Raw genomic sequence first — 56,164 nt, 5'->3', positions numbered from 1 at the left:
GCTTTCGAAATACTTCCTTGTTTCACAATTTCTTTAAAGTAATATAATTGCCTGAAATCCATTGTATCTCTCCGTTATATGTTTTTTCATATGATTAGTTTATCACATATATATTTTTCATATGTTGTATTTGACGTTATATTTAATTGTATATTAATAACGTCAACTAGGAGTGAGAGATAGTATGAATCATTGGAACAGAACCTTGAGGCGCATCCTCATGTATGTGCTCGGGTTATTTTTTATGTCAATTGGCATTAGCATGTCGATTCAAGCAGGATTTGGTGTATCGCCTGTATCATCATTAGCATATGCAAGTACATTAACAATCGGTTTATCGGTTGGTGTGACAATGGTGCTTGCAAATATTTTATACATTATTATTCAAGTCACATTAAGTAAACGAATGGAGTTCAATGAATTTGTAAGTCAATTTATTATTTCGTTTTTATTTGGATTCTTCATGGATGCAACGCTCTACCTTGTACAACTTTTTCCGCTACCGGAAACAATCTTTGCTCGAAGTGTATATTTGATTGTTAGTTTATTTGTTATAGCAGTCGGTTTAATGGGCTATACAACAGCGAAACTGCCATTAATGCCATATGATGCGTTAACGTATGCTATTAGTGAAAAATTCAATTTGAAATTTGGAAAAGCAAAAATTTTGAGTGATGTAATAAACATTGGTGTAGCTGGTATCATCTGTATCGTTTTCATTCAATCGTTAGGTTCAATTGGGATCGGTACACTCATTTCCGCCTATTGTATCGGAAAAATTTTAGGGTGGATGATACCGTATTATCAACCGGCTCTTCATCGATGGGTATTTAAAACAGAGAAGGCTGCTTAGACTAATCTGTAAATGAAAAAACGCAATTCTTTCTAGAAAATGATAGGAAAGAATTGCGTTATATATGATCGTTGTGACAAAAAGAGTGATTTGTTGAAAAACATGTACTTTTAATTTTTAATTTACTATGAATTACAAACTTCTTTTTTATTTGTGGAAGCAGCATCTAATAAAAGGAAAATGGCTGCTATAAAATGTAGAACCAGTTCTATATAAGGAAAGAAGGCAAATAGGGTAACGATAATACCGATATAATGAGGGTGCGTATTCATGCCTTCTTTTTTAGCCAATAAAATAGTAGTGATATGTAAAGCAATCAATAGGAATAAAGGTATCCCATAAAGGTTAAAACGACTTAGAAATAAAAAACAAAAAGGAATCAATAAAAGATGAGAGATCCCTGTGGTCCACTTTAGTGCTTGTATGTAAGTTTTCAAAGTAAATCCTCCTAAAATCATTCATATCTATATATTACCAAAATTAATAGGTGATTGGATATTAAATGTTTATGGTTTTTTAGTAGAATGTAATTATTTTATGTAAACTACTTGTTTCCTTATCTTTAAAATAGAAAAACCACCCAAACGAGGGTGGTTCGTATTATAAATAACTACTTAAAGAAGAAAGGGGAACCTTTACCTCATTACCTTCCTTCATATTTCGCAGCATAACGGTTTCTGTATTAAGTTCTTCTTCTCCAATAATAAGCACATAAGGGATATTTTCTTTATTGGCATAATTAAGGGCACGTTTTAATTTGCGTCCTGCTAGTTCGAGTTCGACTTTTAAGGAAGTTGTAGAACGTAATTGCTGGGCAATTTGTAAGCATTGTAATTCTGTCCCGAGTGGGATGATAAATACATCCGTTGTAGATGATATCGTTTCTTTCTGTGATAGTGCTGTATAAATAACGTCTAAACCGAATGAAATACCGACTGTTGGATAGCTTATATTATCACCACGGAATGCCCCAATAATATTATCGTATCGACCGCCGCTACCAATGCTGGATGTAATTGAGGCGTCTTTTAGAAAGATTTCATATACGGTGCCTGTGTACATTGTAAGTCCTCGTGCTAAAAATGGATTGAATATAGCACTTTCATTTATTCCAAGGGCAATCAAATATTGCTGTAATTGTTGTAGTTCGTTTACTCCTTCGGCAACGAGTGGAGTATTGAAAGCTTCTTTAAAGTCAGGAATTGTAAGCTTTAGAGAAGATAAAACGGTATTACATATCGTATCAGCCATTTCTTCAGAAATTCCGCGCTCTAATACATCTTTTCGTACACCATCAATCCCAATCTTTTCGATTTTGTCTAATGATAAAATGACGTCACTCGCTAGTTCAGTAGGGATGTTAATAGACTCGAGAATACCATTTAACAATTTTCGGTTATTATATTGGATCGTTACTTCTAAGTTTAACGTTCGGAACAGTTCAAACGCCATACTCATAAGTTCCGCTTCTGCCATAACTGATTCTACACCGACTATATCCACGTCACATTGAATGAACTCCCGAAATCTTCCTTGTTTAATGGGCCCATCTCGAAATACTTTCCCAATTTCATACCGTTTAAAAGGGAGGCGGATGTTCGGGTTCATTGCTACGACTTTTGCGAATGGAATTGTTAAATCGTAGCGTAAGGCAAGTTCGCGTTTTCCTTGATCCCTAAGCGTATATATTTCTTTTAAAATTTCATCGCCACCGCCGTACTTGTAAGACATAAGCTCATACATATTTAACGTTGGTGTTTCTAACGGTTTGCATCCGTATCGTTCAAATGTATCTTCACAAGCTCTTTTAATTTTATTTCGCAGCACTTGTTCCTCTGGTAAATAGTCTTTCGTTCCTTTTACATTTTTCATTTCCATTATAATCACTCCTTTTTAAATTAAAAAAAGCTATGCAGGTATAAAAATACCCACATAGCTTTATGAATGCTTCGTGGGTCAACAGGAAAAGCCCTGTACCCACGAAGAAAAATTTTTCTTCGGATACACGGCGTTACGTATGATGATGAAGTTGGAAAGAAGTATTAATATTTCGCATGACAAATCTCTCCTTAACATAAGTTTTTCCAAATTATATCAGACGATTTTTGAATTATCAATATTTTTAGTTTTGAAATATACGTGAAGTTATGTAGGAGAAATGGAAAAGAGTGTATAATAAAACTTAATAATATGAAATAACCTTTTAAGGAGATTACTATGAAAAAAGATAAAACAAATGCGATGCGAATATTAGATAAAGAAAAGATCGAATATTCGATGATGTCATATGATCCGGAAGATGGAAAAATTGATGGTGTATCAGTAGCTGAGAAAATTGGACGAGAAGTGAGAGAAGTATATAAAACGTTAATTGCTCAAGGGAATAGTAAAAATTATCATGTGTTTATCATTCCAGTAGATGAGGAACTGAACTTGAAAGCTGCCGCAAAAGCGGTAAGTGAAAAGAAAATTGAAATGATTCCTGTAAAAGATATTACGAAAGTGTCAGGATATATTCGCGGTGGTTGTTCACCAGTCGGAATGAAGAAGTTATTTTCAACATGCATTGATGAGAGTGCTCACTTGCTTGAAACGATTATTGTAAGCGGCGGGAAGATTGGTACACAAATCGAGCTGAAAGTGGATGACTTGGCGAAAGTGACGAGAGCGCAGTTTGGTGAAATAACGAAGTAAATATACATAGGAAAAGAAGTTCTTGTTTTATTAAATTTAGATAAAGATTTATAGGATAATTAGTCCATTATGAGGACGGATTATCCTTTTTTCTTGCTACTGATAATGAGACGTTATGTTAACCGAGTGTGTATACAATATTCAACCGAAAACAAACAACATATCAACTCTATAAAATGGTAAAATAGGGAAAAGGTCATTCTGAATAATACTGTTAGAAACCACTATTTATCACATAGGGGGTTTCAAAAAGTAAAGGGGGGGGATAAATGAAATATATTAATGGATTGTACATATCACTTATATTGATGATGTTCATTAATTTACTTAATTTCACAATTTTTGATAATAAATACTCAGGGATAACAATGTATCTTTCTTCCGTTATATTCATAATTGGGAGCGCATTTTTTGGAAGTGCAAAACGGCTTAAAATGAGTGAGAAAAAATAAATCACTTAGGAGGTGACAATCATTAATGAAACAACAAGAACAAGTTATCTTTCGTGAGGTTCAGCGATCCCCAATTTGGGTATGGATACTCATATTAGGGATCTCCATGCTGATGTGGTATGGATTTATTCAACAAATAATTCTTGATATCCCGTTTGGAGATAAACCAGCTCCTAATGGTGTCTTAATTGTTATGTGGTTGTTGTTCGGGATTGCCTTTCCTGTATTAATGCTTGGAGTATTGAAACTGATCATTGAGGTCCGTGAAAAAGGTCTTTATGTCCGCTTTGTTCCTTTTCATTTTCAATATAAGCAGTACCTTTTCAAAGATATACATCATTATGAATGCATTACTTACAGTCCAATAAAACGATTTGGAGGATGGGGAATTCGTTTTAACCTTAAGAACGAAAAAGCCTATAACATGAATGGAAATAAAGGAATAGAGTTAAAGTTGCAATATAACACAGTAGTAATCGGCACTCAAAAATCAGGCGAATTAAAAAAAGCACTGGACTCAGTACAAAAAGTATAATGAAAATTAAACTTTAACAAACGGGCACAATTCAACAATTTCTACTAGGTATACCTACTTTAAAAAGAACTTAAATTTACTTCCTATATTGAAAATTATGTAAAAAATCTGTGGTGAGATGAAATGTTTGATTTTAAAGCACTTCAAAATCTTAGCTAGATGACCACGTACCGGTACCCCACAATAAAAAGGCAGGAACATATCAAATATGTTCCTGCCTTTCATTGTAGAGAGATGTTTCCTAACAGTTGATTTTGTTAACGAAAGTCGACTTTAAATCCATATTTTGTATAGAATAAAGTACATATAATAAAAGTATGAGGTGATACAGTGAGAGAGATTCAGATTCATAAAATTATTGCGGATAAGAGAAAAGAAAAGGGAATTACACAGGAAGAGTTAGCGGCGTATATCGGTATTACGAAGGCATCTGTTTCCAAATGGGAGACAGGGCAGAGTTATCCAGATATTACATTTTTACCACTGTTAGCATCGTACTTTAACATAAGTATTGATAAACTCATTAGTTATACACCACAAATGGAGCAGGAAGATATTAAAAATTTATATCATCGACTAGCGGAAGCTTTTAGTGAAGAACCGTTTGATGAAGTAATGATAAAGTGCAAAGAAATAATCAAAAAATATTATTCTTGTTTTCCGTTATTACTTCAAATGGGACTACTTTTTATAAACCACCATATGTTAACAGAGGATACGGATAAAAGAATTGAAATTTTAGAAGAGGCAATGTCTCTTTTTAGCAGGGTGCAGGGAGAAAGTGACGATGTTTCTCTTGTGAAAGAGGCGGTATCGTTTCAAGCAACTTGCTATCTTATACTCAATAGACCAAATGAGGTGCTTCAATTACTTGGCGAAACGATACGTCCTAACGTTCCAGCGGAAGATCTAATCGCACAGGCGTATCAAATGCTTGGAAATACTGAAAAGGCGAATGAAATTATGCAGATTAGTATGTATCAACATTTAATACAACTCGTTGCAACAATACCGAATTATGTAGTAGTAAATGCTTCAAACGCTGAAAAGGTAGAGTTAATTTTAAATAGAGCTTTCATGTTAATAGATATATATGAAATAGAAACATTACATCCCAATATGACTTTAAAAGTATACTATGCTGCTGCACAAGTATATTGTATGCAAGGGAATTTTGAAAGAACATTAGAAATGTTGCAGAAATACGCAACAGTTTGTGCAGCTAGTTTCACAGTAAATAGCCTTCATTTACACGGAGATTCCTATTTTGATGCGATTGATGGATGGTTTGCAGAATTTCCACTCGGTGCTAAAACGGTTAGAAGTGAAGATATTATAAAGCGAAGCATGTTACAAAGTATTGCAGAGAATCCAGTTTTCGCTCCGATGAAAGATATAAGAGAGTACAAAAATATAATAGCGAGTTTGAAATTTAAATTGGATATAAAAGATTAGAGGGAGGACGAAATTATGGCCTTTGACGAATATGAAGTAGCGATAAATAGTGAATTTACTTTGCAAGGTACAATTACTAAACCGAAAGCTGACGGGAAGTATGCTGCTGTTGTTATTATCGCTGGATCTGGAGAAATTGATCGTGATGGAATGATTGTACCGCTAAAGATTGAATCGAATATATATAAGGATTTAGCGCATGTAATGGCGAGGCTTGGAGTAGTGACGATCCGTTTTGATAAGCGAGGAGTAGGAAAGAGTGATGGAGAATTTCAGAAGACTGGAATGTGGGATTTAGTTAGTGACATAGAGGCTACGGTTACCTATTTAAAAGAACAACCATTTGTTGATTCGGAAAATATCATTTTAGCTGGCCATAGTGAAGGGTGTATGTTAGCGACAGTAGTAAACGCAAGAACACCAGTTAATGGACTCATACTTCTTACAGGAGCTGCGGAATCATTAGAAGAAGCTACGAAAAGACAAAGAGAAATTGCTTATAAAGAATTAAAAGAACAAAAGGGAATAAAGGGAAAATTAATGCGTCTTCTTAATGTGGAGAAACGTGGAGAGAAGCAGATGGAAAAAATAAAAGAGAAAATGATGAACACAGAAAAAGATACGATTAAAGTTGGTTTTAAACCGATGAACGCAAAATGGTTTAGAGAGCATTTTCAGCATGATATTTATAAAGATTTACAACAAGTAACATGTCCAGTGCTAGCTATTGCTGGTGACAAAGACATTCAGGCTGATCCTGAAAAAGCGAAGAGAATTGGTGATTATGTGCAAGGTGACTCTGAAGTATATGTAATAAAAAATATGGATCATAGTTTGAAACATTTTGAAGGGGAATTTAAAGTATTGGAGCTTCAAAAGAACTATAAAGAAGGAGCGGGAAAGCCACTTCACCCGATGCTGGAAGAAATGATTGTGAATTGGATAAGTGCGAATTTTATCTCGCATAAGAACCCTTCATCAACATTAAGTGAATATGAGGGAGATGGAATTGAGAGTAACTGCCTGTAAAAGACGGATTGGTTTAGAATAATAATAGGTATAAGTTCAAGCACATCTCCCAGATTGTACATTCTATAGTAAGATAATAAGCTTTTATTATTAGATTGCTATAGAAAATCCTCTTATTCAATCTAATATGCTACTAAATTTAGTAGAGAGGCGTTTGTATAAGGTTTGAAGTATAGATTCATATTCCGCTTCAGAACTTTTATCTAAATCAATATAGGTGTAGGCTTACAATAAAGTTAGAACAATTATACAACACCCTATAAATAATCCAGGCTATTTATTATTAGCAGGAGGCCCACTATACACATAATCCATGACAGAGCAGATCCCGAATGATTAGCGATTTTCATTCGGAGTCTCTCGAGAGGTTTTTGCATCCATCGGCCAAACAGGAGATAGAAGAGAAGCAGCACGAGAGAGGGCAATACCATAATAAAGTTGTATCCAGCTAAAATAGAAAACCATTCTACCCATGATAGATTAGAAGTAGTCAGTATACCAATTGCTGCAAAATAAGGAAATGCAGTTCCCGCTTCAATTAATGTAGTAGTGAATCCGAGCGCAATCATTGAAGAAATGCTATTTGATTTTGGTGAAGGGAGCTTTGAATTTTTCTTTGGTGGAATATAAAAGCTTTCGATGAATAATAGGGCTCCAATAATAAATAACGTCCAGCTTACGATTCGGTTTTGAAATACGCCAGAAATGATCTCAAACAAAAAATTTAATCCTAACATGAGAGAAACTCCAACAGCAAAATAACATCCAGCTACCGTCAATAAATAAACGAATAATCGTTTCGTACGACTCTCATTATCTGTTAAAAGTAGATATATTGTTACTCCTATTGTAGTAGGGCTTAGCGTGTCCAATATAGCCAATCCGCCTATTAGGAGAAGTTGTTCTGTATCCATTGCTCATTCCCCCTTTATTTCGGATCAAAATTATTTTTTTCAGTCATAAATATGGCATATGCCTCGTCCAAAAACTGAAGCACATCTTGGTCGATTGGATATAAACTGAGTTTCTCTGATTGTTTTGGAGACATCCGTATCTCCCAAAGTTTATCTAAAAATTCATCCTCACCTTCAAATTCTTCTAAGCGTTTTTCATCCATTCTTCTAATGATATTTTGAACTTTCGTTGCTTTTGGGCCATCATTCATATAACGCTTTAATTGGCCGATGAGAGCAATCCATTCAAGTGAATCAGAACAGTCACTTGCCATTTTAGGAACCTTTTCCAATAGTTTTATTTCTTTTTCTTTAAATACAGATTCGCGATAATACTGTTGTATATCTTTATCTTTGCTGGATAATTGCATAATCTTCTGAATCGCAATCCAGCTTTCTTCTCCTTCTATCGCAATGCCATTTATTAATTCCCGTAAGGATAATTCTATTTTCTTTAAATGTTCCTGCTCTTTTATTACATAAGATAATTGACTCTGTAAACTATCCGACCAATCCCATTCATTGAAGTCGAGCATATTTTTAATTTCTTGTAACGGAAATCCAACTTTTTTTAAAAATTGAACTTGCTGTAGTTTTTTTATTGCTTCATTTGTATATAAACGATGGCCACCTTCTGTTTTTGATGCTGGTTTTAATAATCCGATTTTATCGTAATAACGCAGTGTCCTTACTGTAACGCCTGTCAGTTCTCCAACTTTATTAATGTGTATCAACTGATAAACCTACCTTTCTGAACGTTAAGATTTTATCGTTAACGATTATTTTCTTCATACCACATCTATTCTTCTTTACTAAAAAGATTTTTAAGTAAGTAACCTGATCCTAATCCAATTAATACACCAGGAAATGCATGATCCAATGTCAGTCCAATCCCTGCACCTATAATGACACATCCATAAATAATAATATCGCCTTGTTTCATCTGAAAACCTCCTATTTTTCTAATTTCTTTTATGAAATTGCTAAATAGTAGCTACTTAACAGTATATAAAATGACCCAACGTCAACTTCAAGTGTTTTTGATTTTTATTAATACATTTATATAAACCTTTAAAGCGCCCTCTAACGGAAGATTTAATTTCAAAATATTTTGCGGGCTTATCGTTCCAAAATATTTATACTAAAATATATAATACGGGGTGTGGTTAATGGGTAGAAAGATTAGTTTTAATAAAGAGCAAGCTTTAAATAAAGTTATGCATTTATTTTGGGAGAAAGGTCATGATGCTACAAATATCAGATCTTATTGAAACGAAGGGCATAAGCCGAGCTACTCTCTACGATAGTTTTTGAGGTAAGGATGCACTATTTAAACTAGTTTTGGAACATTATAAAAACTTTGGTGCCTTAGCATACAGAATTCACGTATTGTTCTTGCTATCCTGAGGTGAAATGGGAGGGAATGTCTTTTGGGAAGCATACCTGTAAAGTTATTTTTTAAATTAATCCTATTTTTTTTCTTATGCGGTATTGTTGTTTATTCTATATTTCAGATTATGTTTGTCTGGAGTGTTTCGACAGGATTAGGGAGGGATGATATAGTCGGATTTTCTAATAATAAGTATGTAATTGGTCGTCCACCTGTTAGCTATAATTTATATAAAAAAGATAGTGGGGAAACTATATTAGATAATATTATTGGTTATAAAAAAGGAAAAACGAAAAGCTATGTTCGGAATGAAATTGAATTTGTAGTGATAAATGAGATAAAGGGTAGCTATGAATTGTATAAAATAGAAAAGGCTTCAGAAAAGGATATAGAACGGCTGAAAGAAATGCAGAAATTAGAATGAAAGAGACTATCTGAAGGATAAAAATGCAGTTGGGTTAGACTTCGCAATGGCTGAATTGTACGTGAGTAGCGAAGATGAGAAAGCCAATTATCCTTGCTTTTATCGTCAGATGTTAGACAGATTAGCAAAAGCGCAACGAGTATTAGCAAGGCGCGTAAAAGATTCAGCTCGCCGGAAGAAATAATTGTGAAGTGGATAGAGGCGCATTGTATCTCGCAATACGAGGGGAAAAAGACTTCCAGCTCGATATAAGGCGGAAGTAAGAAAGCTTGATTGTTTGTAAAAGCTCGGTTGTTGTAGGTGGATTTATTTTAGTATTTAGAATATAAGTTTTTAGTGGTATTTTTCGCTTAGAAATGTATAAAAAATGAATTTATCATTTAAAAAACGAACATTAAAAATTAATTTAATTAAAATGTTCATATTTAGATTGCGTGCACACTAAAAGTTTGATATATTACCAATATAATAATTTTACACATCATCACTCGTATATACTCGGTAATATGGTCCGAGCGTTTCTACCTAGTTCCCAATGAAAGAACTGGACTACGGGTTAAAGTACTCGGCCGTACTATGTAATGTACGCTACCGATTTATAATTTTGCATGTGCTTAATTAACTTTGACTACCGTAGTTCTAGAAAGTAGAGATTCTTCTACAATTTCTAGAACTTTTTTGTTTGGACCAAAAGCATCGAGTATAGAAAACAACAAGAGAAAGAGGAGATTATTTATGAAGAAGAATACGTTGAAAAAGTGTGCGGCGCTAGTAACTACTACTGTATTGTCATTCTCAATACTTGCAGGGTGTAATGCGAGTCCAAAACAAGTAGTCGAGGCAAAAAGTAATCAACAACCTATTTTAATTCAAGGGCCAATGCCGATAGAGGCTGAGAAGTTTGCAAAAAGGTTAAAAAATGTGAAAGAAGAAAAGTCTGGAACTTTCGTATTTTATAAAGGCACTGTCGACAATTATCCTGTAATCGTTGCGAAAACAGGTAAAGGAATGGAGAATACAGCAGCCGCTACAGCAGTGGCTATTGAAAAATATAAGCCTATAGCGATTATTAACCAAGGAACATCGGGTGGACATGATCCGGATTTAAACGTATTTGATATTGTTTTAGGAAAACAAGTAGCAAACATAGGTTCATTAAAAACATCAAATATGGATGAGAATCAAGGGATTGAACCGACAAAATGGATTTCAATGGACTTAATGGCTTCTGAAGGAAGTGCAGGAGAAGATCCAAATGCTGAGAAAATCCGATACTACGAGGGAGATAAGGATTTACTTGCAGCAGCTAATGCGGTAAAAGATAAATATACAAAAGGTAAAGTGGTGGAAGGGACTATAGGTTCAGCAGATCTTTGGAATAATGAAGTGGATAGAATTAAGTGGTTCCATACAAAATACGGTACATCTGTAGAAGAAATGGAAGGTGCTGCAGCAGCGCAAATCGCAAAAGCGTATGACGTACCATTTTTAGGAATTCGAGTGTTATCTAACAATAAAACAAACGGCGGAAAGTACAATCCAAACACAGCAGCGGCAAATCAAGAATATGTTTATGAAGTAGTTAAAAAATATATAGATTCAATGCAAAATAAATAGTAGTAGTTCTGTCCCAGTATAAAAATGTAATCATTACTGCACAATGTGTTGTGAACTCAGAATTAACAAAGTTTCTTTCATTAAAATAGATTGGTGCCTTACATGGTATCCAATCTATTTTTGTGCTTATTCTTCAGAGGAAGAAGGGTTTTACACAAAAAATAAAGACAGTTATAGAAAAAGGAAAAGTCGATTTATCAAATATGCATAATTGCATAAAAAAATTGAAATTTATAAGTTAACATTAAACTACTTTTTAATTGTAAAGAATATTTTAATAATCTTTACTAGAGAAGGATATTCCTTGAAAAGTAGATAAACCAAAAGTGTGGAAATAATACAGACTCAATAGAGTTTTGTATTAAATAAAAAGAAAAGGATGGGTATGGCTTTCTAAAAGTTATTTGGGGTTAGAAAGCATTTTTTAGTTAATAGCTTCAAAATATATTTTAAAGGGGAAATGGGTATATGAAGTTTCGAAATACAAAGCTTGCTATGATTACACTATCTTCATTTTTTATTTTAGGTACTGCATCTTTATCATTCACAGATATCATACACGGTGAAGTAGCTTCTGCATCACCACGAGAGATTACTGTAAAAAGCTATGACGATACATATTATAATAATGCAATAGGAAAAACGGGTTTAGAATTAAAGAAGGAACTTCATAATATTATTGATGATCATACAAAGCTATCATACAGTGCGGTTTGGGAAGCACTAAGAGATACTGATGAAGATCCAAATAATAAAAACAATGTGATACTCTTATATACTGGGCGTTCGCAAGGGAAACTTACGAATGGTTCAGGAGTTGATAATTGGAACCGAGAGCATGTTTGGGCAAAGTCTCACGGTGATTTTGGAACGACTGCAGGAGCTGGAACAGATTTGCATCATTTAAGAGCGACGGATGTATCTGTAAATAGCTCACGTGGAAATCTGGATTTTGATAATGGTGGTGTGAATCATTCGGAAGCGACAGAATGTAAATACGATAGTGATTCTTGGGAACCTCGTGATAGTGTAAAAGGAGATATCGCTAGAATGCTATTTTACATGGCTGTTCGTTATGAAGGAGACAACGGCGAAATAGACTTAGAATTAAATGAAAAGGTGAATAACAATAAAGATCCATACATGGGCAAACTATCCGTTTTATTAAAATGGAATGAACAAGACCCGGTAGATGATTTAGAGCGAAAGCGTAACGAAGTGATTTTTACGAAATATCAACATAATCGTAATCCTTTTATTGATCATCCGGAATGGGTAAATAAAATTTGGAACTAAAATACATAAAGGTATTTTACTTTGAGAGAAGGGATTGATCAATATGATCAATCCTTGTTTATATCTATACTAGAATAAGTAATTTTTATAGGATTGGAGAATAGAAATTTTATCAAGTTAAATATAACATGAGTTTTTTAATACGGTCCCCACTCAATATTTACACCAACAATAAGAAAAATAAGTCCAATGATAAACCAAATGAATGCAAGTGGAGCCATAAATCGAAGCCATTTTCCATAAGAAATGCCGCTCGCTGCGAGAACGCCCATTAAAACACCGGAAGTTGGATTAAGGCAGTTCACTACACCTTCTCCAAGCATAACAGCTTGTACTGTAACTTGGCGTGTAATGTGCATGAAATCAGCTAATGGAGCTAATATTGGAATGAAAATAACAGATTCTCCTGTCCCGGATGAAATGAGGAAATGTAATGCGGCACTACTTACATACATACCGATAACACCAAATACAGGGCTTTGTCCTTCGAGAGATTGTGCGAGCTGATTCACAATTGTATCAAGTAATTTGCCTTGTTCTAGAATGACTGAAATACAACGAGCCATTCCGACGATCAAAGCACCGTAAATGAGATTTTGGCAGCCTGCTAGAAAAGTAGAAGCAATATCATTCGCTTTCATGCCACCTATGATTCCCGCTGTAATTGCGATGAAAATAAAAGTAGCGGTCATTTCTGCGTCTGTCCAATGTAGACGGAAAGCGCCTATTAAAAATGCAATTAATGATAAAGCTGAAACGAGTAAAATTAATTTGTGACGTATTGTCCAAGGAACTTCAGTTTTCTCTATTTCTTTCTCACTTGTAAGAGCATTACTTGGAAACCAGTTATCTCCGAGTATGCTTCCTTTATTCGATTTTTTTAAACGTTTTACATACCAATTAATATACAAAATGGTGGCAATTAAAAATGAGATATAGATTGCTGTACGTAAACCAATCCCTGAAAACATCGGTAGTTCTGCGATCTTTTGTGAAATGCCTAAAGGTGAGGGAGATAAAATAGTAGCATTAAAACCAGCATAAGTGCCTAAATAAATAATTGCTACGCCGACGATAGCGTCCCATTTCAATGTGCGTGCAACGATAATGCCGATGGGAATAAAGCCGATAACTGAGTTTACGATAATGCCAGTCGTTCCGAGAATAGAAAAGAGTGCGGCGACAATGCAAATGAAAAGTAATTGCTGATTACGAAACTTGTTAATCACATGATAGATTAAACCGTCAAGAGCACCTGTTTTTTCAAGAATGGCAATAGCTCCACCTGTAAATAAAATTAAGAAGATGATAGGAGCAGCAAGCGTCATTCCTTTTTCAATAGCGGTAAAAAAAGAAACAAATCCTACTGGCGATTGTGGAACAGAATGATAACTTCCTGGTATTGTCGTTGTAACAGTACCATTTGTAACTCTTTTAAACTCTCCAGCAGGAACGAAATATGTAGCTATTGCACAAAGTAAGGCAATAAAAAATAGTAGTACGTACGCGTCAGGCATTTTAAATTTTCGTTTGCTCGGCTGCTTTTTTACCTCGGTCTGTAGTTGCATAAAATCCCTCCTTTTTCACTTGGTTAATTTTTAATATTCTGAAATTTATCTGTGAAATAGATTATAATAAAGGTGGCTTCTTAAGGCAATAGTTTTTCTGTCCTTTTCTTACATATACAAATTCTTGCAACATTAGACAGGGAAACGAAAATAATCAAAGAATATGTTATATAGAAAGAATAAGGAAAAGAGGGAAAAAGATGTGGAAAACTACCGATCTATGTGATGAGTTTGAAAAGGAATTACAAATATGTCGCCAGTCTTTTCGGTCGTTTGGGAAGAAAGAACAGTTTTACGGGAAAATTGCAACGGTAAAGGTGAAGGATGATAATGTACTAGTGAAGGAAGGATTGCAAACACTACCAGAAGGAACGGTATTAGTTGTTGATGGCGGAGCGTCTACGAATTGTGCGTTACTGGGCGATAATTTGGCAGCTATTGCGGAGGAAAGAAAGCTGGCAGGGATTATTGTAAATGGATATGTTCGTGATTCTAGTGAACTAAAGAATATTAATATTGGTATTTTAGCGTTAGGGACGATGCCAAATAGAAGTGTAAAAGAGGGAAAAGGAGAGCGGAATATTTCGTTGCAATTTGGACAAGTAGAATGGAAACCGAATGAATATGTGTATGCGGATGAAGATGGCGTTATTATTAGTGAAAAGAGTTTGCATCGTTAAAGGTTAGTAAGTTACTATTCTTAGAAAATAAATCCGATAAATCATGGACAAAATTCTTTGTCAATAGTAAAATAATACAGAAATTTAAAATTAACAGAATGTATAGGTTTATCGTTTTACGATAACTGAAATGGAAGTCAGTTGTGCCTAGAAAAGTGAATGTTATCACAATGATACGTTCATAAACAAAATTATTTTTCCTATACAAATATAGCCGCGAATGATGCGGGTCGGAGGTGTTGCACAGTTTGTTCGACACTTACAAAAAAAGAGTGTCAATTGCACGCCCTTGAAGGGCCTTTTTTTGTGTAAATAGTAGTAAGGGAGGAAATTTTGGGATGGCAATGTTGAAAAAATGGCTGCTTACGTCGTTAATGGCAGTTACACTTGTATTTGTTTCTTTTGCGAATACAGTACATATTACGTTTGCTGAAGGAAATACAGCAAAACTTGCAATTGTTGGTGAATCACAAAAGGGCATTATGTTATGTCCGAAAGAAGAGCAGATTACAGATGGGGAAACAGCTTTAAGTTTGCTGCAAAAAGTCATGGGGGACAAAGTAACAGCAGAGACGATGTCTTTTGGAACGTATGTTAAAGGCATTGACGGCTTAATGGCTGGGGACACAAGTGGCTGGTTGTATGATGTAAATGATAAATCTGCAGAAGTTGGAGCAGATAGTTATAAATTAAATGCTGGAGATGTTGTTGTCTTTCGTTTTGTTGCAGACTGGAGCAATATGAGCCAGGAAACATTACAGCAAACATTAGATAAATTTGGTACTTGTAAAACTGTAGAAGAACCAAAGACAGATGATCCAAAACAAGAAAAACCAGAAGAACCAAAAACGGATGATCCAAAACAAGAAAAACCAGAAGAACCAAAAACAGATGATCCAAAACAAGAAAAACCAGAAGAACCAAAAACAGATGATCCAAAACAAGAAAAACCAGAACAACCAATGCAAGAGAACATTCAAATTACAGCAAAACAAGTAAATGATGCGATTTCTAAGACGTCTGAAAAGATGTTACAAGATGGAATTGAAAGTGATTGGGTAGCTTTAGGTCTTTCACGTTCTGGAAAGAATGTTCCAATTGATGCGAAATTAAATTATGTTAAGTCGGTAACTGAAAAAGTAGAAAAACGCATTAACCGTTTTTCAGCGACAGATTTAGCTAGAACGATTATTATGATGAATGCAATGCATGCAGACCCTACAAAGGTAGGCGAACATAATTTAATTCAAAAATTGTACGAATCAGATAAAGTAAATTCTGTTACAGGTTATACATTTGCTTTACTTGCATTTGATACGAAGAAATATGAAGTTCCAGTGAATTCAAAATGGAATCGAGTTGCTTTAGTTGATGCGCTTTTAAACGCGCAACATACAGATGGCGGCTGGACTTACGATAGCGCAAGCAGTAAAGACAGTGCTAGTAGCGTTGATGTAACAGGTATGGTTTTATCAGCATTAGCTCCTTATCAAGATCGACCAGATGTGAAGCCAGCTGTAGAAAAAGCTGTTGCCTATTTATATAACGAACAACTAGAAAATGGTGGTTTTTCTGCTGATGGACAAGAGAATTCTAATAGTGCTGCGCAAGCGATTATTGGATTATCACTTGTTAAAGATGCAGATCAACATCGTCTACATAAGGCAATGCAAAATCTACTATCATACCAACTTCCAAATGGTGAATTCAAATGGTTACCAAGTGATCAAAACGGTAGCGGAATGGCTACAGAGCAAGCATTCTTAGCTTTACTTCAGTTTAAAGACCTTGGGAAATCGATTTATGACTGGTCAAATGTATCTGTTCCTGAAATCGATAAGAAACCAAATGTGGATTCAGAAAATGTTGTAGTAGAAAAAGAAGTTACTGAACAACCACAAGAACAAAAACAAGAACAAAAACAAGTACAAGAAGAAACGAAAGATGACACGCTAAAAGTTGTTGTCGATAACGAACCAGTTAAAAATAAAAAATCCGGAAACGGTAGCACGTTACCACAAACAGGAGCATCTTCTCATAGTGCAGCTACAGAAGTAGGTATGGGTGTATTATGTCTTGCTTCTGCATATGTATTATGGAGACGTAAAGCAGCTTAACAAAAATTAGGAGCAATCATTTGCTCCTAATTTTTAATATGAAAGGTGAGAGACAACATGAGTAAGATGAAGTGGTTTATTTCTTTCATGCTTTCACTTGGGCTACTTGCCGGATGTGAAGAGGCAGCTGTAAAGCCTGAGAAGAAAGTAGAACCAAAGCAAGAAGAGGTAGCAAAACAAGAAGAGAAAAAAGAAGAAGCGAAACCGGAAGAAAAGCCGGAAGAAAAACCGGCTGAACAAGAGCAAAAGCAGAAAGAGAAGCAAGAACAAAAAGTAGAAGAGAAGCCAAAAGAAGAAAAGCCACAGGCACAACCGGAAGTAAAGAAAGAAGAGAAACCTCAGGAACAGCCTGCTGTTAATAAACAACCAGAACAACAAAAAGCACAAGAAGAGAAACAACAAGAGCAACTAAAAACGCAAGAAGTAAAAGAAGAAGCGAAGGTTGTGAATCAGCCGAAAGAAACACCGAAGCAGGAGCAAAAAGTTGATCCGAATAAAGAGGAGAAAACGATACCGACTCCGACCGTTCCAAAGCCAGTACCACCTAAACCAGATACAGTACCAGAACCACCTAAACCACAAGCAAAACAAGTTACTATCTCAGTAAAAGGTAATGAAGGATACTTATTAGGTGCGAAAAAGGTTGATGTACAAGAAGGCGATACAGTTTATAAAGTATTGCAACGTACAGGTTTAGATGTGGATGCAATGGGTTCTAAAGGTGATATTTACGTAAAAGGTATTAATGATTTATATGAAAAAGATATTACAGATACTAGTGGATGGAAATATCGTGTGAACGGTGCGTTTCCGAACCATAGTGCAGGTATAGTAACAGTTAAACCAGGAGATACAATTGAGTGGGTGTATGTATTAAAATAAGAAAGGCATTCGGTAAAGGACTATGAAAATAAGTTTTTCTTCTTTACATCCTTTTGTGAATTTTTTCTATTATATCGGGGTGATGATACTATGTATGATGTGTCTTCATCCTCTTTTTTTAATTGGGGCAATACTATTAATCGTTATAATCAATGTGATGCAAGGGAATAGCGAAAAGATAAGAAAGATGTTACCGAGCACAATCGTTTTCTTTTTTATGGTCATTTTATTTAATTCGCTGTTAACACATAGAGGCCGAACTACGTTATTTTGGTTAGGTGATAGCCGTATTAAGCTTGAGGCGATTATGTATGGAGTAGTAATGGGGTTATTATTAGTTGCGATTATGTTTACGTTTGCTTCGTATAATGATATTATTTCGAGTCATAAATTTTTATATTTGTTTTCTAGAATTTCACCGAAAGTAGCATTGTTAACGATGATTACGGTGAGGTTTGTTCCTTTGTTTATGAGGCGATTACAGAAAATAACACTCGTCCAAAAAACGAAAGGTGTAGAAGTAGATGCAGGTTCCATTGTGGAACGGGTGAAAAATGGTATGCAATTATTGCAAGTATTATTAATTTGTTCATTAGAAGATGCGCTGCAAACAGCAGATTCTATGCAAGCTCGTGGGTTTGGTGTGACGAAGCGTACGACATATATTCGGTATAGAATGGAAAGGCGAGATTGGTATACGCTCAGTTATTTAAGTATTCTACTTATCATTGCTATTGTATGTAGTACGTATGGCGGAGGAAAGTTAATCATTTATCCGAAAGTCGAATCTATTTTATTTCAGCAATACGATGGAATGATGTTTGTCATATTTACGATGTTTATTAGTCTACCAATTATAATGGAAGGAAGTGAGTGGATATGGTGGCGCATGCAGAAATAAACAATTTATCATTTGTATATGCTGATGAAAACGAATATGCGTTACAGCATATTTCTCTTTCTATTCAAAAAGGAGAGTTTATTGCACTTGCTGGCGGATCAGGCTCTGGGAAGACGACTTTATTGAAACATTTTAAAAAGGAATTACTTCCAATCGGTACACGTTCAGGAGAAATTTTTTATGATGACGTTTTATTAGAGGAAGTACCTGATTTATTATCTGCACAAGAAATTGGCATGGTATTTCAAAATCCAGAAAATCAGCTCGTAATGGATACAGTCATTCAAGAATTAGCATTTTCTTTAGAAAATATCGGATTACCATCACATATTATTCAAAAGCGAATAGCAGAGCTTATTAGCTTCTTAGGATTTCAAGATTTATTGCATCAATCTGTTCATACGTTATCTGGTGGGCAAAAGCAGCTTGTCAATTTAGCTGCGGTATTAGTTATGCAGCCGAAATTATTATTATTAGATGAACCGACGGCGCAATTAGATCCCATTGCTGCGAAAGAGTTTTTAGGATTGTTAAAACGTATTAACGAAGAACTTGGCATTACGATTGTGTTAAGTGAACATCGTTTAGATGAAGTAATACCACTTGCTACGCGCGTTATTTGTATGAATAATGGTCAAATCGTGTATGACGGTAGTCCGAAAACGGTTGTAGCGAACATGTGGGAAGTAGAAAACTTTCGTCCATTTATTCCGCAAATTCCAAGATTGTTTTTAGAGTGGAACGCGGAAGATATTCCGTTTACAGTGCGAGAAGCGCAAATGAAACTGAATAACTTTTCAGTGATATCATATGTGAATGAGCCAATAGCACAAAATGAAAAGCGAGAAGTCATTTTAAGTGCAGAGCATATTTCGTTTCAATATGAAAAAAATAGTCCACTTATTTTGAGAGACTTAACTGTATCGATTGAAAAAGGAAAATGGGTAGCTCTCGTTGGAAAAAATGGTACAGGTAAGTCTACACTGTTAACGATTTTAGCTGGATTGCAAAAAGCGAGAAGAGGGAAAGTAAAGTGGAATGGGAAAGTGATACATAAAATTGATTCGAAAGAACGATTTAAAAGGATCGGGTATGTATCGCAGCATCCGTACTATCATTTTACATTTGATACAGTGTGGGAAGAAGTGTATGAACGTGCACGAGAGTTATACGGGGAACAAGGAAAAGAAATAGCAGAAGATATGCTCAAACAGTTTTGGTTGTACTCGCTTAAAGAACGCCATCCGCACGATTGTAGCGGGGGAGAACAACAATTACTTGCGTTATGTACTACGTTATTATCAAAACCAACTTTATTATTACTCGATGAACCGACAAAGGGGTTAGATCCATGGAAGAAAGAAAGAGTAGGAGAGCTATTTAGGAAATTGCAAAAAGAAGGTACAACAATTGTAATGGCAACGCATGATATTGAGTTTGCAGCAAAATACGTTGATCAATGTATGATGTTATTTGACGGAGCGGTTATTATGAATGATGCACCGAAAGAGTTTTTTAGTGGAAACTTCTTTTATACAACATCTATTAATCGATTCATTCGAAAAGAGTTGCCATATGCATTAACGTGGGAGGATGTGTACGAAGCGTGTCCAAGCGATATGTTGCATTCATAATATGTATTTTTGCAGTTATTATAGGCACATTACTCTTTACCACACTTATCATGGATGGCTATTACATGTTAAGTAGTTTGTTTTTATTAGTTGTTATTATGTTACCGTTTTATATCCGGTTTGAAAGAAAGGCGTTTGTTTCACGTGAAATTGTTCTCGTTGCTGTGTTAGCGGCAATTGCAGCAGTAAGCAGAGTACCATTTTCTATTTTACCAAGTATACAACCGACTTCTTTTGTTATTATCGTTTCTGCAATCGTATTTGGAAGTGAAACTGGTTTTATGATCGGTGCAACAGCAGCTATCGTATCTAACATCTTTTTAGGACAAGGTCCGTGGACGCCGTGGCAAATGTTTTCATGGGGGATGATTGGTTTTATAGCAGGATTACTTCGAAATACATTTTTAATGAAAAAGCTATGGGGAAGACTACTATACGGATTGTTTGTTGGATTTCTATTTGGCTGGATTATGAACTTCTGGGGGCTTCTCGGTTTTATACGTGAGGCAACGTGGGAAACAGTCGTTTCATATTATATTGCAAGTTTTTATTTCGATTTGAGCCATGCGATTTCGAATGTTATTTTCTTACTATTATTTAGTACGTCTTGGATTACGATTCTTACGAGATTCAAAAAGAAATATGGCATATTAGATAAGCATAACATGGCATAGAAAAGCATATTCATATAAGGTAGGGTCGCGACTTACATATTCGTTTGCCTCTTTCATGCTTCTTACATATTGTAAGGAGCATTTTTTATTGTCAAAAAATCGATTCAATATATGTCCGTTATTATATGAAATTATTTGTATAATAGTAGGTGAGAACTATTTTCAAAAGGGAGGTGTATAGTTAATGAAGTTAGTTATTCCGAAGCAACACGGTGCATGGGCCATGCTCGTTATACCATTTCTATTAAGTGTCATACTTGGGAAACCTACTATGTATCATATTCCATTGTTTGTAGCTTGGTTCTTTATCTATTTAGCTACATATCCATTTCTTACGTACATAAAGCAAAGACGAAAAAAAGAGTATTTACATGCAGCGATTGTATATTTTATCATTGCTTTCGTATTTGGGATGATTTCTCTATTATATGAATGGCGCATTCTTTTATTCGTAGCAGTAATGATTCCATTATTTATAGTAAATATGTATTACGCTCGTCAAAAAAATGAAAGAGCGTTACTAAATGACATTAGTGCGATTGTTGTTTTCTGTATTGGTGGTTTAGTTAGTTATTATTTTTCAATGAAACTTATAGATAAAACAGCACTATTTATTGCGCTTATTTCATTTTTATATTTTTTAGGAAGTACGTTTTATGTGAAAACGATGATACGTGAGAAAAATAATCCGAAATATCGTTTTATATCATGGGGGTATCATATTCTATTAACAATCATCGTATTTGCTATCAATCCGTGGTGTTCTCTTATCTTTATACCGAGTGTTATTCGGGCAATTATGTTGTACGGCAAAAAGATTTCTATTATAAAAGTAGGAATTTTAGAAATTGCTAATTCTGTATATTTTTTAATTATAACGGTAATAATTATGAAGTATGCCATTTGAAAAAACTTCCCACCTTATGATGGGAAGTTTTTTCAATCTTGTTCTAAAATGTGAACCGTGTAATCACAGCGTTGAATAGCTTGTTCAATCGCATAAAGTGATTGTTCAATACGTGCGCGATTAAAATCTTTTTCCACAGTTTGTAGCGCTTCTTCTAAACAATGTTTTGCTTCTTGTAATGATTGAAAAGAATTTTGGACATATCCGCGAGCATTTTCATGCATTTCATAATCCTCCTTGCATATTCATATATGTGTAGTATGAACAGTAAAGAAGAAAATATTATTTGTTATATTTGTTTGACAATTAAAATGAAATTACGTATAGTAAGAATTAAGTGAATATTTTCTTATCCAGAGAGGTGGAGGGACTGGCCCGATGAAACCCAGCAACCGCGATGCAGGTGCTAATTCCAGCAGAACATATTTGTTCTGGGAGATAAGACGAAGATATATACGTAACTTCTTCTTATCGGAGAGGTTTTTTTGTTGCAAAAAAACCGATTACGAAAATTTATAGTAAGAAGAAAGGGGTTGCGAAGTACTGTGACACTCGAAAAATACGTAAAACTGCGTAGTACAGTTTATGAATATATGATAGAGCAGAATAAGCCAATATCATTGTTAGATATTCAAGAACATATCGTTTCGCATCATGAAGGAAAATTCACGAAAAAGATGTTACATCAATTTTATTTATCAAGACTATTAGATGAACTAAAACTGGATGGGAAAATTACATTAGCTGATGAATATCTCTATACTGAAAAAGGGGTATTTTATAAGGCGAGAAAAGGGAGCTAAGCTCTCTTTTTTTTGAAGTATGTAGAGTAAAAGACTGCTTAAGCAGCCTGATACAAGGGAATGGTGTTGAGTGTGTAGTGTCAAAGATTGAATGTGCCTGAAAGAGGCACTTCATATCGGCTGCAAATGAAAAGAGACACCTCCGCCGAATAGGTGTCAGTCGTTTTGTCATATAGACTTGCTATTTGACAGTTATTAGAATAACATGCAGGGGTTATGGAAGTCAAAAGGGAATTAAAGGAAGAGGTGTTGTTATGTACGCTTACTTATTACAGGATATAACAAAATGGATTCCTAAGTACATTTTGGATAAAGGGTATGAATATTATGAAGAGGGACATGTAGAAGATGTGGAAATACAAGACAAGAAAATATTTGCTTTCGTTACTGGAAATGCAGGAAACTATGAAGTAATTATTGATCTTGAAGATTTTACAGAAAGTAGCTGCGAATGTCCATATGAAAACTATTGTAAGCATATGGCCGCAGTTGTTTATGATATTCAAGGTGCTGGTGAGAGTACGGTGAAAGAGAAATTGAAAGCTTTAGACAAGGAAGAGTTACTTACCGTATTAAACCGTTTATTACAAAGTTCAAAAAACGTGCAAATTGTAGAGAAGATGTTAAAGAAGGGGAAACTTTAACTTATAGAGGGAGCTGTTTTGTAGTGAATGTACTAATTGTATACGCTCATCCTAGTCCTTCCAGTTTTAACGCGGCGATTTTAAAGCATGTGCAAAAAGGATTACAAAAAACTAATCATTCGGTTACGGTACTTGATTTATATAAGGAGCAATTTGATCCAATCCTTGTATTTAATGAGGAGAAAAAAAGACGTGATTTAGTAAATGAAGAAGAAACAGCTCGGTACAGAACGTTAGTGGAAGAAGCAGATACGTTTCTCTTTATATATCCAGTATGGTGGTGGGGGATGCCTGCTATTTTAAAAGGGTTTATTGATCGCATTTTCGTTGCTGGATTTGCTTATAAATATGAAGGTGCTTTGCCGAAAGGCTTATTGAAAGGTAAGAAGGCATGGGTAATTAATACGTTAGATTCACCATTATGGTACGTCGCACTATTATATCGATCAGCAGATTGGATTATGATGAAGAGAGGTGTGTTACGTTTTTGCGGCATTCGCGATATTAAACGATCTGTTTTTCAATCTGTGAAAACGAGTAAAATAGAGAAGCGGGAAAAGTGGTTATTACAAATAGAAGAAAAGGCTCGTACATTATGAATGAAATGGAACGTATAATAAAGTGCTGCAAGTATGATAACGAACTTTTTCGTACATATATTAATTGCTTACTTCAATTGAAGAAATGTAGTGAAACGTTTCAACAAATGAAGATTCAATTAAGAAATGATTATTTAATAAGAGGGATTTGTGAAAGAGAAGTGGATGAGGTAGTAAGAGGAAGTAAAGAATATGAAACGTATTTTCTTCCTAAAGCGTTACAGTGGAATTTCCTTAAAAACAATCCACATTTAATTGAAAAAGTATGTGAAGACTTTTTTGCATTTGAGGCGTTATATCTTACGGAGATAGAGTGGGAGGACGTAATAAATTGCGTGGGAAATAAGTGATTTATTATATAAAAAAGCTAGTATAAAACTAGCTTTTCGTTTAAATAAATAGGAAACATAGACTAATGATAAATCCTGCATATAGTAAGTTAACAACGCAAAATCCCATAATATCACGAGCACCTAAACCAGCTATCGCTAATGCCGGTAATGCCCAGAATGGTTGAATCAAATTCGTCCAAGCATCGCCCCACGCAATTGCCATTGCTGTTTTTGCAGCAGGTACACCAAGTTCAGCACCAGCAGGAATCATAATGGGTGCTTGCACAGCCCATTGACCGCCACCAGATGGAACGAAAATATTAACGATGCCAGCACTTAAAAAAGTAAAGAGTGGGAAAGTCGTTTCGTTTGAAATGCTAATAAAGAAATTAGAAATAGCTCCTCCAAGTGAAAGTCCTTCACTATTTGCTCCAATCATCATCCCCATAATTCCTGCGTAAAACGGAAATTGAAGTAAAATACCAGAAGCACTTTTCGTAGAGTCTGAAAAGGCGCGGATATATTGAATCGGAGTACGGTGGAAAATAAGTCCAGCAATTAATAACATAAAAATAACGATGTCTAGCGTAAGGTTAAAGCCTTTCGTATAAAAGTAATTGAAAATATAAATGAGACCTAACAATCCAACGCAAAGTGTAATAATGATGCTGTTTTCCATTTTTTCAGCGAACGTATTGTTCCCTACCTCTTGAGCGGCAGCTTCTTCATGGAATACGCTAGGATCTACAGTTATCGTATGTTTTTCATCTGGATGCATCGCTTTATTAATGAGAGGCATCGTAACGAGAAAAATAATAACTGGAACGAGAGCGTATGGTGAGAATAGCGTTTCTGTTATTGGGATCGCTTCTTTAATACTTCCAGCGGTCGTTTTAATTAACGTTTCGCCGCCAGTTGCTAACGTAAGAGGAATAGAAGCAGAAAGCCCCGCATGCCAAATGAGAAATCCAGAGTAAGAAGAAGCAATTGCAAGTCTATAATCTAATCCTTCAAGCTGCCTTGCCACCTCTTTTGCATATAAAACAGATACAACAATACCAAATCCCCAGTTTATGTATGCCCCTAGTAAACTTACGATTGAAATGGCAATAATACCTTGTCCATTCGTTTTCGGTAGTTTAGCCGCTTTCGTTAATCCTTTTTTAATGAGGGGAGCATTTGCTAAAGCAGATCCTGTCACGAGTACAAGTGCCATTTGCATAGAAAAGGCGAGAAGTCCCCAAATTCCATTACCCCAATGATTAATCATTTCCACAGGTGTTTGGTGAGTCGCAAACATGCCGAAGAAAATAACAAAAACAGTTAATAAACATGATAAAATAAACGGCTCTGGCAAGAAACGTTGCACTAAGGCGACGCAACCATTTGTAAAAGAACGAAACAAAATAGATCAACCTCCTTATGTATATGTATTACAATTATTCGAGGTTGTTTCGTTTATAACCTTTTAGAATTAGAAAATTCTGATATTTTTTAGAGGGATTGAAATATTGTCAAGAAGAGTAGTACCATCATCACCCTGACAGAAAAAGTTGCTTTTCCTCAATATGAAATATTGCATATAAAAATGAATTGATGCAAATGCAAAAGCTTATTATAATGAAAGCATAAATATACAACACATCTTAATACAGCAAAGAGGAGGAAGTAATATGGAGATCGCAATGGCAGTTTTAAAATTTTTAGGTGGAGTAATTCCTTTAGTTCAAGAACTTTTAAAAGCGTTTATGTAAGTTTATTAGTTAGCTATCATGTATCAATTATTATTATATCTTACTAAAAAAGAATGGGGAGATTTTTCTGAATAATAAGAAAAATACCAAGAGAAGAAAGTTCTTTGCATGTTTATTAGTTAGTCTGTGCACTCTTAATTATTCATCTATTTCTTTCGCAGAAACACAAGCCGGTAATGCAACTGACATAACTAAAAATGCTAATGGCATTGATACTGGTATAGCAAGCCTTACATATAATAATCAAGAGGTTTTAGCTGTAAATGGTGATAAAGTAGAGAGTTTTGTTCCGAAAGAAAGTATCAATTCAAATGGTAAATTTGTAGTAGTGGAACGCGAGAAAAAATCACTTACAACTTCACCAGTTGATATTTCGATTATTGATTCTGTAGTGAATCGCACGTATCCAGGAGCTGTACAACTTGCCAATAAAGCTTTTGCAGACAATCAACCGAGTTTATTAGTGGCTAAGAGAAAGCCTTTGAATATTAGTATAGACTTACCTGGCATGAGAAAAGAAAATACAATCACTGTCCAAAACCCGACATATGGTAATGTGGCTGGAGCAGTAGACGATTTAGTATCTACTTGGAATGAAAAGTATTCCGCAACACATACGTTACCTGCAAGAATGCAGTATACAGAATCTATGGTTTATAGTAAATCACAAATCGCAAGTGCTCTTAATGTTAATGCTAAATATCTTGATAACAGTCTAAACATCGATTTTAATGCGGTTGCAAATGGAGAGAAAAAAGTGATGGTAGCGGCATATAAGCAAATATTCTATACCGTAAGTGCTGAACTACCTAACAATCCATCCGATCTATTTGATAATAGTGTTACTTTTGATGAGCTAAATCGTAAAGGAGTAAGTAATTCAGCTCCACCTGTTATGGTCTCAAATGTAGCTTATGGTAGAACGGTTTATGTAAAATTAGAAACCACATCTAAGAGTAAAGATGTACAAGCTGCTTTTAAAGCTTTACTTAAGAATAACAGCGTCGAAACGAGTGGACAGTACAAAGATATTTTTGAAGAAAGTACCTTTACTGCTGTAGTATTAGGTGGAGATGCGAAAGAGCATAACAAGGTTGTAACAAAAGATTTCAATGAAATCCGAAATATCATTAAAGATAATGCTGAATTAAGTTTGAAAAATCCAGCATACCCAATTTCATATACAAGCACGTTCTTAAAAGATAATGCAACTGCTGCTGTTCATAACAATACAGATTATATCGAGACGACAACTACAGAATATTCAAGTGCTAAAATGACACTCGATCATTACGGTGCTTACGTTGCTCAATTTGATGTATCTTGGGATGAATTCACATTTGATCAAAATGGGAAAGAAGTACTAACACATAAAACATGGGAAGGTAGTGGCAAAGACAAAACAGCTCATTACTCTACAGTAATCCCTCTTCCACCAAATTCAAAAAATATAAAAATCGTAGCAAGAGAATGTACAGGTCTTGCATGGGAATGGTGGAGAACAATTATTAATGAACAAAATGTTCCGTTAACAAATGAAATAAAGGTTTCAATTGGAGGAACAACATTATACCCAACCGCTAATATTAGTCATTAGGTTGGAGTGAAGCGCCCTGTTTATAGGGCGCTTTTTAGTAGTGCTTAGTGACTGATACTTTCTATACATTCATTTGATTGTTGAATATGAAGGTATGAATCTCATCGCTCTTATGTTTTACCTGTTTCGATTTAAAAAACAGAAAATTTAAAATAACAGTTGTGTGAAATGTGTTAAATATTGTAAAATGAAATGGTACTAAAAAAACTAAATTGGTACCAATGGTTTAGGAGGCGGATTATGAAACAAAGAATAGTAACAGAAACAAGTCATCAAATTCAAACGAAGGGGTTTACATTTACAATAAGTGACTTAGCGAAGCAATTAGCTGTGAGTAAGAGGACAATTTATGAGCACTTCTCTTCAAAAGATGAAATAGTAGATGAAGTTATTCGTCATGTAATAGAAAGTATTCAAGAAAAGGAAACAAATATAGCTGAAGATGATACGTTACAAACAGTTGAAAAAATAAGACTCATCTTAATTTGTATTCCGCAACAATTTCAATTCATGGATGCACGTTTATTAATAGAACTAAAAAAACATCATTATAATCAATGGTTAAAATTAGATCAGTTTTTACGTGAAGGTTGGTCTACTGTAATCAGTTTATTAGAAGAGGGAATGAGAGAAAGAAGCATTAGAAAGATTCAAATTCCATTTTTTATTGAATTATATTTGGGAGCACTGAATCGCATATATGATCCTATGTTTATTGAAAAGAGTGATTATACATTAGGGAGTATACTTGAATCTATTATGGACATATTGCTGTATGGAATTTCTAATCCGGAGTAGAAGGTGGGAGAATAGTGCAGTGGATTTATTTATGCTTAGCAATTTTATTTGAAGTAGCAGGTACAACTGCGATGAAACTCTCTGATGGATTAACGAAACTTGTACCAAGCATACTTATTTTTGTATTTTATGTAATAAGTTTTGTATTCCTAACATTCGCATTAAAGGGGATGGAAATGTCTGTTGCCTATGCGGTTTGGTCAGGTATGGGAATTGTAACGATTACAATAATTGGGTTCTTTTATTTTGGAGAAAGTATGAATGTAATTAAGATACTAGCAATTCTCTTTATTTTAATTGGAGTTGTAATTTTAAATTTTAATAGTACGGCACATGAAGCGAAGAAAAAAGAAATGGTGGGGGAACGTATACATTGAATCGATTAAAGTATTTTTTTCTTATAACTGATCTTGGGTTTGTTGTATATTGGCTCATAACAATTTTTCATATGATTCCGCAAGAATATTTGTTTAAAGATTACCAAGATCCTATTTTAGTAGCATGGAACTGGTCTTTTTTACCCTTGGATTTGTTAATCTCGTTAACGGGATTTCTAAGTTTGTATTTACATTCTAAACAAAAACATATTTGGAGCCACTTTGCATTCTTATCATTAATTTTAACTTTTTGTTCAGGATTACAAGCTCTAGCATTTTGGACAATCCGTTTAGATTTCGATATTTCTTGGTGGATTCCTAATTTATATTTATTAGTTTACCCATGCTTCTTTTTAAAAAGTGTTTGGAGAGAGTGTGGATGTTATGAGAGTAACGCGAGAAAAGAATTCATGTAATATAGATAAAATTTTAAGCACATTCGAATTCTAGATTCTACAACATTTCAGTTTCTAGATCAGTTTTTTTCGCCAGCCATACAGCAGAAGTCAAAACAATTTTCGAAATGAAGATAGCCGATGATTCCTATAGTAAGGAAGCATCGGCTTGTATTATGTATATTGAGTTAGTTCACGTTTCTGGAATAATTGTAATAGCGACGGTCCGAACTGGAGCCTCTATTTCGTCATCTTTACTTTGGCTATTGTAGTATTTAATCATTAATTCGTTAAGTTCGTTTTGAAATTTTCCAAAGTGTTCCTCGTCTAGCTTTAATTCTACTACAGAAAAAGTAGCCTTATCTTCGTGACTGTTTTGTTCCTCTAATTTCTTAAGGTAACTTTGATATTGTGTCATAAGTGATAACTGGTAATAGGAAATGTAGTTTAACTTTTCATCATCAGATAATCCTTTCCATTCACTTCCTTCAATTTTTGCATCTTCTTCATTGATTGCGTAATATTTTTCAGAAACAGATTTCACCTTTTTTTCTTTAATTACATGGACGATACCAGAATCAACCATAGTTTGTAGCTGCCTATATAGTGTTGCTTGTGGTACATTTTTAATGATTTTTACCATTTCTAATGGTGTTAGCCCATCTTCTTTATTTCTCATTAACACTTGGCAAATTTTCATTCTTACCGGATGCATTAAAATTTCAACTTTATTACTCATTATATCACCTTATATATCGTTTTTTTATTCTCATTATAAATAATGAGAATAATGATTGCAATCCATCTGTTTTTATTTTATCATTATCAATAATGATAATGAGATTTAAAAGGAGTGATGACAATGAAAATACATTATGGATGGAATGATCTTAAAGACATCGATATTATGACGTTTCTCCCAATCATATTGCCGGTTATTGCAGTCGGAGTACTTTTAGTTTCCATTGCGTTAATTGATTTATACCGACATAGAAATACAAGAAAAAATGTGCTTGTATGGGCGCTAATTATTCTTTTTGTTAACATATTAGGACCTATTCTGTACTTTGTTATAGGGAGAAAGGACAGTGAGAAGTTATGAAATTAGAGATTAGAAATGTAACAAAATCATTTAAAGGAAAAATTGCTGTCAATACTTTCTCGATGGAACTGCAATCTGGAGAATGTGTAGGGTTAATCGGACCAAATGGAGCAGGGAAATCTACATTAATAAAAGTGATTTCAGATATTATTAATCCAGATGTTGGTGAAGTGTTATTGAATGGGATAAAAATATCAAAAATGAAAAGGGAAATTGGCTACTTACCGCAATACCCTAATTTTTTTCATTGGATGACGGCGCGAGAAACTCTTATGTTTATGGGGCAACTTTCTGGATTGAGAAAAGAGGAGTTGTCAAAGTCGATACCAGAAATTTTGGAGAAAGTTGGATTAAGTGGAGAGGAAGGTTCAAAGGTGAGTACCTTTTCTGGGGGAATGAAACAAAGACTCGGTATTGCACAAGCATTACTACATAAACCTTCGCTTATTGTCATGGATGAACCGGTATCTGCATTAGATCCAATAGGTAGAAGGGAAGTATTAAATCTGATTGAAGAAATAAAAAAAGATACGACTATTTTATTATCAACCCATATATTGAGTGATGCAGAAGAAATCTGTGAACGATTTGTCATGATTAAAGATGGAACAAAGATAGAAGATACAACAATTACTGAGCTTTTACACCGCAATAGCGAAAATAAATTAATCATTGAAATTACAGCTAAAGATCGAGAGTGGATTGATGTTGTAAAAAAATTACCGTATGTGAAGGGTGTAGAAGTGATAGGACTTAAAGTCAAAGTGAAGGTTGAGAGTATCGAAATAAATAAAATTATGTTACTGCAAAATGTACTCGAACATAAAGTGGACCTCGTTAAATTTGAAGTAAGCCGCGATACTTTAGAAGAAATTTTCTTGAAATTGGTGGTGAAAAAATGAATAACTCAATTGTATTGATAAAAAAAGAAAGTGTTCAAATGTTACGTGATTTTAAGATCATTTGGCTACCAATTGTTTTTATATTTTTAGGCGCGACACAACCGATAGTAACTCATTATTTGCCATCAATTTTGGGGGCATTAGGTGGAGGACAGGGAATTACCATTGATTCAAGTATGGCAGCACAAAAAGGAGGCGAAGTACTGGCGAGTACTTTAGGATCTCAGTTTGACCAGCTCGGACTTATGATTCTAGTAATCTCTATGATGGGTGCCATTCAAACAGACAAAGCTAACGGTATGTTAGCCTTTATTTTAACAAGACCTGTTACGGTTACTTCGTATATAGCTGGGAAAATAGTATCAAACTATGTAATAGTAGCGCTTAGTGTAATGATTGGATACTTTACTTCTTATCTATATACAAACTACCTTTTTACTAATGTTCCATTTTCGTCCATGATTACTGGATTACTATTTTATTTCATTTGGGTTCTTTTTATCGTATCTTTTACAACAATGATAAGTGCTATTTTTCACAGTCAAGGTATTATTGCGCTAATTTCAATTGCTTTTCTTTTAGCTTGTAGAATAATCGTCGGTTTGATTCCAATAGTAGATCAGGTTAATCCAGCTAGTATGAGTAAACATGCAATGGAAACGTTAGTCACGGGGGTAGTAAATTCAAATGCAATAATTACTGGATTACTAACTATAGTTTGGATTTTATTGACACTTTTCGTAACGTATTATTGGATTGCTAATAAAAAATTTAATTATGAATAACTTTGATGAGGGTAGTGGCTTCAAATAAAACACCCCAACAAGAAAAGCTTCCACTACTGTGGAAGCTTTTCTAAATGATGTGCAATATCAATATACATATTTGAGTAAATTGAATGTATCTCATTACTTGGCGTAGCATTAGAAGAGAAGTGGACAATGATTATATTTGCTGTCGGATCGATGTAAAGAGTTTGTCCGTAACTACCTAACACTTCAAAAGCATCTTGTTCATTGTGCGGAATCCACCATTGATTATGATAAGAAATGGAAGCTCCAGGGCCAACTGCAAGTTCACCTTCTTGGACATTTTTTATATCTTCAGTAATAGAAGAAGGGAGAATTTGTTTTCCATTATATTCCCCGTTGTTTAATAGTAATTGCCCGAATCTCGCCATATCTCTAGCAGTTGCATTTAAGCCTGCGCTTGCTTGTTCTACTTTTGTTTCATCTGTAACGTAATATGCGTTTTCTTCCATACCAATTTGAGACCATATTCGTTCGCTAACATTTTCCGCCAAGGATTTACCAGTGATTGTTCGAATCACCCAAGCGAGTGTTTCAGCTGACCCGTTATCGTAAGAAAAATCGGAACCAGGTGGTTCAGTTTCTTCTACTTCTCGTAACATATCATAAATTTTCATCGGGCCGTCGTAGTTTTTACCTCGAGGCAAAATATTGCTCGCTAAATATAGTTGTGCATCTTGGTTTTCTAACGCTGGATGTTCATATCCGTGAGTAGGATATTCTACAGAAACTTGCATGTCCATTAATTGCTGAAGTGTAGCATTACCGAACGGTGTATTTTTTAATTCTTTTATATATGTGTCAGCTGTTTTTTCTAAGTCAATACGGTTTTCTTCAGCAAGAGATTGTATAATTGCCCCGGTAAAGACCTTCGCTAATGAGGCCATGCCATGAGGTTCACTCTCTTTATACCCATTGAAATATCGTTCATATACAAGTTGTCCATTGTGTACAACGACAAAAGCATCCGTTTTATTATCGTCTAAAAGTTTTTTTAGAGGAGTCGTTCCAAATCTACGCTCTACAGCAAAATCATCTAAGTCTTGCAATGCGGTAGAGAAGTGGGAAACGTAATCCGGGTTATTTTTCACCTCGTTAATTAAAGTGAATTCTTTCATATGTGTGTACGACCAACGTAAGTATGGATCATCTAACCAATTTTTCTTCGTCACGTTATTTTTCGATGGGATTGTTTTATTATGTTTGAAGTATGTAAAACCGAGCCCTGTAATTACAAATATAAATGTGATTATGAGTAAGAGTAGGGGAGATTTTTTAAGTTTCATAGGGGTCCCTCCTTTTTATTTCTATTATAAGTATACGCTTCTAGTGAAAGAAATACAAAATAAGGAAAGTAAACGGGGAAGTTTACTTTCCTTATTCATGTTAAGCGGAAACTTTTCCGTCTGTATGTTGTTTCTTGAATTTTTGTTTTCGTCCGTGTAATCCATAATAGAGAAGTAAAGTGAATGCAACGATAATAGCTGCGATGAAATACATATTATGGTAACTTGATTTCGCTGCGACGATACCTAAAATGAAAGAACCAAAACCGAGACCACTATCAAAGAATGAGAAGTAAGTAGCTGTCGCAGAACCACGTCGATGGTTTGCAGCGGCAGAGATCGCAATCGTTTGGAAACTTGGAATTAATGTTCCATAACCTAAACCGATTAGCATACCTGCACCAAGGAACCAAAACGGAGTTTGCGCTTGGCTTAAAATGAACATCCCTATTGTGAAAATAATGATAGCTGGGTAAACGAGTACATTTTCACCGAAGCGATCGAAAATCTTTCCTGTAAATGGACGAGAAATTACAACAACGAGTGCGTATAAAATAAAGAAGTAACTAGCAACTTCTCCTAAACCGAGCTCTTTCGCATAAATAGGAATAAAGGATAAAATACCACTATAAGAAAAGGCTAAAACAAATCCTGTCAGAGCGATCGGAATAGAGGCTGGTTCAATTAAGTCCTTCCATTTCATTTTTTCTCGTTTTTGTTTGCTCACTGGTACTTCATGCGGAATATTTACAAGTAGTCCTAATAAAAATGCAAGCAATGAAAATACGGAACAAACGATAAATAGTACAGTAAATGAAAAATGAGAAATAATTGTTAAACCTAAAAAAGGACCAATTACCATCGGCAAACTCATGAATACGCCGAAATAGGCAAGTGCTTCGCCTCGTCTATGAGCTGGTGCAACATCAGTTACAATTGTTCCTGTGGCTGTTGTTGCCATACCGAACCCGATACCATGTAAGAAGCGAAGGGCAAGTAATAAAAATAAACTTTGCGCACCGAAATACATAACGGTAGCAGCTAAAAATAATGAAAGTGAAATAAATAAAATCTTCTTCCTTCCTAATTCATCAAGCCATTTTCCTGTAAATGGTCTACATAAAACAGATGAAATAAGAAAAACAGTTGCAACTAAACCAATTTCCTCAGGTTTTCCCTTTAGGCCGTCTATTACATAGATAGGTAAAGTAGTCATAAGCATATAGAATGTTAAGAAGAGAAATAGACTACTAAAACAAGTTCCGAGGAAATCCTTCGTCCAAAGTTTCTCACTTTGCATCGTCATCCCTCCAATTTAATCTAAGTTTTTAATGATTTGTTGTAACACTTGAAATGCTTGATGTAACTCATCTTCGTTAATACCTTCTAGTGTCTTTTCTTCAAAAGTATCAACTTCTTCTTGCCATTTCGGAATCATTTTTATCGCTGTTTCTGATAAAGAAATGAGCTTCTCACGGCGATCTTTTCCTTCAGTACGAATAATCCAACCCATCGTCTCCATACGTGTTAACGTACGAGTCATCGTTGGTGATTCAACATTTAAATACTGACATAATTCTGTTTGCGTGCAAGAACCGGTTTGATTAATGCGGAAAATAACAGCCCATTGTGCACTAAATAGCCCAGTTGGAGATACGCGTTCATTAAATTTCTTTGTGAATTTTCGAGAAGTCTGGCTGACAATGTGAAAAAAATGTTGTTTTTCGTCCATATAGTTAGATCCTTTCAAATTAGTTACCTAGCTAACTATATACTTTTTTATTATAATTGTCTAGTAATAGACATGTTGATTTATGTAAAAATTTCGTATAGGTTTTATGTTGAGAACATACATTCTGCATGTTATTCTTTAAGTAAGTAAAGAATTTTCTTTCTATTAAAAAGAATGGGGGAACTTGTGATGATTAAGCCTGCAACAATGGAGTTTGTTTCACTATCGAACGGAGAAACGATTGCGTATCAGGAGGTTGGAAGGCAAAATACAGAAATTCTTGTACTCATTCACGGGAACATGACGTCGTCACAACACTGGGATTTAGTTATTGAAAAGTTGCAAGATCAATACCATATTTACGCTCTTGATTTAAGAGGATTTGGCCAATCAACATATAATCAATCGATAGATTCATTACAAGACTTTGCAGAAGACGTAAAACTATTTATCGATCAATTAAAACTAGAGAAATTTTCATTAATGGGATGGTCAATGGGCGGTGGCGTTGCGATGCAATTTACAGCGAATCATCCAACGTTTGTCGAAAAGTTAATTTTAGTAGAATCAGTGGGCATGAAGGGATATCCAATTTTTAAAAAAGATATAAATGGGCAGCCAATCGTATCAAGTTTAGTAAAGACGAAAGAAGAAATCGCGCAAGATCCGGTACAAATTGCTCCAGTGCTAGATGCGATAAAAAATATGAATAAATTATATTACCGTACAGTATGGAATCTATTAATATATACACATAATCAACCTGAACCGGATCGTTATGATAAGTATTTAGACGATATGTTAACGCAGCGTAATTTCGTAGATGTGAATTATGCGCTCATTACATTTAATATTTCGGATGAACATAACGGAGTTGTAGAGGGAAATAAGCAAATTCATCATATTAAAGCTCCAACACTCGTCATACAAGGTGACAGAGATTACGTCGTACCGCAAGTAGTCGGTGAGGAATTAGCAAAACATTTACCAAATGCAGAGTTGAAGATATTAGAAGATTGCGGACACTCACCGTTTATAGATTGCTTAGATGTATTTATAAAACATGTTGAGGATTGGTTAGAATAGGAATAATCCCCGAAAGTAAAAGTATTGCATATACTATAACATTTGTATGCAAAAGGGGAGAGTATCAATGCATCACCCATTTTTATTCGCTTATTCGCCATATAATCATCATGTATATACAAAAATGGTGATAGATCCGCTGTATATGCAAGTTTCACCAGTTGTAGTTCCTTTACAAATGCAACATACACAGCCACCAATTACTAACGCACAGCAATACGCATACGGAACTGCATTTTATAAACATCCGTATTTTAAGCAATTTCATAACAACGTGAAAGCACAAGTTTGGGATGGGTAAGAAGCTAAAAGATTCATTCTTTTAGCTTCTTTTTAATTGTGAATATTCGTACACGCATTTGAAGAAACAGTTTATAATGAAAAGGGGAAAGTGCGAGAAGGAGAGGGAAGAGGATGTCGATGCGTTTTACTTTTTGGATTATGGTTGGAATTGTAGCAATCTCAGGTTTGTCACAAGGGATGCTATTACCTGCCATTGCAATGATTTTTGAACAAGAAGGGGTTAGTTCAAGTATTAACGGTATTCATGCGACAGCATTATACATTGGGATATTAGCTATTTCACCGTTTCTTGAAAAGCCGATGCAAAAGTTTGGAATGAAGCCAATCATTGTTATTGGTGGGTTTCTCGTTATTATATCATTATTCTTTTTTACACAAACCTTTTCATTTTGGGTATGGTTCGTTCTTAGATTTTTAGTTGGAGTCGGAGATCATATGCTTCATGTCGGAACACAAACATGGATTACGACAACATCAGACCCAAGTAAAATTGGTAGACAAGTGTCGATATACGGTGTATTCTTCGGAATTGGTTTTGCCGTTGGTCCGTATTTAGCAAGCACTGTGCAGTACGGTCTTGCAACACCATTTATTATATCTACTATACTTTGCTTAATAGGTTGGCTTTTACTACTGCCAACGAAAAATGCATTCCCAGCGCAAGATGAAAGAGAAGTGAAGAGTGAATCATCATTTTCTCGTTATAAACAAGTTGTTGGATTAGGATGGATTGCACTGCTGGGACCGCTTGCATACGGCGTACTGGAAGCAATGTTAAATAGTAACTTACCAGTATACGCGCTTCGTAAAGGATGGTCTGTTTCAGATGTATCCTTCTTATTACCAGCGTTTGCGGTTGGGGGCATTATTACACAAATCCCACTCGGTATATTAAGTGATAAATACGGAAGAGATCGTATTTTAACGTGGACGTTCAGCGTAAGTACGGGTATTTTTCTGCTCGCAGCAGTATTTGATCAATATTACTGGATCGTCTTTGCCTGTATGCTGTTAGCTGGTATGGTCATTGGATCGTGCTTCTCATTAGGTCTTGGATTTATGACAGATTTATTACCGAGACATTTACTACCAGCGGGTAATATATTATCTGGAATCGCCTTTAGTTTAGGAAGTATTATGGGACCTGTATTAGGAGGCGTATTTATAGAAAAAATACAGTATACAAGCTTTTTTATTGCGGTTATGATTATAATGGGAATTCTCGCAATGGTATATATGGTCTACATGAAGAATCAATTCGCATCAAGAAAAATAGAAAGTAGGTTAGGGCATGACAAAACAACCTAATAAAAAGAAATTTGAAGTACTCGAAAATGAAACAATTACAGACTGCTTAGCACGTATGGAACAAGAAGGCTATGCACCATCACGCCGCATGGAAGAGCCAATCTTTCATGAAGTGAAGAAAAACGGCAAAACAGAAGTTGAACCGTGTGGTAGAAAGATTGTATTTGAGGGAAAATTGAAGTAAGAAGTTATATAAAAAGAAATTGCTTTTGGGTACAAGCAAGGTAAAACATATAGTCCCATAAGAAAACGCTGTTGATTCCAATATCAATAGCGTTTTTATTTTTAACAAATATATAGATCAAAATGAATTTCTGCTTGAATGGAACTAGCAAAATTAATAATCTCTTTTTGTAAATACATCGCGGGTGATTCGTTATTCTCCACTTGAATCACTACCATAAAAAGAAACTCTAAACTATATTTCTTCTTGAGATGTTTTAATTGCTCTGTTTTTCCTTCAAGGGATTTTAGAATAATATGCAACTGATTATTTATATCGTAGGACTCTTGGTATCCAGTGCTTAAAGTCCAATCCGTCTCTTTTCTATATATGGTTTTGGTGAATACAAGATTCGGATTATCACGTCTTGCAACAACATCTCCTTTTTTATAAGTTCTTGTAGGCTCGATATTTAGGGCTTCAGTAATTGCTTCAAGGGGGAATATATCACCCGTTGCACTAAAATAAGCCATAACTTTGGTTTTATCCAGAATGGTTCCTCCTCTATTATTAAGATGTTAATCTTATTACATTATAAAAATTTATGAATGTAAATAGAATTTTTATCCCACTTTAATGGGCAGTAAAGCTTCTAATGAGAGAAAAGTAGAGAGCCAATTTTTCATAAAAGCTCACTAGTTTCATTGTATTGAATTCCGGCGTTGGGACATTAGTTAAAGCCTTTGTAGGAAAGAAAAATTATACAAAAGTAGGATGCTTAAAAATATATTAATTTGTATGATAAAAACAAAATATAATTTAAAAAATCAGAAGGTAGGGGAAGGAGAAATATATAATGATAAAAAGCATATACGAAACCCATTTACATGTAAGAAATTTAGAAAAGGCAATAGATTTCTATCAAAATAAGATAGGCTTAGCATTAGCGAAAAAACTATTGAAAAGACGAGTTGCGTTCTTTTGGGTAGGAGAAAGTAAAGATCAAATGCTCGGATTATGGGAAGTACATAGTAATGAAGATTTTGAGACGAAACACTTCGCTTTTCGTGTAGATTTAGCGTTTTTAAAGACTTCAAAATTATGGTTAGAGGAGCGTGAAATAGAGGTAGTAGGGAGTCAAGGGAAAGGGGATGAAGAGCCAATTGTTCAAAGGTGGATGCCAGCTGCAAGCGTATATTTTCTAGATTGTGATGGAAATAAATTAGAGTTTATTTCTATGCTAGATGATGATCCGGATGAACTAGAATATGCTACTTATTTAAGTGAATGGGATGCTGAGCACCAAGGAAAATAAGGTTTAAACAGTAGAAGTTTTATAACTTTGGATTATATTAAATAGATAGAGACAAATAAAATCCCTCAAGAAAAGCCATGTTCTTGAAGGATTTTTTATGCTTTATATATTTATATTGTTTGTAACTTATTAATTATATTCATGATTAGATATTTCAGCGCGTTGAATATAACCATCAGAGAAGCTGAAATAAAGATAATAGCTTCCTCGATTATATATAAAGCCTTCGCTAGTCATATCCCCTCCGATTTCATCGGGTTCACCAAACCACTCTTTTAATTGATTGATAGTTATATCCATTTTTACCCATATGTGTCTTGCGTCCGAAGGGTACATGTCAATATTATAATCGCCGTATACTGCTATATTAGGTGCATCACATTCTGTACATGGTGCTTTTTTCAAAACATCAGGCACTCCATATTCTTTTTTTACGTCAGATAGATCTTTACCCAATGCATTTAATTTAAATGGACCAAACGTTCCATTCTGTAAAGCTGTTGTTAACATTTGTTTCATTTCTTCTTTTGAATTGATGTTGAAATTATAATCTCTGTTTTTTGCTATTGCATTATATAAAAATTGTGCATACTCCTCACGTTTCACAAGCATGTTGCCATTGTAATTGCCTGCCTCATCACCGTAGGATATTCGGTTACTACGTAGCGTATTTACAAATTCATAGGCCCAATAACCTTGAGGTACATCTTTAAAGTTACTTTGTCCTTTTGATTGTAATTGAAATGATTTTTGTAATACTACTGCCATTTCATACCGAGTTAATGCATCATCTGGACGAAAAGCACCTGTTCCATCACCTTTCATAATTCCAGCCTGTACAATCGCTTTAATATCTTTTTCAAACATATGATTTTTAATATCGTTAAACATATTGCTCTGTTCATTGTTTGCTGTTAAACCTAAATGACGAGCGATTAAAGAAGTTACCTGGCCTCTAGTAATATTATCCCTAAAACCAAATTTTCCATTTCCATATCCGTTAAAAAGTCCTGCTGACGCTAAGTAATCAATAGCATCTTTTGACCAGTGGTCCTTTGGTACATCTGTAAATACAGTGTTCGCATTGCCAGCTACTTTATAGTTATTCGTAGTTGTTTGTGCGTTTGCTGTGCCTACCATCATTGTAGTTGCTAGTGCTGTGGTGATCACGAATCCCAAAATTTTTTTAGCTTTGCTTGTTTTCTTGCTCATTTGCGAAAGCCTCCCCAGTCTAATTTAACTTTATTAAATATACGTATTACACATATACATCTAATGCAGCTAAATGTACACATCGTAATTATAACATGTAAATGATAGTTATTTGTCATTCATTTCCTTAATGTGGATAAAATTTCAATAATCTATATGAAACTATAATTTTTAGATGATAAATATTCATTGCTATTTAATTGAAGAAAAACGCGAAAGCTTTTTATAAAATATGGAAATGTTAAAACCCCTTTGATAAAATAGCAATATGCAAAAATAATTGTTTATTAATTCTTAATGTAATGAATATTTATGTTTAAATATACGAATTTAACTACATAGTTATTGTAATAAAGGGGGAGAAAGATGTTAGATGAATTGTATAATGCTTTTTTAAATGCATCGGGTTTTACAGAAAGCGCGAGGAAACGAGATCAGTATGATAAATTACATGATTATTTAAAAGATCAAGAAAGAGAGTTAAAACGCTTCATTCAAGATGCTGAATCAGCGAAGAGAGATTATGAGAGTAAAAGTAATGGCTTAGAAGCTAATAAAATTCCGGCAGTTGAATTTGAACAAAAACGTCATGAAAAGGATGAAGACTTACATACAGTATTATCCTACTTTAAAAGTGCATTAAGCGATGTTGGGTCTGCGATAGGTACAGCTTATGCAAAGTATTTGGAATATAAAGCGAAAGCAGAAGCGGAAAAAGCGTCAGCATACGCTGCAGCGAATAAGGCTTTTGAAGAAAAGAAAAAGGAAATTGAAAAACTTATCCATTAAGCATACAAAGAATGGGGGAATCAACATGAGTGGTAAAGAGGTTGAAATTATAGGAAATAACACTGCAAGTGCCATTTCTTACGCACAAAACATAGAGAACGGTATGAAGGATTCTTTAAATCAAGCGAAAAATTTAAAAGCATACGTTACATGTGCGAACTGGAATGGAAAAACGAGAGATGCCTTTTTAAGTTATCTAGATTTAATCATTCAATATAACTCAGAAATGGTAGAGGCATTTGAAGGACATACGAAAGCTTTGAAAGAGTTAGATAAAAGTATTCAAACGTACGGAGATAGATCGGAAGTAAGGGCGATAAAACAGTTGTGATGGAGAAATGAGGGATAAAAGAATGGGAAAAGAAATGAATTTTGCACCTGCTGAATTATATGTTCTCGCAGGTGCAGCTGGGGTTACGGATATATTTGGATTGCCAAACCGTGACGTAATTATTTTACTTGATGAAGAATGTGTCACGAAAGCAACTACGAGTTTAAAAGAAAAAGGCTTACTTACAAGTGAAAATGGAATTACCCATGCCGCTTTTCAAATAATTGAGCTATTAAAGGAATATGAAAATTGTCATGAATACACGAGAATGAATAATGTATTAATTGGCTTTTTGAAAGAGGATAAAGACCGAGTGGCTGTATTAACAGAAATAGAACCAAATAAAAAATACGAGATCGACTACATACCAAAGCCAGACGTATATTTTTCCTTATTAACACGCATCCCTTTCTTATTGAGAGAACCGAGGGACATAGAAGATACATTTTTCTCAAAGAGAATGACAGAAACAGAACAACAAACATTTGAGGAAAAAGATTTATCAAATAAAGATGTTATAGCGATAGAAACGTATACGAGGCCTCGTAGTAATAGAGGAGGAAAATGGGAATGTTTCTTATATTTCACTGAAGGAGAAGATTACGTTCAAATAGACGTAGAACGTAATCGATATGACTGGGTGAGTCTCTATGCGGTAAATAAGAAATTGTATGACGTGTTAAAAATGCCGTATAAAAAATTAATTGACCCGAGACAATTTTCGTTAGGAGGTATTGAATAATGCAAGTATCAATGGGAGACGGTGGTTCTGGTGGTGGAGAAGAAGTATTAGTTAATTTTCAAGAACTACTTGATATAGTAATGAAATTAGAAGATATATATAAAATCCATGTAGACGTCATTGGAACGAATATTGAGAGTTTATTAAGCAGTGATTTTTATCAAAAAGGTGAAGCGATGAGAGTAATTGAAAAATATCCTGATATATTACACAAAACGCTTGAATTTGCTGAACACTATTCTAGGTCGGCGAGACTTGTAAGGGTCGCATGTGTAGAAATGCTTGAAAAGGACGAACAATTACGTGAAATATTAAGTAAGTTGTAGAAATCACCATACGGCTGGGGGGATGAAAACGAAATGGATGTGAAATATAGACCTGAACCATGGCAAAACATGGGGGATGGTATGAATCGAATTACAAAAGATGCACTCATAAAATTACAGCGCGCAAATGAATTATTGAAAAAAATTGATGGAAGAATACGAGATTTAGACTCAGATGGCAGTATACATTTTAACCCAAAAGATCAATCGCAAAAAATCGGGGAATTACTTGATAGCTATTCGACATTACAAAGATATTGCGGAGAAGCAGGGCGATTGGTCTCTGAACATATAGATAAACCTTTTTTAGTAGAAATGGATAAATTCGCTCAAAAAATGAGAGATACATCTATTCTCAGTTTCGAAACAAATAACCGAATTGGCTCCACAACAACGACAGTATTACCAGATGCGCACGCAGGGTACGGAAGTGTACCACAAACAATAAAAACAAAAAAAGATAAAATAACAGTAGAAGATATTTTTAGAGATTCACCTGCATTTGATAACGTACTGAGAGCGGAGTACAAAGAACTAAAAAAACAAAACCCAGATGCAAAACTAAATTATGAAGAATACAAGAAAGTAGTCCCATCCACACGAGGATTTGAATACAAATCGATAGAAGATGAACAGAAAAAACTAGAAATGGTGCGAGACATAGGAATAGGCCTAGGAATCATCATCACAACAATCCTTTGCCCGCCACTCGGAACCGCTGCCGCAGTTGTATACGGCGCTGTACAAATCAAAAGTGGTATCGACGGAGAAGACTGGGGAACACACCGGAAATTGAGCCAAGAAGAGCGGGTAGGAAACATCATTTTTGGCGGATTAGACGCAATCCCAGTTGTTGGAGCAGTAGGAAAAGGAGTAAAAGCATTCAAAGACACGAGTGAATTGGCTGATTTAGCGAAATTATTAAAATACAAAGAAGGAATGCCTGGTTTTAATCCAAATTTGGGTAAAAATGTGGTACAATCGCTTAAGGAAAATAATCTATTAAAAAATTTAAAAATACAAGGCTGGAAAACCGTAGATAAGATTAATGATGCGGACTACTTCATTAAAGGTCTAGTAGCAAAAGGTGTGGACTCCGTAACCCCATTCGCAAAAGGTGTAGAAATAAAGCCAGATGGAAGTGTCGTTAGATCTGGAACGAACTATAGCGGGAAATTCCAAGAAGCCCATGATGCCTCAAAGGCGAGTATTCAGAGTAGGATCTCGAATTTGGAGAGTGGTGGGGTTAAGGGTACGGGTGAAGTTAATAGGCTTATTCCCGGTACTCCCGGAAAGGTGACAGGAGGAAGTTCTACAAAACTGGGGAAAAATATGTTTGATGAAATGGGTTTGCCTAAAACTACAAAACGAACTCCTTATGAAGCGCAACATATTATTCCTAAGGAATTTAGACGTCATCCTGTATTACAAAAAATAGGTATGGACATGGACGATGCCTCAAATGGATTTTTTCTTCGAGTTCCAGATGCTGATGTTAGTGTAACTTCTAGACATAAAGGATATCACGCAGTTTATAGTAATTTTGTGAGGGGAAAATTGGATGAAATAGATATTAGGCAAGATATATCTATAATAGAAAAACAAGTTTTTGAATTGCAACAAAAGTTAAGACTACTTCAAGCAAAGGGATTACCACTATACATGAAGAGTAATTATCTTGAAAAAGAACTTAAAAGGATTAAAGAAATTGGATTGGAACAATACAAAATAGAAAGAATGGACAAAGAGGTTGCGACCCCTGTATGGAAAAGAGGAGGAGGGGCAACAGTTGACCTTTGGGAAAGGTGGTATAATAAGTAATGAACTATGGTGTATTTAATAATTTAGTTGAAGAGGTAATTCAGTTCTCGAAAAATTTCCAGAGCGAACTTACTAATAATATTTCCAATGAGATTGTTATTATTAATGATATAAAAAAAGCAGAGCATTTAGCTTATGATGAGATTTTTGGCGAGGATGAGTATAATTGGAAAGATATCAGAGAATTGGAAATGAGTGAAGTTTGGGGTATTTATTACGCAATGCCAGAAAATGAAAAGCCTAAAGGATTGGAAGAATTATTAGAGATTATCGCTGATAATGTGAGAAAAAGCTCATTTAAATATAGTTTATTTTATAACGATGTTGTAGCTGACCTTACTAATTGTGCCATCAATAGAGCGATAAACGGAAAGAGTAGTTCCTTTTTTGAAGAATTGTTTGAGATATATCAACTCGGTGCTTTTCCTTGCGGTTGGAATGGTGATTATCCAGAAGGAAAAATTGTTGCGTTTAAATTAGATTAATGAAATTTGCCAAGACATGCAGGGTACCATGCTGTAATTATCAAATGATTGCACGTATAAACCTAAAGTGACTAACGACTTATAAACCTAGAAAACACTTGAACTTAAAGCACTTGATTGTCGACTACAGGCAATGAGTGCTTTTTTATTGAAAGGTATGCTATAAATTTAAAGAAATTATTTTTATGAATTAAAGCTAACGAAAATTACCAGTATTATATAATTGAAAATACAGTAGCAAAAGGTGTGGACGAAACAACCGCCTTCATTAGAGGTGAAGAAGTATTACTTGATGGAAGCGTACGTAGATACGGTGGAACGAACTTCAGTGAAAGCGTAAAAGAAGCTCATGATGCCTCAAAGGCGAGTATTCAGAGTAGGATCTCGAATTTGGAGAGTGGTGGGGTTAAGGGTACGGGTAAGAATAGTGAGATAACTGAAATAACAGGAGAAAATTTTGGGGAACACATCATTAAAGGGAAGAATGGAAGGAAAGAACTTGCACCAAACGTACGTTATATTACTGAGGAGAATTATAAATATACAACAGATGAACTTGGTAGAATAGTAGATGTAAATGCGGAAGAGTTAATACTTCAAAAAGGAACGCGAAACCCGGGAATGCAAGTGGCAGCAGGTCGAGAAGATAGATTGGTTGATGATGATGGTGGACACTTGATAGGAACTCAGTTTCGTGGTTCGGGAGATATTGATAATTTGCTTGCTCAGAATAGGCAAATTAATCGCTCTGGTGGAGAGTGGTACAAGATGGAGACTGAGTGGGCAAACGCTCTGAAAGAGATTCCACCAAAAAAAGTATCTGTAAAAATTAAGCCAGTTTTTGTTGGGACTTCATTAAGACCAGATTCATATAAAGTAGTTTATGAAATTGAAGGTAAAGGAATATTTAAGAAAACCATTGAAAATAGAGCAGGAGGTTGAGTATGGAAAAGGAAATGAATAGATTATATAGAGAGATAGCTGAAACAGTTAATGAAATGATTCCAGAAGATTGGAATAAATTTTATTTTTATGCTCAAATATCAGAAAATGGGGGAGGAACTTACTTTTTTTATAATACACTTGAAAATAAGCAATATAAATATAGTGTAGAAATTCCTTTTAAATATCAAATTGATGAAGATGAATTTGAGAGAAAAGAAGATGTTTTATATAAATTGAGTAAGGAACTTAGAAAGGTTTTTAAAGATAATGAGCAAGAACTTTGGTATTCTTTTACAATGTCCCTAGAGAGTAGTGGGAAATTTAAGTTACATTATGATTATACAAATTGGTTTGATACGGAATATAGTTTTAGTGACCAAATGATTATTTGGAAAAATAAATACTTAGGCGAAGTACCAAATGATGAAAATTATAAAGCGTTAATCGATAAGTATTATAGTGAATTTCCGAATAATCCCATTTAACTAAATAAAAGACAGAAAAAATAATAGGCTGTTTGAAAATACATACTCCATGATGGTTGTACCATCATAGAGTACTGTGTGCAATGATAGAATAGAAAACGAAGTACGAGCTTAGGCGAGATGACATTTTATTGGGTGACGAATATAAACACATGGAATGGACATGAATTTAATGAACTCGTACAAACTCGTAAGTTTTAACGTAGTAGTTGTCACGACATATAAAAGGTGTCATACTGTTACTATAAAACTTACAAATTTACAGCTACTTAAAAACAGATGAACTTAAAGCACTTGATTGTCAATTAAAGGCAACAAGTGCTTTTTTGTGTTTTAACGTAAAAATTTAAAAGAGCACTATAATTTTATAAGTGCGCTAAGTGTTAAATTTTTATGGATTGTAATGGCTGTGTACAGGGTATGACGATAGTAGAGGAAAAACAAGTATAAAAATAAAGGGTTGTATTATTTTTTGAAGTCATCGTAAAGTACGTTTTAACGGATGGACGTTATGCATACGTTATCCGCAAAAAACGGGTAAACGTTACAGGGACTTTAATTGCTGTAACGGGAAGGGGCTCAATATGGGAGAGAAAGTAGTTGGTTATGTACGAGTTTCAACGGAAGGACAAGTGCGTGAAGGGTATAGCCTAACGTATCAAGTAGAAGAAATTGAACGGTACTGCATCGAAAATAAACTACAACTGCTTCACATATACGAAGATAAAGGAATCAGCGGAGCGACAGTAGATGAAGATGGATTAACAGTTGAACGTGAAGGTCTACAAGAGCTATTGTCGGATATGGCATATCATCAAGTGAGCAAAGTTATTGTACTAAATACATCTCGGTTATGGCGCTCTGATATGGCAAAAGTGTTAATACAACGAGAGCTAAAGAAACACAAGGTAGATGTGAAAGCAATTGAACAACCAAATTATAGTATATACACGCATGACCCAAATGACTTTTTAGTAAATGGTATGTTAGAGCTATTAGATCAATATCAACGTCTTGAGATTGCATTAAAGCTAAGTAGAGGCAGAAAGAAAAAAGCAGAACAAGGTGGATATGCAGGTGGCGGTGTGATGTTTGGTTACAGAGCAAATAAAGGACAAAAAGTGTTAGAAGTGGATACTAATAAAGCAATCGTTGTACGTAGACTATTTGAGCTACGACACTTTTTTAAGCATTGGTCACTTACTCAATTGGCAGAAAGACTGAATATGGAAGGCTATTGTACAGAGAAAGGGAAACGGTTTACGAAAGTACAAGTGAAACGCATGTTAGACCGAGAGAACTTTTATCGAGGGGTATATACATACGGACAAATACAAACAAATGGGAAACATCCAGCAATTATTTTATAAACTCACTTAAAAAATTAGCTCATTTTACTATACATACTACTAGAGTTATGAAAAATGGATAGGCTTGCGTACCTATGCGCATCGGAAGATGAACGCTCGAACTAAGGTTGCCGACATTTTTGTATATGACTAAATCATTGAATAGAGGGATGAGTTATGCATAATAGACAGAACTATTTGTATGTAGGAGTAGATTTACATAAGGAGCATCATTCGGCTGTTATTATTAATTGTTGGCAAGAGAAATTAGGAGAAATACAATTTGAGAATAAACCATCTGCATTTTCGAAGTTTTTATTAGAAGTAGAGACATATGTGAGTGATGGTTTATCAGTTGTATTTGGTTTAGAGGATGTTGGCGGTTATGGAAGAGCATTAGCGAAATATTTAGTAGATCATGAACAAGTAGTGAAAGAAGTAAATCCAGCTTTATCATTTTTAGAACGAAAGAGCCAAGTGATGATACAAAAAAATGATAGTTGGGATGCGGAATGCGTAGCCCGTATACTAATAAATAAGTTAAATCAATTACCAGATGCAAAGCCAAACGATTTATTTTGGTCGATACAACAACTAGTGTCAAGAAGGAATGCATTAGTAAAAGCACAAAGTGCGTTAAAGAACCAATTACATATTCAATTAAACCACCATTATCCAAGTTATAAAAAGTTTTTCTCAGAGTTAGATGGAAAAACAGCATTAGCATTTTGGGAGCAATATCCGTCACCCTCTTGTTTAGAGGGGGTGAATATAAAGCGATTAACAGCTTTTTTATTAGATGTTAGTAACAATACATGTTCAGTAAGGAAAGCAAGTGAAATATTAAGGCTTGTGAAAGAAGATGGACAAACAATGAAAGAGTATCAAGAAATGCGAAACTTTTTAGTAAGAAGTATTGTACGGGAGATTGAGTTTAAAAAGAAGGAAATGAAATACATCGAAAGAGAATTAAAACAGCTAGTAAATCTACTAGATTATCAATTAGAGACGATGCCGGGAATAGAACTTGTAACGGCATCAGCATTAATTGCAGAAATTGGGGATGTAAGGCGATTTCCAAATGCCAACAAATTAGCACGATTCGCGGGGATTGCGCCTGTTTACTTTGGTTCTGGTGGGAAAGGTAAGACACACAAAAGCAAACAAGGAAACAGGGCGCTACACGCTTTATTTTATAATTTAGCTGTACAGCAAGTGCAAGTAGCAAAAGGAAGTAAGTTACCCAGAAACCCAGTGTTTCATGCATATTATCAAAAGAAACTTAAAGAGGGAAAAACAAAAGGTCAAGCATTGGTATGTATTATGAGAAGGCTTGTAAACATTGTATATGGCATGATGAAATATAAAATAGCTTATGAGTTGCCGGTAGTGGAAGAAAAAGAAGTAGTTTAATAAGGTTTACATGGTTTGTTTTTTTGTTGTGAGGGTTTAAGATTACAACATAGGGTATGGGTAAAGTTGGTTATGGCAGTAACATTTCAGACAATATCTCAAAAGAAATTAAAGAGTTAGATAAAGAAATAAATAGATTGAAAATAGAGGGAAATGACAAAGAAGTCAAAAGATTAACGCGAGAAAAAAATAAATTGGCCAACAAGTTGGATACGAAAGATGTTATTAGTGATCATTATGACTTGAAGGTTGCAAAGGAGTATGAAAGAAAAATCGATAATTCTAAATATTTTTCTCATGATAAAGGTGATTTTGGGGAAGAAGTGACAAAAATCGTAGCTAGAGACAGTGATTTAGGTAAAGATGTTTCCGATCTGTTCCAAGTGGGGAGAAATGGTATAGATGCAGCATTCCTATCGAAAGGGCCGCCGCCAAAGTTAACTATTATTGAATCAAAGGCATCAGATTCCGCTAGTTTTAGTTACTCGAATAAACAGAAAAAGGGCGGAGATAAGTATTTCCAAGGCATGGTTAACAGCAAAGATCCTAGGTATGACAGTTTTAAAGATAACTTAGAGGAACTGATGGAGGAGAATCCTGGTCTAAAATTCGATTTTATTAGAGTTGAAACAGATATCAAGATCACTGATATTGGATTCGGCGTTGATGAGTTACAGGTAAAGGAATGGAAGGAAATAGATTAATTCATAGGGAGGATACAATGATAAACCAAAAAAAGTTAGAAATGGCTTTTAAAAAATATAGCAAAAATTTTGTGGATGGAATCAAATTTGAAGATGTGAAAGATAAATATAATGTCAGTAGAAGAAAGATTGAGAAAATCGTTGAGCAAAATGAAACAGAGAAAGATCACATACTATTAATAAATCTAAGCAAAATTTCCTCATATCACTTGTCATTATGGAAAAACGATGTATTGATCAGCGGTGGAAACAATGCAGAAGGATTAAAGAACATGCAGAAGGTTTTATTTTACCAGTGCATGGGACAGGATCTCTATACAAGCAGGTATCCAGGAATGATCTTGGGATATACGTTTAGAGAAGTCGTCCTCACATTAGTTCATTTTGCAATGTATGGATGGGAGAAAGAAGAAAATATATTATATGATTTTATGACTCATCACTTCGGTGAACATTTAATAGATGCCAATGAAGAGGATAGACATATTTGGTTTTTGCTAGAGCTGTACTTGCAGTATAGAAATAAAACCATCATGGGAACGAATAAAAAATTGCATCTAGCTGTGAAAAATAAGTTTAAGGAAGCTGAACTGCGATGCGGCTCAATCCCTGAAGACCTGAATATTTATGATGAAGTGCTGGAACGTTGGTCGACTGGTGATTTAGAAGAAATAGAACATCTAATTTCGATAATGTCACAGTATCATTCTGCATTAGCTTCTGAAATCGGACAGCTAGGTGAATTTGGCGATTTCGGATACGGATTTTATCCTTTTGAAATCTTATTCTTGATCCATGTAAGGAAACAACTAGGGTTGCCAGTACCTACTCAATTCGATAATTTTCTGATGAATACTCCAGAAGCAAAAATGGTATTTAGAGAACGTGAGCCATATCCTGAGTGGGATCCCGTGCTTCAGATGATCGATCAATTTTATCGTAAAAACTACCCAGAATATATTCCTAACAAGCATGGAGAATTATTTCAATAAAAGGGAGGAAGCTAAGATGCCTGATCAAGGGATAGCGCAGATTATATTTCCTGATAGCAAGGGTTTGGAAACATTTTTGAAGGAACAAGGAGGTTATGACTTACATGAAGACCTATTAAAATATGGATTGACAACGAAACAGTTTTTATACGTTGACTATAAAGGTGAGCAATACCAAGAAATTGTCAATTTTATTCTTGATTACGAATTTGCCCACCAAATTGAATTAGCAACACAAGAAGAACTTGAGAGATTAGAAGCATTTAATTATGAATTTTTACCCGATAAGATCAAGATGGCCAACAAAATACTGTCACCAAAGGGATATGGTCTGTTTTTATATCCAAATTCGGGCGACTTTTACGCATTATTCATTGGGAAAATAGAGAATATAACAAAAATCCTGCAAGAAGAGGTGTTGCTTGATGATAGAATTCCTTTTCAAGAAAGGTGTATCAAATATTATAGATAGACCTAAGGATTGTATGCCTTCACCCTTGAATCCGATCAAGATTTTCTTATAAGTTAATATCAAGATTGCATAACCATCTAGAATGTGCTATTTTTGGCCACGTGCAATTTTAATAACACCATGTGTTACTACAAATGCATTTAAACTTTTCACCTCCTGAATTCGAAATAATAAAAATGTTTTGGATTTGGGAGGGTTGATAATAGAAAAATAAATTGAGAAATGTGCCTATTTTATTGGTTACTTGGACGCTGACAAAGGTACATGCTTAGTAAAGGAATTCAATGGCAACGTTAGGAGAACGTAGTGGCTATTGAATTTTTTATTTTTACAACTGTATTAGAAAGAAAAGCGTGAGAATTAGGCGAGATGATATTTTATTGAAAAGACATGGAAAGGACACAATAATAATGAACTCGTAAGTATTAATGTATTACTTGTTACCATATAAAAAGGTGTCATAATACTGTTACTACAAAATTTACAAATTTAATGCTACTTAAAACAGATGAATTTAAAGCACTTGATTGTCTACGAAAGGCAACGAGTGCCTTTTTAATAGATAGACATGCTATAGATTTTTAGAAATTATTTTTTATGAATTCAGGCTAACAAAAATTACTAGTATTATATAATTGAAAGTACATTAGCAAAAGGTGTGGACTCCGTAACCCCATTCGTTAAAGGTGTAGAAATACTGCCAGATGGAAGTGTCGCTAGAACTGGAACGAACTATGGCGGGAAATTCCAAGAAGCCCATGATGCCTCAAAGGCGAGTATTCAGAGTAGAACTTCGAATTTGGAGAGTGGTGGGGTTAAGGATACGGGTAATCCTGTTCATAGATCTGAAATTGACGAAGTAATTAAAAATAATTACGATAAAGACGGAAATTTGATTAATAGATCAATTGTGCCTAAGGGATATGATAGTGTTGAAGATTTCTTAAAACAAGTAGATGATACTACTATCAAAGAATTTGGGTATGATAGTGTTGAAGAGTTTAAAGAAGTTATAAAACTAACAGAAACATATTTGAATACTAAAACGAAAAATAATATATTAAATAAGCCTTTAGCAGGAGGAACACATGTGAAAAAAGGAGTAGATTTTGATATTTTAGGATTCCCAATATTTAAAGGGGATGATGTTAAGTTTTCTTTAAAGTTAGAGAAAGATTTCTATGTTATGAAAGATACAGATCAATTTAGGGAATGTACTAAATTGGTAAAATAAGCAATTGAGAAAGGCGAAATCTCAAAAGAATTATTCACTAAAAAGCAGTTAGCTCAAATAAATGATGGTTTGCCTAGAATAGATGGATTAATATGGCATCATCATCAAATACCGGGGAAAATGCAATTAGTAATAAAAGAAGTTCATAGTGTGAATCATTTAGGTGGAAATAGATTAGGGGGAGGCGGAATTAGATGAAGAATTTAGAATGGAAGTATGCGGATGATTCGGTTACGGAAGAATTTGTGGAGAAAATAGGTCAATCACTGGGAGTTGAGTTTCCAAAAGATTATATCGAGTGTGCAAAGGTAAATCATGGGGCTAATGTAATACCATATTGTTTTGATGTTGAAGGAATAGAAAGAGTTTTTGGTGCATTACTTTCTTTTGATGAGGAGAGTAGTGATTATATTGTAAGAGATTATAATAACTACCGTGCTACCTTACCTAGAGATGTAATTCCTTTTGGAATTGACCCAGCAGGAAATTTAATTTGCTTTGATTATAAAAATCATGAAGAAAATCCAATTGTTGTTTTTTGGGAACATGAAGATGCATGGGAAAAGGAAGCGCTGATGGAAAGTGAAGGGATTACGGCAGAAGAAGCAGAGAAAATCGCAAGAGAAAATGTATTTTATGTTGCTAATACGTTCACAGAGTTCTTAAGTAAATTACATGATTAATAGAGTGTTAAAATTAAAGGGCTATCTTATAAGTGGTGAGTTTCACTTGCTTATGAGATACCCCTTTTTATTTTAGAAAAGAATGGTTATTTAACAGAGGGGTTCAACAAACTACTACCTATACTATTGCAAATTTGCTAAGTATGGAGAAATCCAGAATTCATAAGGGGATAAGATTGAAAAAAATAGCAAAAAGCATAGATGATATGAAAGTCAAATCGAAAAGTTTTGAAAGTGACGATTAAGGTTTAATAACGTCTAAACGAAGCTGGGTGAATAAGCATCATACAGCAAGTAATAAGATTATAGATGATGAGATAAAGGGTGTAGAGGCTTCACCTGCTAGTAAAAAAGTAGATAATACTGGTAATAAGGTCGCTGGACTTGATTCAAGTGGGAAATTTTTTGATGATGTATTAGAATCAAAGTATCAAAACTATGTAAATAGAAATACTAAATCAGGTAAAAATGTTCGTGACCGATTAGATTGGAAAGAAGCTTCGGATAAGTGGGCGAAATCAAGGAAGAGATTTTGAAATAGAAATAATAAACGATTTTAAGAAAGTGGAGGAGTTATTGTAGGAGAAGGGAATATTTATTAATGGAGTCGAGATTCCGCCTGGGACTGCTGTTAAAATCGTTAGACCCAACATAAGGGAGTGATATAATATGAAACTTAAAAGAAAAGATTTAGATAAGAGGATTAGTGCCTCGATAAAAAAATTGAAAAAATATAAACTAAAATCAAGAGGTGGAATTTATTATAAGAAAATAGGACAATATTTTATATATATGCATATTGGTGCGACTGGTGTGGAAAATGATATTGTTAGAATTAGAGGGTATGTGAAGCCATATATAACAGATGATATTTTTTGGGAAGTTTTTAATATGGAATCTAATAGTAATGAACCTATTGGATTACGAGCAAACGGAGCATACAAAGTTGACGGATTTGAGGCTTTTTACAATGATGTAAAATATGGTGATGTAGAAAGTCTAGGAGATGTTGCTAATGAATTAATAGGTAAATGCTATGAATATTTGGAGCAGACTGTAGAGTCTTTTGAAGATTTTGAAGATTTCCTTTCTTTCTCGAAATCTTCGGATAAAAATCAACTTTATGATTATAACCTTGTTGATATGTTATTATTAATAAATACAGGAAAGTATAAAGAAGCTAAAAGTATTGCAAAAAATCTAATAGAAAAACACCAATATGGAAGATTTATTAATGAAGAAAAAAATATATATGAGTACATTGTAGATTATTGCAATAGACATATATAGGATAGGAGAAAATATGGCAGTTATAGATGTGGATCAGATAGATGCAATTGGAGTAGAAGGTAAAAATCTAAAGTTGTTAATAATAGACTATCTAGATTGGGAATATGAAGACATGCATCTAGACGTACTACAAGAAAAAATTAATAATTACTTAGTGTATATTGAAGATAAGCAGTATTTTAAAGATTATGGAGACAACTTTGAGAAAAAAATAATTGATATAAATTTTCAACATAGTGTTTCGGAAAATGGAATGAAATTTCTGAACGTAGTTTCCAGTCAATTAAATGATACTGACATATTCATCAATATTCACTTACCAGGAGAATAATTTTTTATGACTTGTTTACGTTCTAATTTATTTTGTTAGATCTTTGAAACAAGGAAAAGTTTTGTAGAATTGTAAATTTAATAAACTATTTTACCTAGCTTTGAGTAAGTGAAGGGAAAGTAACAGATGGGCTTGATGTATAATTATAAAAGTTAATGAAAAATGATGTTGAAGAAGTATTTGACTTTAATTGAGAGAATACTTGTAAGTAAGTAAGGAAGAGTAAGCGGTAATTGGTAACCCAGTTACCGCTTTTTGTTTTAACTAAGGGTACGGGTGATACTATGGAAAATATAAATGATTTTATATCTTTCAAAAAACCATCAACAGAGGTTATTGAAAAGTATACAGGGAAAGTTCCAGATCAAATAATAGATTTATGGAAATGCTATGGGTTTGGGAGTATGTTAAATGGATACTTAAGAGCAATAAACCCAGAAAAATATTTAGATATATTAAAGGAAAGTTATATCCGTTAGGAAGAAGCTATCCCAATTTTTACAACAGGTATGGGAGATATTCTTGTGTGGGAAAATAACTATTTATTATTACTTAAGTATCGAAAAGGTACGGTAGATGTAGTAGTTGGAAAATTCAAGTTTTTCTTTAAAAATACGAAAGATGATTATTTTTTAGAGAAAGTATTGGATTGGAAGTATTATCAGCAGGCATTAAATAAATACGGAAAGCTTGAAATAGATGAATGTTTTGGTTACACACCTTTACTTGAACTAGGTGGACCAGAAAAAGTAGAAAACTTACAAAAAATCAAACTTATCGAGCATGTTTATTTAATTACTCAATTTATGGGGCCGATAGAATAATGAACGAAGAAACTGGAAGGTGGATAAATCCTCTTTCAGTTTTTTTATTTAAAAGGCTATTAATGTAAATGAAGCTTTAAAAGATACGATTGAGATAATATAGAAATGTGGTAACGAGAAACTTGAGTTGAATTTATAAAAAGTAATTTTTTATGAATTAAGGCTAACATAAATTGCTAGTATTATATAATTGAAAATACATTAGCAAAAGGTGTGGACTCCGTATCCCAAATCTTTAAAGGTGTAGAAATACTGCCAGATGGAAGTGTCGTTAGATCTGGAACGAACTATAGCGGGAAATTCCAAGAAGCCCATGATGCCTCAAAGGCGAGTATTCAGAGTAGGATCTCGAATTTGGAGAGTGGTGGGG

At 34.4% G+C, this 56,164-nt stretch carries 64 protein-coding genes, 5 pseudogenes and 2 riboswitches (1 of these 71 cut by a window edge); of the genes and pseudogenes, 54 read left to right on the top strand and 15 right to left on the bottom strand.

Features of this window, described 5'->3' with window-relative positions:
- Positions 1 to 62: the 5' portion of a LysR family transcriptional regulator gene (locus FOT98_RS13465; protein ID WP_063261504.1), read on the bottom strand. 814 nt of this gene lie to the left of the window's left edge; 62 of the gene's 876 nt are visible here — the first part of the coding sequence; it begins with the start codon at positions 60 to 62; its stop codon lies beyond the left edge, outside the window.
- A 122-nt stretch (positions 63 to 184) separates the two neighbouring features.
- Between FOT98_RS13465 and FOT98_RS13460 the strand changes: the two genes are divergently transcribed.
- Positions 185 to 853 (top strand): YczE/YyaS/YitT family protein, encoded by a 669-nt coding sequence (locus FOT98_RS13460; RefSeq protein ID WP_063261503.1) that lies wholly within the window; start codon positions 185 to 187, stop codon positions 851 to 853.
- Positions 854 to 978: 125 nt separating this feature from the next.
- Here FOT98_RS13460 and FOT98_RS13455 read toward each other — a convergent pair whose 3' ends face one another.
- Both FOT98_RS13455 and FOT98_RS13450 read right to left on the bottom strand, forming a co-directional pair.
- Positions 979 to 1,290 carry a hypothetical protein gene (locus FOT98_RS13455; RefSeq protein WP_063261502.1) on the bottom strand — a complete coding sequence of 104 codons (312 nt, stop codon included), beginning with the start codon at positions 1,288 to 1,290 and terminating at the stop codon, positions 979 to 981.
- Positions 1,291 to 1,453: 163 nt separating this feature from the next.
- Positions 1,454 to 2,731 (bottom strand): histidine--tRNA ligase, encoded by a 1,278-nt coding sequence (locus tag FOT98_RS13450; protein ID WP_063261501.1) that lies wholly within the window; start codon positions 2,729 to 2,731, stop codon positions 1,454 to 1,456.
- Between the two features lie 339 nt (positions 2,732 to 3,070).
- Here FOT98_RS13450 and ybaK point away from each other — a divergent pair, with 339 nt between their 5' ends.
- The 5 genes from ybaK to FOT98_RS13425 all read left to right on the top strand — a co-directional run bounded on the left by ybaK (position 3,071) and on the right by FOT98_RS13425 (position 7,018).
- Positions 3,071 to 3,547: a Cys-tRNA(Pro) deacylase gene (gene ybaK, locus FOT98_RS13445; RefSeq protein ID WP_063261500.1), complete on the top strand. Its 477-nt coding sequence runs from the start codon at positions 3,071 to 3,073 to the stop codon at positions 3,545 to 3,547.
- 269 nt (positions 3,548 to 3,816) lie between these two features.
- Positions 3,817 to 3,999: a hypothetical protein gene (locus FOT98_RS13440; protein ID WP_000875162.1), complete on the top strand. Its 183-nt coding sequence runs from the start codon at positions 3,817 to 3,819 to the stop codon at positions 3,997 to 3,999.
- Positions 4,000 to 4,024: 25 nt separating this feature from the next.
- Positions 4,025 to 4,534, top strand: a complete 510-nt coding sequence (locus FOT98_RS13435; protein ID WP_063261499.1) for a DUF6141 family protein — start codon at positions 4,025 to 4,027, stop codon at positions 4,532 to 4,534.
- Positions 4,535 to 4,864: 330 nt separating this feature from the next.
- Positions 4,865 to 5,989: a helix-turn-helix domain-containing protein gene (locus FOT98_RS13430; RefSeq protein WP_063261498.1), complete on the top strand. Its 1,125-nt coding sequence runs from the start codon at positions 4,865 to 4,867 to the stop codon at positions 5,987 to 5,989.
- Between the two features lie 15 nt (positions 5,990 to 6,004).
- Positions 6,005 to 7,018, top strand: coding sequence for an alpha/beta hydrolase (locus FOT98_RS13425; RefSeq protein WP_063261497.1), 1,014 nt, complete (start codon positions 6,005 to 6,007; stop codon positions 7,016 to 7,018).
- Positions 7,019 to 7,275: 257 nt separating this feature from the next.
- Here the strand turns inward: FOT98_RS13425 and FOT98_RS13420 are convergent, their stop codons facing one another.
- The 3 genes from FOT98_RS13420 to FOT98_RS32365 all read right to left on the bottom strand — a co-directional run bounded on the left by FOT98_RS13420 (position 7,276) and on the right by FOT98_RS32365 (position 8,914).
- Entirely contained in the window at positions 7,276 to 7,932 is a 657-nt protein-coding gene (locus tag FOT98_RS13420; RefSeq protein WP_063261496.1) for a GAP family protein, read from the bottom strand.
- Positions 7,933 to 7,946: 14 nt separating this feature from the next.
- Complete coding sequence (locus FOT98_RS13415) at positions 7,947 to 8,705, bottom strand: MerR family transcriptional regulator (protein WP_063261495.1); 759 nt, start codon at positions 8,703 to 8,705, stop codon at positions 7,947 to 7,949.
- 65 nt (positions 8,706 to 8,770) lie between these two features.
- Positions 8,771 to 8,914 (bottom strand): hypothetical protein, encoded by a 144-nt coding sequence (locus tag FOT98_RS32365; protein ID WP_016129923.1) that lies wholly within the window; start codon positions 8,912 to 8,914, stop codon positions 8,771 to 8,773.
- A 226-nt stretch (positions 8,915 to 9,140) separates the two neighbouring features.
- Here FOT98_RS32365 and FOT98_RS33415 point away from each other — a divergent pair.
- The 5 genes and pseudogenes from FOT98_RS33415 to FOT98_RS13390 all read left to right on the top strand — a co-directional run.
- A pseudogene (locus FOT98_RS33415) lies at positions 9,141 to 9,282 on the top strand (TetR/AcrR family transcriptional regulator); the annotation flags it as partial.
- 119 nt (positions 9,283 to 9,401) lie between these two features.
- A complete protein-coding gene (locus FOT98_RS13405; protein ID WP_063261493.1) occupies positions 9,402 to 9,785 on the top strand; it encodes a hypothetical protein in 384 nt (127 codons plus the stop codon).
- Between the two features lie 19 nt (positions 9,786 to 9,804).
- Positions 9,805 to 9,966 (top strand): annotated as a pseudogene (locus tag FOT98_RS13400) (RNA-guided endonuclease TnpB family protein); the annotation flags it as partial.
- 287 nt (positions 9,967 to 10,253) lie between these two features.
- Positions 10,254 to 10,357, top strand: a riboswitch (purine riboswitch).
- 163 nt (positions 10,358 to 10,520) lie between these two features.
- On the top strand, positions 10,521 to 11,402 hold the full coding sequence (locus tag FOT98_RS13395; RefSeq protein WP_063261492.1) for a 5'-methylthioadenosine/S-adenosylhomocysteine nucleosidase: 882 nt from the start codon (positions 10,521 to 10,523) through the stop codon (positions 11,400 to 11,402).
- Positions 11,403 to 11,870: 468 nt separating this feature from the next.
- Positions 11,871 to 12,698, top strand: coding sequence for an endonuclease I family protein (locus FOT98_RS13390; protein WP_063261491.1), 828 nt, complete (start codon positions 11,871 to 11,873; stop codon positions 12,696 to 12,698).
- A 137-nt stretch (positions 12,699 to 12,835) separates the two neighbouring features.
- On the opposite strand, the gene FOT98_RS13385 is transcribed toward FOT98_RS13390, so the two are convergent.
- Positions 12,836 to 14,266, bottom strand: a complete 1,431-nt coding sequence (locus FOT98_RS13385; RefSeq protein ID WP_063261490.1) for a YfcC family protein — start codon at positions 14,264 to 14,266, stop codon at positions 12,836 to 12,838.
- A gap of 200 nt (positions 14,267 to 14,466) precedes the next feature.
- Between FOT98_RS13385 and rraA the strand changes: the two genes are divergently transcribed.
- The 7 genes from rraA to FOT98_RS13350 all read left to right on the top strand — a co-directional run bounded on the left by rraA (position 14,467) and on the right by FOT98_RS13350 (position 22,061).
- Positions 14,467 to 14,946: a ribonuclease E activity regulator RraA gene (gene rraA, locus FOT98_RS13380; protein WP_063261489.1), complete on the top strand. Its 480-nt coding sequence runs from the start codon at positions 14,467 to 14,469 to the stop codon at positions 14,944 to 14,946.
- Positions 14,947 to 15,284: 338 nt separating this feature from the next.
- Positions 15,285 to 17,063, top strand: a complete 1,779-nt coding sequence (locus FOT98_RS13375) for a DUF4430 domain-containing protein (RefSeq protein WP_144291071.1) — start codon at positions 15,285 to 15,287, stop codon at positions 17,061 to 17,063.
- A 57-nt stretch (positions 17,064 to 17,120) separates the two neighbouring features.
- A complete protein-coding gene (locus tag FOT98_RS13370; protein WP_063261487.1) occupies positions 17,121 to 17,945 on the top strand; it encodes a DUF4430 domain-containing protein in 825 nt (274 codons plus the stop codon).
- A 22-nt stretch (positions 17,946 to 17,967) separates the two neighbouring features.
- Complete coding sequence (locus tag FOT98_RS13365; RefSeq protein WP_063261486.1) at positions 17,968 to 18,846, top strand: energy-coupling factor transporter transmembrane component T; 879 nt, start codon at positions 17,968 to 17,970, stop codon at positions 18,844 to 18,846.
- Positions 18,819 to 20,480: an ABC transporter ATP-binding protein gene (locus FOT98_RS13360; RefSeq protein ID WP_186292113.1), complete on the top strand. Its 1,662-nt coding sequence runs from the start codon at positions 18,819 to 18,821 to the stop codon at positions 20,478 to 20,480. The genes FOT98_RS13365 and FOT98_RS13360 overlap by 28 nt, the downstream gene beginning before the upstream one ends.
- Positions 20,453 to 21,154: an ECF transporter S component gene (locus FOT98_RS13355; protein WP_063261484.1), complete on the top strand. Its 702-nt coding sequence runs from the start codon at positions 20,453 to 20,455 to the stop codon at positions 21,152 to 21,154. Before FOT98_RS13360 ends, FOT98_RS13355 begins: the two co-directional genes overlap by 28 nt.
- A gap of 184 nt (positions 21,155 to 21,338) precedes the next feature.
- Positions 21,339 to 22,061: a YwiC-like family protein gene (locus tag FOT98_RS13350; protein WP_063261483.1), complete on the top strand. Its 723-nt coding sequence runs from the start codon at positions 21,339 to 21,341 to the stop codon at positions 22,059 to 22,061.
- A gap of 32 nt (positions 22,062 to 22,093) precedes the next feature.
- On the opposite strand, the gene FOT98_RS13345 is transcribed toward FOT98_RS13350, so the two are convergent.
- On the bottom strand, positions 22,094 to 22,285 hold the full coding sequence (locus tag FOT98_RS13345; RefSeq protein WP_000545003.1) for a hypothetical protein: 192 nt from the start codon (positions 22,283 to 22,285) through the stop codon (positions 22,094 to 22,096).
- A 122-nt stretch (positions 22,286 to 22,407) separates the two neighbouring features.
- Positions 22,408 to 22,506: riboswitch (SAM riboswitch) on the top strand.
- Positions 22,507 to 22,546: 40 nt separating this feature from the next.
- Between FOT98_RS13345 and FOT98_RS13340 the strand changes: the two genes are divergently transcribed.
- From FOT98_RS13340 to FOT98_RS13325, 4 genes are all read left to right on the top strand, one after another.
- Positions 22,547 to 22,864 (top strand): hypothetical protein, encoded by a 318-nt coding sequence (locus FOT98_RS13340; protein WP_144291070.1) that lies wholly within the window; start codon positions 22,547 to 22,549, stop codon positions 22,862 to 22,864.
- Positions 22,865 to 23,118: 254 nt separating this feature from the next.
- A complete protein-coding gene (locus FOT98_RS13335; RefSeq protein WP_063261482.1) occupies positions 23,119 to 23,508 on the top strand; it encodes an SWIM zinc finger family protein in 390 nt (129 codons plus the stop codon).
- Positions 23,509 to 23,531: 23 nt separating this feature from the next.
- Positions 23,532 to 24,107 carry an NAD(P)H-dependent oxidoreductase gene (locus tag FOT98_RS13330; RefSeq protein WP_063261481.1) on the top strand — a complete coding sequence of 192 codons (576 nt, stop codon included), beginning with the start codon at positions 23,532 to 23,534 and terminating at the stop codon, positions 24,105 to 24,107.
- Positions 24,104 to 24,457 carry a group-specific protein gene (locus tag FOT98_RS13325; protein WP_063261480.1) on the top strand — a complete coding sequence of 118 codons (354 nt, stop codon included), beginning with the start codon at positions 24,104 to 24,106 and terminating at the stop codon, positions 24,455 to 24,457. Before FOT98_RS13330 ends, FOT98_RS13325 begins: the two co-directional genes overlap by 4 nt.
- A gap of 40 nt (positions 24,458 to 24,497) precedes the next feature.
- Here FOT98_RS13325 and FOT98_RS13320 read toward each other — a convergent pair whose 3' ends face one another.
- Positions 24,498 to 25,844 (bottom strand): short-chain fatty acid transporter, encoded by a 1,347-nt coding sequence (locus tag FOT98_RS13320; RefSeq protein ID WP_000490004.1) that lies wholly within the window; start codon positions 25,842 to 25,844, stop codon positions 24,498 to 24,500.
- Between the two features lie 416 nt (positions 25,845 to 26,260).
- Here FOT98_RS13320 and alo point away from each other — a divergent pair, with 416 nt between their 5' ends.
- The 4 genes from alo (at position 26,261) to FOT98_RS13300 (ending at position 29,381) form a co-directional block, all read left to right on the top strand.
- Positions 26,261 to 27,790, top strand: a complete 1,530-nt coding sequence (gene alo / locus FOT98_RS13315) for an anthrolysin O/cereolysin O family cholesterol-dependent cytolysin Alo (protein ID WP_144291069.1) — start codon at positions 26,261 to 26,263, stop codon at positions 27,788 to 27,790.
- Between the two features lie 240 nt (positions 27,791 to 28,030).
- Positions 28,031 to 28,588, top strand: a complete 558-nt coding sequence (locus FOT98_RS13310) for a TetR/AcrR family transcriptional regulator (RefSeq protein ID WP_063261478.1) — start codon at positions 28,031 to 28,033, stop codon at positions 28,586 to 28,588.
- Positions 28,589 to 28,602: 14 nt separating this feature from the next.
- A complete protein-coding gene (locus FOT98_RS13305) occupies positions 28,603 to 28,965 on the top strand; it encodes a DMT family transporter (protein WP_063261477.1) in 363 nt (120 codons plus the stop codon).
- Positions 28,962 to 29,381, top strand: a complete 420-nt coding sequence (locus FOT98_RS13300; protein ID WP_063261476.1) for a YvaD family protein — start codon at positions 28,962 to 28,964, stop codon at positions 29,379 to 29,381. Before FOT98_RS13305 ends, FOT98_RS13300 begins: the two co-directional genes overlap by 4 nt.
- A 172-nt stretch (positions 29,382 to 29,553) precedes the next feature.
- Here FOT98_RS13300 and FOT98_RS13295 read toward each other — a convergent pair whose 3' ends face one another.
- Positions 29,554 to 30,099 carry a transcriptional regulator gene (locus FOT98_RS13295; protein ID WP_063261475.1) on the bottom strand — a complete coding sequence of 182 codons (546 nt, stop codon included), beginning with the start codon at positions 30,097 to 30,099 and terminating at the stop codon, positions 29,554 to 29,556.
- Between the two features lie 123 nt (positions 30,100 to 30,222).
- Here FOT98_RS13295 and FOT98_RS13290 point away from each other — a divergent pair, with 123 nt between their 5' ends.
- The 3 genes from FOT98_RS13290 to FOT98_RS13280 are packed head-to-tail and all read left to right on the top strand — an operon-like array spanning position 30,223 to position 32,149.
- Positions 30,223 to 30,462 carry a PLD nuclease N-terminal domain-containing protein gene (locus FOT98_RS13290; protein WP_063261474.1) on the top strand — a complete coding sequence of 80 codons (240 nt, stop codon included), beginning with the start codon at positions 30,223 to 30,225 and terminating at the stop codon, positions 30,460 to 30,462.
- The gene (locus FOT98_RS13285) at positions 30,459 to 31,364 is read left to right on the top strand and encodes an ABC transporter ATP-binding protein (RefSeq protein ID WP_063261473.1); all 906 of its coding nucleotides are present in this window, start codon (positions 30,459 to 30,461) and stop codon (positions 31,362 to 31,364) included. Before FOT98_RS13290 ends, FOT98_RS13285 begins: the two co-directional genes overlap by 4 nt.
- On the top strand, positions 31,361 to 32,149 hold the full coding sequence (locus tag FOT98_RS13280) for an ABC transporter permease (protein WP_063261472.1): 789 nt from the start codon (positions 31,361 to 31,363) through the stop codon (positions 32,147 to 32,149). The genes FOT98_RS13285 and FOT98_RS13280 overlap by 4 nt, the downstream gene beginning before the upstream one ends.
- A gap of 53 nt (positions 32,150 to 32,202) precedes the next feature.
- On the opposite strand, the gene FOT98_RS13275 is transcribed toward FOT98_RS13280, so the two are convergent.
- From FOT98_RS13275 to FOT98_RS13265, 3 genes are all read right to left on the bottom strand, one after another.
- Positions 32,203 to 33,459: a serine hydrolase domain-containing protein gene (locus tag FOT98_RS13275; RefSeq protein ID WP_063261471.1), complete on the bottom strand. Its 1,257-nt coding sequence runs from the start codon at positions 33,457 to 33,459 to the stop codon at positions 32,203 to 32,205.
- Positions 33,460 to 33,559: 100 nt separating this feature from the next.
- Positions 33,560 to 34,759, bottom strand: coding sequence for an MFS transporter (locus FOT98_RS13270; RefSeq protein ID WP_061679220.1), 1,200 nt, complete (start codon positions 34,757 to 34,759; stop codon positions 33,560 to 33,562).
- Positions 34,760 to 34,774: 15 nt separating this feature from the next.
- Positions 34,775 to 35,191, bottom strand: coding sequence for a MarR family winged helix-turn-helix transcriptional regulator (locus FOT98_RS13265; RefSeq protein ID WP_063261470.1), 417 nt, complete (start codon positions 35,189 to 35,191; stop codon positions 34,775 to 34,777).
- A gap of 174 nt (positions 35,192 to 35,365) precedes the next feature.
- On the opposite strand from FOT98_RS13265, the gene phaZ reads away from it, so the two are divergent.
- The 4 genes from phaZ (at position 35,366) to FOT98_RS13245 (ending at position 38,072) form a co-directional block, all read left to right on the top strand.
- Positions 35,366 to 36,277 carry an intracellular short-chain-length polyhydroxyalkanoate depolymerase gene (gene phaZ / locus FOT98_RS13260; protein ID WP_144291068.1) on the top strand — a complete coding sequence of 304 codons (912 nt, stop codon included), beginning with the start codon at positions 35,366 to 35,368 and terminating at the stop codon, positions 36,275 to 36,277.
- Between the two features lie 67 nt (positions 36,278 to 36,344).
- Entirely contained in the window at positions 36,345 to 36,578 is a 234-nt protein-coding gene (locus FOT98_RS13255) for a hypothetical protein (RefSeq protein WP_063261468.1), read from the top strand.
- A gap of 113 nt (positions 36,579 to 36,691) precedes the next feature.
- Complete coding sequence (locus FOT98_RS13250) at positions 36,692 to 37,888, top strand: MFS transporter (protein WP_063261467.1); 1,197 nt, start codon at positions 36,692 to 36,694, stop codon at positions 37,886 to 37,888.
- Positions 37,872 to 38,072: an NETI motif-containing protein gene (locus FOT98_RS13245; RefSeq protein ID WP_000166305.1), complete on the top strand. Its 201-nt coding sequence runs from the start codon at positions 37,872 to 37,874 to the stop codon at positions 38,070 to 38,072. The genes FOT98_RS13250 and FOT98_RS13245 overlap by 17 nt, the downstream gene beginning before the upstream one ends.
- Positions 38,073 to 38,173: 101 nt before the next feature.
- Here FOT98_RS13245 and FOT98_RS13240 read toward each other — a convergent pair whose 3' ends face one another.
- Positions 38,174 to 38,584 carry a DUF4279 domain-containing protein gene (locus FOT98_RS13240; protein WP_063261466.1) on the bottom strand — a complete coding sequence of 137 codons (411 nt, stop codon included), beginning with the start codon at positions 38,582 to 38,584 and terminating at the stop codon, positions 38,174 to 38,176.
- 323 nt (positions 38,585 to 38,907) lie between these two features.
- Here FOT98_RS13240 and FOT98_RS13235 point away from each other — a divergent pair, with 323 nt between their 5' ends.
- Positions 38,908 to 39,366, top strand: a complete 459-nt coding sequence (locus FOT98_RS13235) for a VOC family protein (protein ID WP_063261465.1) — start codon at positions 38,908 to 38,910, stop codon at positions 39,364 to 39,366.
- A 129-nt stretch (positions 39,367 to 39,495) separates the two neighbouring features.
- Here FOT98_RS13235 and FOT98_RS13230 read toward each other — a convergent pair whose 3' ends face one another.
- The gene (locus tag FOT98_RS13230) at positions 39,496 to 40,578 is read right to left on the bottom strand and encodes an S-layer homology domain-containing protein (RefSeq protein ID WP_063261464.1); all 1,083 of its coding nucleotides are present in this window, start codon (positions 40,576 to 40,578) and stop codon (positions 39,496 to 39,498) included.
- Positions 40,579 to 40,944: 366 nt separating this feature from the next.
- On the opposite strand from FOT98_RS13230, the gene FOT98_RS13225 reads away from it, so the two are divergent.
- From FOT98_RS13225 to FOT98_RS13120, 20 genes and pseudogenes are all read left to right on the top strand, one after another.
- On the top strand, positions 40,945 to 41,367 hold the full coding sequence (locus tag FOT98_RS13225; protein WP_063261463.1) for a hypothetical protein: 423 nt from the start codon (positions 40,945 to 40,947) through the stop codon (positions 41,365 to 41,367).
- Between the two features lie 25 nt (positions 41,368 to 41,392).
- Complete coding sequence (locus FOT98_RS13220) at positions 41,393 to 41,698, top strand: WXG100 family type VII secretion target (protein ID WP_063261462.1); 306 nt, start codon at positions 41,393 to 41,395, stop codon at positions 41,696 to 41,698.
- Positions 41,699 to 41,720: 22 nt separating this feature from the next.
- Positions 41,721 to 42,440 (top strand): DUF5081 family protein, encoded by a 720-nt coding sequence (locus FOT98_RS13215; RefSeq protein ID WP_063261461.1) that lies wholly within the window; start codon positions 41,721 to 41,723, stop codon positions 42,438 to 42,440.
- The gene (locus FOT98_RS13210) at positions 42,440 to 42,766 is read left to right on the top strand and encodes a hypothetical protein (RefSeq protein WP_001198193.1); all 327 of its coding nucleotides are present in this window, start codon (positions 42,440 to 42,442) and stop codon (positions 42,764 to 42,766) included. Before FOT98_RS13215 ends, FOT98_RS13210 begins: the two co-directional genes overlap by 1 nt.
- Before the next feature lie 33 nt (positions 42,767 to 42,799).
- Positions 42,800 to 44,587 (top strand): AHH domain-containing protein, encoded by a 1,788-nt coding sequence (locus FOT98_RS13205; RefSeq protein ID WP_063261460.1) that lies wholly within the window; start codon positions 42,800 to 42,802, stop codon positions 44,585 to 44,587.
- Positions 44,587 to 45,072: a hypothetical protein gene (locus tag FOT98_RS13200; protein WP_063261459.1), complete on the top strand. Its 486-nt coding sequence runs from the start codon at positions 44,587 to 44,589 to the stop codon at positions 45,070 to 45,072. The genes FOT98_RS13205 and FOT98_RS13200 overlap by 1 nt, the downstream gene beginning before the upstream one ends.
- Before the next feature lie 246 nt (positions 45,073 to 45,318).
- Positions 45,319 to 46,014 carry a DNA/RNA non-specific endonuclease gene (locus FOT98_RS13195; protein WP_063261458.1) on the top strand — a complete coding sequence of 232 codons (696 nt, stop codon included), beginning with the start codon at positions 45,319 to 45,321 and terminating at the stop codon, positions 46,012 to 46,014.
- A 2-nt stretch (positions 46,015 to 46,016) separates the two neighbouring features.
- Positions 46,017 to 46,502: an antitoxin YezG family protein gene (locus tag FOT98_RS13190; protein ID WP_000410099.1), complete on the top strand. Its 486-nt coding sequence runs from the start codon at positions 46,017 to 46,019 to the stop codon at positions 46,500 to 46,502.
- A 584-nt stretch (positions 46,503 to 47,086) separates the two neighbouring features.
- The gene (locus FOT98_RS13180) at positions 47,087 to 47,872 is read left to right on the top strand and encodes a recombinase family protein (RefSeq protein WP_063261457.1); all 786 of its coding nucleotides are present in this window, start codon (positions 47,087 to 47,089) and stop codon (positions 47,870 to 47,872) included.
- A 156-nt stretch (positions 47,873 to 48,028) separates the two neighbouring features.
- Positions 48,029 to 49,264 carry an IS110 family RNA-guided transposase gene (locus tag FOT98_RS13175; RefSeq protein ID WP_063261456.1) on the top strand — a complete coding sequence of 412 codons (1,236 nt, stop codon included), beginning with the start codon at positions 48,029 to 48,031 and terminating at the stop codon, positions 49,262 to 49,264.
- A 56-nt stretch (positions 49,265 to 49,320) separates the two neighbouring features.
- Positions 49,321 to 49,968: a hypothetical protein gene (locus FOT98_RS13170; RefSeq protein ID WP_063261455.1), complete on the top strand. Its 648-nt coding sequence runs from the start codon at positions 49,321 to 49,323 to the stop codon at positions 49,966 to 49,968.
- A 17-nt stretch (positions 49,969 to 49,985) separates the two neighbouring features.
- Positions 49,986 to 50,960, top strand: coding sequence for a hypothetical protein (locus FOT98_RS13165; protein WP_000609923.1), 975 nt, complete (start codon positions 49,986 to 49,988; stop codon positions 50,958 to 50,960).
- Positions 50,961 to 50,976: 16 nt separating this feature from the next.
- Complete coding sequence (locus FOT98_RS13160) at positions 50,977 to 51,432, top strand: hypothetical protein (RefSeq protein ID WP_063261454.1); 456 nt, start codon at positions 50,977 to 50,979, stop codon at positions 51,430 to 51,432.
- A 658-nt stretch (positions 51,433 to 52,090) separates the two neighbouring features.
- Positions 52,091 to 52,864 (top strand): annotated as a pseudogene (locus FOT98_RS13150) (HNH endonuclease).
- Positions 52,861 to 53,349, top strand: coding sequence for an SMI1/KNR4 family protein (locus tag FOT98_RS13145; RefSeq protein ID WP_063261453.1), 489 nt, complete (start codon positions 52,861 to 52,863; stop codon positions 53,347 to 53,349). The pseudogene FOT98_RS13150 and the gene FOT98_RS13145 overlap by 4 nt, the downstream one beginning before the upstream one ends.
- Before the next feature lie 272 nt (positions 53,350 to 53,621).
- Entirely contained in the window at positions 53,622 to 53,885 is a 264-nt protein-coding gene (locus tag FOT98_RS13140) for a hypothetical protein (RefSeq protein WP_063261452.1), read from the top strand.
- Between the two features lie 133 nt (positions 53,886 to 54,018).
- A complete protein-coding gene (locus FOT98_RS13135; RefSeq protein ID WP_063261451.1) occupies positions 54,019 to 54,639 on the top strand; it encodes a hypothetical protein in 621 nt (206 codons plus the stop codon).
- Positions 54,640 to 54,652: 13 nt separating this feature from the next.
- Positions 54,653 to 54,970 (top strand): DUF6572 domain-containing protein, encoded by a 318-nt coding sequence (locus FOT98_RS13130; protein ID WP_000268336.1) that lies wholly within the window; start codon positions 54,653 to 54,655, stop codon positions 54,968 to 54,970.
- A 284-nt stretch (positions 54,971 to 55,254) separates the two neighbouring features.
- A pseudogene (locus FOT98_RS13125) lies at positions 55,255 to 55,794 on the top strand (T6SS immunity protein Tdi1 domain-containing protein).
- 186 nt (positions 55,795 to 55,980) lie between these two features.
- Positions 55,981 to 56,164: pseudogene (locus FOT98_RS13120) on the top strand (HNH endonuclease); the annotation flags it as partial.

This window comes from Bacillus sp. HY001 (assembly GCF_007558965.1).
GTDB lineage: Bacteria > Bacillota > Bacilli > Bacillales > Bacillaceae_G > Bacillus_A > Bacillus_A mobilis.
Note: the sequence above shows the minus strand (reverse complement) of the source record. Positions and strands in the feature narration are given on the sequence as shown.

What these genes read in the sequence shown, in the direction of transcription:
- FOT98_RS13460 (WP_063261503.1), top strand. Translation starts at nt 185, where the DNA reads ATGAATCATTGGAACAGAACCTTGAGGCGCATCCTCATGTATGTGCTC.
- FOT98_RS13450 (WP_063261501.1), bottom strand. Translation starts at nt 2,731, where the DNA reads ATGGAAATGAAAAATGTAAAAGGAACGAAAGACTATTTACCAGAGGAA.
- ybaK (WP_063261500.1), top strand. Translation starts at nt 3,071, where the DNA reads ATGAAAAAAGATAAAACAAATGCGATGCGAATATTAGATAAAGAAAAG.
- FOT98_RS13440 (WP_000875162.1), top strand. Translation starts at nt 3,817, where the DNA reads ATGAAATATATTAATGGATTGTACATATCACTTATATTGATGATGTTC.
- FOT98_RS13435 (WP_063261499.1), top strand. Translation starts at nt 4,025, where the DNA reads ATGAAACAACAAGAACAAGTTATCTTTCGTGAGGTTCAGCGATCCCCA.
- FOT98_RS13425 (WP_063261497.1), top strand. Translation starts at nt 6,005, where the DNA reads ATGGCCTTTGACGAATATGAAGTAGCGATAAATAGTGAATTTACTTTG.
- FOT98_RS13420 (WP_063261496.1), bottom strand. Translation starts at nt 7,932, where the DNA reads ATGGATACAGAACAACTTCTCCTAATAGGCGGATTGGCTATATTGGAC.
- FOT98_RS32365 (WP_016129923.1), bottom strand. Translation starts at nt 8,914, where the DNA reads ATGAAACAAGGCGATATTATTATTTATGGATGTGTCATTATAGGTGCA.
- FOT98_RS13395 (WP_063261492.1), top strand. Translation starts at nt 10,521, where the DNA reads ATGAAGAAGAATACGTTGAAAAAGTGTGCGGCGCTAGTAACTACTACT.
- FOT98_RS13390 (WP_063261491.1), top strand. Translation starts at nt 11,871, where the DNA reads ATGAAGTTTCGAAATACAAAGCTTGCTATGATTACACTATCTTCATTT.
- FOT98_RS13385 (WP_063261490.1), bottom strand. Translation starts at nt 14,266, where the DNA reads ATGCAACTACAGACCGAGGTAAAAAAGCAGCCGAGCAAACGAAAATTT.
- rraA (WP_063261489.1), top strand. Translation starts at nt 14,467, where the DNA reads ATGTGGAAAACTACCGATCTATGTGATGAGTTTGAAAAGGAATTACAA.
- FOT98_RS13375 (WP_144291071.1), top strand. Translation starts at nt 15,285, where the DNA reads ATGGCAATGTTGAAAAAATGGCTGCTTACGTCGTTAATGGCAGTTACA.
- FOT98_RS13370 (WP_063261487.1), top strand. Translation starts at nt 17,121, where the DNA reads ATGAGTAAGATGAAGTGGTTTATTTCTTTCATGCTTTCACTTGGGCTA.
- FOT98_RS13365 (WP_063261486.1), top strand. Translation starts at nt 17,968, where the DNA reads ATGAAAATAAGTTTTTCTTCTTTACATCCTTTTGTGAATTTTTTCTAT.
- FOT98_RS13350 (WP_063261483.1), top strand. Translation starts at nt 21,339, where the DNA reads ATGAAGTTAGTTATTCCGAAGCAACACGGTGCATGGGCCATGCTCGTT.
- FOT98_RS13345 (WP_000545003.1), bottom strand. Translation starts at nt 22,285, where the DNA reads ATGCATGAAAATGCTCGCGGATATGTCCAAAATTCTTTTCAATCATTA.
- FOT98_RS13335 (WP_063261482.1), top strand. Translation starts at nt 23,119, where the DNA reads ATGTACGCTTACTTATTACAGGATATAACAAAATGGATTCCTAAGTAC.
- FOT98_RS13325 (WP_063261480.1), top strand. Translation starts at nt 24,104, where the DNA reads ATGAATGAAATGGAACGTATAATAAAGTGCTGCAAGTATGATAACGAA.
- FOT98_RS13310 (WP_063261478.1), top strand. Translation starts at nt 28,031, where the DNA reads ATGAAACAAAGAATAGTAACAGAAACAAGTCATCAAATTCAAACGAAG.
- FOT98_RS13295 (WP_063261475.1), bottom strand. Translation starts at nt 30,099, where the DNA reads ATGAGTAATAAAGTTGAAATTTTAATGCATCCGGTAAGAATGAAAATT.
- FOT98_RS13290 (WP_063261474.1), top strand. Translation starts at nt 30,223, where the DNA reads ATGAAAATACATTATGGATGGAATGATCTTAAAGACATCGATATTATG.
- FOT98_RS13285 (WP_063261473.1), top strand. Translation starts at nt 30,459, where the DNA reads ATGAAATTAGAGATTAGAAATGTAACAAAATCATTTAAAGGAAAAATT.
- FOT98_RS13280 (WP_063261472.1), top strand. Translation starts at nt 31,361, where the DNA reads ATGAATAACTCAATTGTATTGATAAAAAAAGAAAGTGTTCAAATGTTA.
- FOT98_RS13275 (WP_063261471.1), bottom strand. Translation starts at nt 33,459, where the DNA reads ATGAAACTTAAAAAATCTCCCCTACTCTTACTCATAATCACATTTATA.
- FOT98_RS13270 (WP_061679220.1), bottom strand. Translation starts at nt 34,759, where the DNA reads ATGCAAAGTGAGAAACTTTGGACGAAGGATTTCCTCGGAACTTGTTTT.
- FOT98_RS13265 (WP_063261470.1), bottom strand. Translation starts at nt 35,191, where the DNA reads ATGGACGAAAAACAACATTTTTTTCACATTGTCAGCCAGACTTCTCGA.
- phaZ (WP_144291068.1), top strand. Translation starts at nt 35,366, where the DNA reads ATGGGGGAACTTGTGATGATTAAGCCTGCAACAATGGAGTTTGTTTCA.
- FOT98_RS13255 (WP_063261468.1), top strand. Translation starts at nt 36,345, where the DNA reads ATGCATCACCCATTTTTATTCGCTTATTCGCCATATAATCATCATGTA.
- FOT98_RS13250 (WP_063261467.1), top strand. Translation starts at nt 36,692, where the DNA reads ATGTCGATGCGTTTTACTTTTTGGATTATGGTTGGAATTGTAGCAATC.
- FOT98_RS13245 (WP_000166305.1), top strand. Translation starts at nt 37,872, where the DNA reads ATGACAAAACAACCTAATAAAAAGAAATTTGAAGTACTCGAAAATGAA.
- FOT98_RS13240 (WP_063261466.1), bottom strand. Translation starts at nt 38,584, where the DNA reads ATGGCTTATTTTAGTGCAACGGGTGATATATTCCCCCTTGAAGCAATT.
- FOT98_RS13235 (WP_063261465.1), top strand. Translation starts at nt 38,908, where the DNA reads ATGATAAAAAGCATATACGAAACCCATTTACATGTAAGAAATTTAGAA.
- FOT98_RS13230 (WP_063261464.1), bottom strand. Translation starts at nt 40,578, where the DNA reads ATGAGCAAGAAAACAAGCAAAGCTAAAAAAATTTTGGGATTCGTGATC.
- FOT98_RS13225 (WP_063261463.1), top strand. Translation starts at nt 40,945, where the DNA reads ATGTTAGATGAATTGTATAATGCTTTTTTAAATGCATCGGGTTTTACA.
- FOT98_RS13220 (WP_063261462.1), top strand. Translation starts at nt 41,393, where the DNA reads ATGAGTGGTAAAGAGGTTGAAATTATAGGAAATAACACTGCAAGTGCC.
- FOT98_RS13215 (WP_063261461.1), top strand. Translation starts at nt 41,721, where the DNA reads ATGGGAAAAGAAATGAATTTTGCACCTGCTGAATTATATGTTCTCGCA.
- FOT98_RS13210 (WP_001198193.1), top strand. Translation starts at nt 42,440, where the DNA reads ATGCAAGTATCAATGGGAGACGGTGGTTCTGGTGGTGGAGAAGAAGTA.
- FOT98_RS13205 (WP_063261460.1), top strand. Translation starts at nt 42,800, where the DNA reads ATGGATGTGAAATATAGACCTGAACCATGGCAAAACATGGGGGATGGT.
- FOT98_RS13200 (WP_063261459.1), top strand. Translation starts at nt 44,587, where the DNA reads ATGAACTATGGTGTATTTAATAATTTAGTTGAAGAGGTAATTCAGTTC.
- FOT98_RS13190 (WP_000410099.1), top strand. Translation starts at nt 46,017, where the DNA reads ATGGAAAAGGAAATGAATAGATTATATAGAGAGATAGCTGAAACAGTT.
- FOT98_RS13180 (WP_063261457.1), top strand. Translation starts at nt 47,087, where the DNA reads ATGGGAGAGAAAGTAGTTGGTTATGTACGAGTTTCAACGGAAGGACAA.
- FOT98_RS13175 (WP_063261456.1), top strand. Translation starts at nt 48,029, where the DNA reads ATGCATAATAGACAGAACTATTTGTATGTAGGAGTAGATTTACATAAG.
- FOT98_RS13170 (WP_063261455.1), top strand. Translation starts at nt 49,321, where the DNA reads ATGGGTAAAGTTGGTTATGGCAGTAACATTTCAGACAATATCTCAAAA.
- FOT98_RS13165 (WP_000609923.1), top strand. Translation starts at nt 49,986, where the DNA reads ATGATAAACCAAAAAAAGTTAGAAATGGCTTTTAAAAAATATAGCAAA.
- FOT98_RS13160 (WP_063261454.1), top strand. Translation starts at nt 50,977, where the DNA reads ATGCCTGATCAAGGGATAGCGCAGATTATATTTCCTGATAGCAAGGGT.
- FOT98_RS13145 (WP_063261453.1), top strand. Translation starts at nt 52,861, where the DNA reads ATGAAGAATTTAGAATGGAAGTATGCGGATGATTCGGTTACGGAAGAA.
- FOT98_RS13135 (WP_063261451.1), top strand. Translation starts at nt 54,019, where the DNA reads ATGAAACTTAAAAGAAAAGATTTAGATAAGAGGATTAGTGCCTCGATA.
- FOT98_RS13130 (WP_000268336.1), top strand. Translation starts at nt 54,653, where the DNA reads ATGGCAGTTATAGATGTGGATCAGATAGATGCAATTGGAGTAGAAGGT.